We start from the raw sequence: 55371 nt of genomic DNA on the forward strand, positions 1-55371 counted from the left end.
GTCGGAGTGCTCCTCGCGGGAGGCGTGGGGCAGCGGGTCGGACATGAGATACCCAAACAGCTCATCGAAGTAGCCGGGCGGACGATTCTGGAGCACTCGATCGCGGTGTTCGAGCGGGCGCCGGAGATCGACGAGATCGTCGTGCTGATGACACCGGGTTTCACCGACCGGGTGAAGGACATCGTGGCGGGCGGCGGCTACCGGAAGGTCAGCCAGATCGTCGAGGGCGGCCGGAGCCGTACGGAGAGCACGTGGCGGGCGTTGCGCGCGCTCGGCACGCAGGAGTGCGACGTGCTGCTGCACGACGCCGTACGGCCCCTTCTGGAGCCGCGGATCATCACCGAGTGCGTGGCGGCGTTGCGTACCCACAGGGCCGTCAACGTGGCGATCCCGAGCTCGGACACGGTCCTGGTGGCCGTGCCCGGCCCGGACGGCGGCGAGGTGATCGGCGAGGTCCTCGACCGGTCGCGGCTGCGCCGCAGCCAGACGCCGCAGTGCTTCAGGCTCTCGGTGATCCGCGAGGCGTACGAGCGGGCCCTCGCCGATCCCGGCTTCGCCGACCGCCCGGCCACCGACGACTGCGGCGTGGTGCTGCGGTACCTGCCCGAGGTGCCGATCCACCTGGTTCCCGGCAGCGAGCGCAACATCAAGGTCACCCATCCGGACGATCTGCGGATCGCCGAGCAGCTGTTCGCGATCAGGGGGTCCATCTCCTGACGTGTCCGGGCATGTCGTAGACGATCGCGTGGAAGGCCCTTGACCTGCGGGTTGTTACCGTGCGGTCGCATGAGAAGACTGCTGGCGATCGGCGCGCTGCTCGGCTGCTACCCCCTTCTGCTGGCGTCGGCGCTCTGGCCGGCGCCGCTGCTGTTCGGGCTGGTCGCCGTGGTCTCATACGGCGTGGAGTTCGCCGCCGGACGCACGGCGGACGGCGTGACCGACCTGCTCAGCCGGATGCACCTCGGGGTCACGCTGCGTTTCGCGGCCCGGGAGACGGCCGCGCTGCTGCTGGTGGCGCGGGTGTCGGGGGCCGACTCGCCGTGGTTCGTGGCGCTGGCCGCCGGGCTGTTCGCCCTGCACGGCGCGCGGGCGGCGCACTCGGGCCTGGCCATCCGCCTGCGGCAGACGCTCAGCAGCATGCCGGTGACCACGCGCAACATCGACGTGTCGGCGCTGCGCATCCCCAAGATGCCGCCGCCGTTCCTGGGCGGCCATCGCGGCGTGCGCTTCCTCGGCCTGGACGCCCTGCCGGTGCTCGGCGCGACATTCGGCGCGGCGGCGGGCGCGGCCGGCGCGGGCGTGGCGCTGCTGCTGGCCTCTGCGGGCGTGCTGGCGCTCCTGCCGTACGTGCGGCGCACCCGGCCGCTCGGTGACCGGGCGCGGGTGCTGGAGGTCGTGGGCGAGCAGGTCAGGGCCTACGACCCGGAGGTCATCCTGTACTTCTCCGGCGCGACGGCCGCCGCCTACCAGGCCAGGATGTGGCTGCCCACCCTCGAACGCATCGGCAGGCGTGCCATCGTCGTGCTGCGCGAGCGCGGCATGGCCCGGCATCTGGAGACGACCACGCTGCCGATGGTGTGCATCCCGTCCTCGGCCGACCTGATGAGCTTCCGCGCCCTGTCCGGCGCCAAGCTCTGCCTGTACGTCTCCAACGTCGGCCGCAACGTCCACATGCTGCGCATCCCCACGCTGCGCAGCGTGTTCCTCAACCACGGCGACAGCGACAAGGAGGCTTCGTTCAACCCGTTCTCGCGGGTCTACGACGAGGTGTGGGTGGCTGGTCCGGCCGGTCGCGACCGCTACCGCCGCGCCCGCGTCGGCGTACGGGACGAGAACATCCACGAGGTGGGCCGTCCGCAGCTCGAAGGCATCTCGACGGAGGGGCCGAAGCTGCCGTACCGGACGGTCCTGTACGCCCCCACCTGGGAGGGCTGGAACGACGACCTGTTCCACACGTCGCTGATCACCATGGGCCCCCGCATCGTACGCGCCCTGCTGGAGCACGACCCGCCGCTGCGGATCATCTACAAGCCGCACCCGCTGACCGGCCACCGCGACAAGAGCGCCACCCGGGCGCACCGCAGGATCGTGGCCATGATCGAGGCGGCCGAGCTGGCGAAGTCGAAGGCCAGGCATCCGTCGAGCTCCGGCGACGCGCCCGAGATCCGGCATCTGATCGTCACCGGCCAGCGCCCGCACCTGTACGACTGCTTCAACGAGTGCGACCTGCTGATCAGCGACATCTCCAGCGTCGTGGCCGACTTCCTGGCCAGCGAGAAGCCGTACGCGGTGACGAACGTCGCGGGGCTGCCCGAGCGCGGCTTCCACGAGCGCTACCCGAGCACCGAGGCGGGGGTGCTCATCGGCGAGGACCTCGCGGCCCTCGCCGGCTTCCTGGACGGTGAGGACACTCTGGCCCGAGCCAGGATCAAGCTCAGGAGCTACCTGCTCGGGCCGGAGTACCCGGACGCGCTGACCCGCTTCGACGCGGCCGTCGAGCGGGTCTTCTCGGGCTCGTGATCAGCCTGGCGGCCTGGCCAGCCTTCGCGGGCTGGTGAGGAAGCCCCAGCCCCACGAGATGTGCATGGCGGCGTAGACGACGGGCAGCCGCAGCTTGGCCGCGCCCGGCAGGCCGCTGCCGGTCAGCGCCGAGCCGGCCACGATGGCCAGCGCGTAGCCGCCGGGGACGACGAGCGTGAACGGGAAGAACGGCGACAGGACCAGCCCCAGCACCATGGCCAGCACCGCGGCGGGCGGGGCCAGGTAGCGCAGGTTGATGGTGCCCTCGTGGGTGCGCGCGACCACGCGCCGCCAGCGGCCGTAATGGAAGTACTGCTTGGCCAGCGCCTTGACGTTGGGCCGTGGACGGTAGGAGACCCGCATGCGCGGCTGGAACCAGACCAGCCCGCCGGTCTGGCGGATGCGGTGGTTCATCTCCCAGTCCTGGGCACGCTGGAAGTGCTCGTCGTAGCCGCCGACCCGGTCGAGCGCCGAGCGGCGGAACACGCCGAGGTAGACGGTGTCGGCCGGGCCCGCGGTGCCGCCCACGTGGAAGGCGGCGGCGCCGACGCCGATCTTGGAGGTCATGGCGCAGGCCACGGCCTGCTCGAACGGCGTGACGCCCTCGGCCGCCATGACGCCGCCCACGTTGTCGGCGCCGGTCTCGGCCAGCGTCTCGACGGCGACGCGCAGGTAGTCGGAGGGCAGCATGGCGTGCCCGTCGACCCTGGCGATGATGCCGTTGCGCGAGGCGCCGATGGCGGCGTTGAGCGCGTTGGGCGTGCGACCGGTCGGGTTGGGCACCACGGTCACCCGGCGGTCGGCCGCCGCGATGGCGTCGGCGACCTCCTGGGTGCGGTCTTGGGACGGACCCACGGCGAGGACGACCTCGATCTCACCGGGGTAGCTCTGGGCGAGGACCTGGTCGACGGCCTCGCGAAGGTGCCGCTCCTCGTTGAGGACCGGCATGACGACGGAGATGGGGGGCCAGGCGCGCGTCTCCGCGGGCGCGTGCGGCGAGTCGGGGAACTGCTTCATGGCGGGGCTCACGCTACTGTACGACCAGGGGAGGAGGGCAATCGAAGGCCCCGCGTCCCCGGCGGATACGAGGAGGAGGGCATGCGCGAACCGGGCGACCAGGGCGTCGGCGTGCTGGTGGGCGGCGACGCCTACGGCGGCGTCAGGCTTCCCCCCACCCCCCGTCCCCGCAGGCCCGTCAGGAGTGCCAAGGCCCGCCGCCGCAACGTGATCGTCGCCGGCCTGCTGTCCACGGGCATCCTGGTCACCACCGGCGTGGTGTGGGCGACCCCGCGCCAGATCGGCACGGTCGACGCGGGCGTGACCGCGCCCAAGTCCCAGGGCGCCGAGAACATCCTGCTCGTCGGCGTCGACAAGCGCGACGACCTCACCAGGCAGCAGCAGAACCAGCTCAAGCTGGGCCGCGAGTCCGGCCAGCGCACCGACACGATGATGGTCATCCATCTGTCGGAGGACCACCAGCGCGTCACCGTGGTGAGCCTGCCGCGCGACACCTGGACGACGATCCCCGGCAAGGGCGACCACAAGATCAACTCGGCGTACCAGTTCGGCGGGCCGAAGCTCACCATGCAGGCCGTGAAGGCCGCGACCGGGCTGGAGATCAACCGCTACATCGAGGTGAACATCCTCGGGTTCATCGACGTGGTCGACTCGCTCGGCGGGGTCACCGTCTGCACGCCCATCCCGATCAACGACCCGAAGACGGGCCTCAACCTGCCCGCGGGCACCCACCAGCTCCAGGGCGCCCAGGCGCGCGGCTACGCCCGCACCCGCGCCACCGCCCGTTCCGACCTCGACCGCATCGACCGGCAGCAGCAGGTCATCTCCGCGCTGCTCAACCGCGCGCTCAGCGCCGACACGCTGGCCAACCCGGCCAAGCTCGCCGCGTTCGTCAACTCCACGCTGAGCACGGTCAAGGTCGATCCCGACGACGGGCTGATCGGGCTGGCCACCCAGCTCCGCGACGTCTCGCTGGAGGACGTACGGTTCGCCGACGTGCCGCTCGCGAACGTCGACTTCAAGGCCCCGACCGGCGAGTCGGCGGTGTTGTGGGACCGGCCGGCGGCCCGTGACATGTTCCGCCGCATCGACGCCGACGAGGATCTCGCCAAGCCCGAGCCGACCCGGACGGCAACGCCCAAGCCGGTCAAGACCGTGGTCCCGCCGGAGAGCGTCACCGTCAAGGTGATGAACGGCACGCTCATCACGGGGTTGGGCGCGCGTACTAAGTCGGCTCTGGTGGCCTCGGGCTTCAAGGTGCCCGGCGAGCCGGGCAACACGGCCAAGAAGGACAACAAGAAGACCCTCGTGCGCTACGCCGCCGGGCAGGAGGCGGCCGCCCGGCTGGTGGCGTCCGTCATCCCGGGCGCGGAGCTGCGGGAGGCCGACGTCAAGGACGTCGAGGTGATCGCCGGAAGCGACCAGCCGAAAATCAAGAAACTCAAGCAGCCCGGCACTCCGTCAGACAAACCCACAGCTACGCCGACGACTAAGACTGCAATGGAGAACATCTGTAAGAAATAGGCATAAGCACGTAAAGTTCGGGCAGGTCATCCCTATGGTGGTCAGATATTGGCGGGAGGACCCCTGTACGGTGCTCCACGTCGCGGGTGACCTTGACGTCGCGGGCGCGCCCCGCCTGCGTGCGGAGATCGACCAGGCGATGGCGGCGGCGGATCCGCTCAATCTGGTGATCGACCTGACCGAGGTGCCTTTCTGCGATTCCGTGGGGCTCGGCGTTCTGGTGGCGACGCTCAATCACGTCCGGGACATGAAAGGGCGCATGATCCTCGTTCTCGGGCCCGGCATGATCCGCCACCTTCTGACGATCACCAATCTCGATCGGCATTTCGAGACCAGCGGCTCGCTCGGCGAGGCCAGGGCCGCCCTCGATCCGGCAGCCTGACGCCGGCCTCTTTTGCGGGAACATGGGCGTGTTGTCATCCGGGGCACACCTTCCCGCGTCCTCTGCCTCATAGAGTCTCGGGAGAGCCCCCTTCAGTTCCGGAGGCTTCCACGTTGTTCGATGAGTTCCCCGAGCCCGCCCGCGTCCACCAGGCCGCGGCCTTCGACGAGGGCAGGACGCGGCCGGAGTGGTGCTTCGTGGAAGGGCAGGCCCGCCTGGCGTTCTGGGCCCCCTTCGCCGGCGCGGACCCGGTGATCGTCTGGCAGTTCGACCCCGGCCCTGCCCCCGCTGCGGGCGCCGCGCTGCTGCGCCGCAGCCTGCGCGAGACGGGGCTGGACAAGATGATGCACGACATCTCACTCAAACCCGGCCTGACCCCTCTCGTCGACCGCGCGGTGGAGCACGAGGCGCTGACCGCCGCCGGGTTCGTCATGGAGGTCGAACGGCTGATGCTCGAATGGGCGGCCGGCACCGACGTCCCGCAGGAGCCGGGCAGGCTGACGTACCGGCCGGCGCGGCAGATGGACCCGGCCGAGGTGCTCGACCTCCTCATGCGCATCTCCGTGGGCTCCCTCGACCATGACACGCAGGTCGAGGTGGCCACCGCGGCCGCCGTGACGGAGGCCCGCTGGATGTACGACGACCTGGTCAACCGCAGGGCCAAGCCCGACTGGTTCGTCGTCGGCCACCTCGGCGAGTCCCCCGTCGGCCTGGTGGCGCCCGACGACCACTCCATCGCCTACATCGGCGTCGTGCCCGAGCAGCGCGGCCGGGGCTACGTCCACGACCTGCTCGCGCACGGCACACGTACGCTGGCCGAGGCCGGGCTCCAGCGCATCGCCGCCGGGACCGACGTGGGCAACACACCCACCGCGAACGCCTTCCTGCGTGCCGGGTACTCCGAGGTCGGCCGGCTGTTCCGCTATTACTGGAGGGCTTCGTGAGACTCGGCGTGATGTTCGACCGGGACCTGCCTCCCGAGGAGCTGATCCCGTTCGCCAGGGCGCTCGACGAGACCGCCGTCGACGACCTGTGGGTGGTGGAGGACCTGGGCTGGACCGGCGGCGTCTCCGCGGCGGCGACCGCGCTGGCCGTCACCTCCCGCCTCCGCGTCGGCATCGGCATCACCCCCGCGCCCCTGCGCAACCCGATGCTGCTGGCGATGGAGCTGGGCAACCTGGCCCGTGTGCATCCCGGCCGGCTGGCCGCGGGCATCGGCCACGGCGTGCAGGAGTGGATGCGACAGGCCGGCGCCGCCGTGCCGTCGCCGCTCGCCCTGCTGGAGGAGACGATCACTGCCGTACGCGCCCTGCTGCGCGGTGAGACGGTCACCCTGCGCGGCAGGGCCGTGCAGCTCGACGGCGTGTCGCTGGTGCATCCGCCGGCCGAGCCGCCGCCCGTCCTGGCGGGCGTGAAGGGGCCGCGTTCGCTGGCGTTGTCGGGCCGGGTCGCGCAGGGCACGATCCTGCCGGAGGGCGTCGGCCCGGAGCAGCTTCCCGGGATCGCCGCCCGGATCGCCGGGGACGAGGACCACGAGCTGGCCGTCTTCGCCTTCCTCCACATCGGCGACGAGGCCGACCGGCTCGCCCACCCCACGGTCCAGGGCCAGGCGGCCTTCCTGGGGGTGCCGCCCCGCGACGTCGTCATGGCGGCCGGCACTCCCGCCGAGGCGGCGGCCCAGGTCAGAGCCATGTGGGCGGCGGGGGCCCGTACGGTGGTCCTGCGCCCGCTGGACCGCGATCCTCTGCCGCACGTGACCGCTCTGCTGTCGGCGTTGTAGTCCTTTCAGCCGAATGGCGGAGGCCCATCGGTCGAACGGCCGATGGGCCTCCGCCGTCGCGCCGCCACGATCGTTTCCATGAGGCTATTCGTGATACTCGCGGCATTCTTGGCGATCGCCGGCTGCAGCGTGCGCTTCGACACGGAAGAGGTGCCCGCCGTCCAGACGTTCCCGTTCACCGGGAACCAACTGAAGATCACGTCCTCGCTGGGCGGGCTGCGGGTGCTCCCCGGCACCAGCCCGGCCGTCGAGGTGGAACGCTGGACGCGGGGCAAGGCCTCGGCCAGTCCCAGTTGGTCGTTGCGCGACGGCGTGCTGCGGCTCAGCGCCGAATGCACCCTCGTCTTCGGCGACTGCGGCGCCCGCTACCACATCAAGGTGCCGTCCGGGGTGCGACTGGTGATCGACTCGCCCGACGGCGTCATCCTGGACGGCCTCACCCAGGACGTGGACGTCTCCAGCGGCGACCGCATCCAGGTCAAGAACGCCTCGGGCAAGTTGCGCCTGCTGAGCGACTCCGGCGGGATCGAGGGCGACGGGCTGAAGTCGCCCAGCGTGCGGGGACGCACCCTGGACGGCTCCATCTCCCTGGCCTTCGCCGCGCCGCCCACGACCCTCGACCTCAAGTCCCGCGAGGGCGGCGTGACGGCCCGCGTCCCGAAGGAGTCCTACCAGGTCACGGTCAAGAGCGCGGACGGCAGCTCGCACTCCGACATCGAGAGCACGAAGAGCAGCAACAGGACGATCCTGGTCCGCAGCACGTACGGGAACGTGCGCGTCCTGGCCAAGTAGCCCTCTTCGGGTCAGCTCACCTGCTCGAAGGGGGTCGGGGTCTGGCCGGTCCAGCGGTAGAGCTGGGCGCGGCCGGTGTTCTTGGTGACGCCGTTCTCCGTGACCTTGCCCGCCTTGGCGGCGTAGTAGCGGCCGTCGCCGAGGGAGATCAGGCCGTACTCGCCGGTGAACTGCCAGCCACGCACGCCGGTGGCGGCATCCTGGAGGCCGCCGGGGGCGAGGGTGAGCAGTTCGCCCTGCTCGGGGGTGGGCTGGCCGGCCAGGTCGCCGGTCACCGGCCGGTCGGCGGCACGGACCATGAAGAAGGAGTAGTTGGGGAAGCCCGGCTTGACGCCCTTGTAGACGGCCATCATCCAGTTGCGGGTGTACTCGTCGTACTCCAGGTTCTGCACGCCGTACGTGGTGTTGCCGGTGTAGGCGAAGAACTTGCCGTCCACCCGCTCGGGGCCGCTCTTGTGCGGGGCGGTCTCGGTGAGCGGGCGCTCGTACTTGCGCCACTGCTGGACGTCGTACTGCAGGAGGACCTGGTGGTCGTTGTCCTTCCGGGCGGTGTTGGAGTAGACGCCGTACGCGACGGTGAGCTTCTGCTTGCCGTGCTCCTTGCCGAACTCGGGGCCGAACGCCACACCGTCGATGCCGCTGCAGCCGTAGCGGTGGTCGGGGGTGTTGCCCACGTTGCCGTCGAACTTCCCGTCGCCGTTCATGTCGGCGGTGTAGTCGGCGACGACCTCCTTGAGGTAGACCGTGCTCACGACGTCGCTGGTCTGGGCGTCCATGCCCATGCTGGTGATGCGGTCCACGTCGAAGATGGCGATGTAGAAGGACTCCTGCTCCTTGTACTCAAGGGAGCCGTACACGCGGCCGTCCTTGGTGTTGAAGTCGAGGTCGCCCAGGTGGCCCGTGAAGCCGGTCACCGAGCCGACCGGGTTGCCCTGAAGGTCGGTCTTGACCAGGACGTTGGTGAAGGAGAAATACATGTAACCCTGGCGGCGGTCGATGGCGATGCCCTGGACGTGCCCCTCCGACCAGGCGCCTCCGTCGACGTCGGCCGGGAGCTCCACGGGTCTGGCGGCGGCGGGGGCGGTGAACAGGGCGAGGGTGGCGGTGGCGGCCACTGCGAGGGCCATCGTCTTGCGCATGGTGCACTACCTGTCTTCGTCTAGCGATCAGCTCGAAAACCGACGTTATCTGGACGAATTGGCGCCGTCTGACAAACAGGTGAACTGGCAGTGAAGATCAGCCGAACCGGGTCGAGTCGCTCGATTCCCCGTGGAGGTCGCGCACGGTCGCGGCCACGACCCGCCGGGGCGTAGGAATGCCGGGCCACGGCCGCCGCCCATGAGCAGGCACCGGCTCGACCATATCGTTCGGCGCTCGCGTTCAGCGCTCGCGTTCAGCCGACCTCAGCCTCCTGTCGGGCCTCGGCCTCCCGTCGTGCCTCCACCTTCCGTACCGATGCCTCCGCCTGGCGCACCGCCTTCCAGAAGTACGTCGAGCTGGGCTTGCCGGCCCGCGCGTACTCCTCGGCCAGCGCCCTGGCCAGCACCACCAGCCGGCGCCCACGCAACTGGAACCCGGCCGCCTCCGGCACCGCACCGAGCGCCCGGTTGTTCCAGTACGTGGCCAGCCGCCCCCAGTGCCCGGCCTCCTTCTCCCCCGCACCGCACGCCTCACAGGCGAGCAGCACGGCCAGCTCGTGGGCGGCCCTGGCGTCCCCGTTCTCCGCCAGCCGCAGCCGGAACTTGCCCAGCCGCCCCCAGTGCAGGGGCACCCGCTGGTCCATGGCCGACGGCCGCCACGAGGACTGCTCACCCGGTACGGGCTCCAGGACGTCCCCGCCGGTCCGGGCCGCGGCCGACGACCTGTTCCGGCGCCTCGCCGCCTCCCCCTCCTCGGCCTTGGCCGCCTGCCACAGGATGGTGAACTCGGCGGTCAGCTCCTCCACGGATTCGATGGGCATGCCGGACTTCACGGCGATCACCTGGCACACCTCGACGATGGTCCGCATCAGCAGAAAGTCCGGCACCTTCTGCGACCTGCCGTTCAGCAGGTCGGCCACGGTCGACTTCGGCAACGGCCGGCACCATCTCTTCCGTTCCGGGTCATCCTCCGAAAGGGCGAGCGCGACTTTTTCGATCCGTTTGAGCGACGGGTTTCCGCATTCGATTTCACGCAGTCTGTTCAGACGTGTCACGAGCAGAGCAAGGTGATCTTCACCTTGATCGACAACCTTCATGAGCCGCCCCGGTTCGGACACCGTTGTCCGGTTTAAGAGTGGAAGTGGCGTACGAGAAGATAGACGCGCGCCACCATCTCATCGCGTTGAGATAAGTAGCCATAGTGCCATAAGTCGGGCTTGTAGCGGCGCCATGCACAACACACACATCTGCCCCTTCAGCCCCACACGGCCGAATCCATCCGAGACCGTCCGAATACGTCCGAGGAAAGCGCGATCATGGCCGGAAAGATCAGTTACGCGGACGCATGCCCGAACCCCGCTGGTACTCCTACGTCATGAACCAAGCCCGTACGTCAAGGGGACACGAATGAGCAAGGCAACCCTCATCTGGTCGGCGGTCAGCGCCGTCCTGCTCGCGCTGCTCGTCGGTGTCGTCGCCGGCCTGCTCGCCACCGGGAACGGCAGCACCGTCGCCGGCGCCATCATGGCGGGTGCGACGGCCTCCGGCGGCTTCGCGGCACTCTGGATCACCGGTACCTCCGCCCTGCACACCTGGCTGAACTCCCAGAAGCCCGACACCCCGCCGGAGGACACCAGCGGCTGACCCCGCTCCCGGCCAGGCACGCCCCCGCAACCGTACGGGACGGCGACACCCCAGGACCGGTCGGCGATCCCGCACCGGTCCGCACAGTCACACATTCCCCGCCACCGCTTACCGGGCACATATTCGGAAACGCATTACCCGCACCCCTCGGACATTCCTTACGCCTTTTACCGGCATCCTCCGAGAATTGCCCTCCGCCTTTTATGACGTCGGCAACCCGGAACAACGGTTATGATTGACGACCGTCCGCATGACTTTTCTCGCCGCCCTCCTCCGGAGGCGGAATTCGGAGGCGCCCATGGCGATACCCAGGAAAGGCTCCAGGCCCATCACCGTCGACGGCACCGCCTTCCGCTGGCGCGTCGGTCACCGGCCCAGCCGCCGCGGCGGCGACGGACCGAGCCCGCTCACCTTCGTCGTCGAGCGGGCCGAGGATCCGGGGTGCGTTCTCGTCGTGTCTCTCCCCTGCGCCCGGCCGGACAACCAGTGGGGCAGCCGGACCATCGCGGTCCGTCCCCTCCTCGTGGCCGCGTGCGTCCGCCGGGCGCTCGAAAGCGGCTGGAGGCCTTCCCGCCCCGGCCCCCTCTTCACCCTCGACCTCACCGAGGACGAACTGACCGGCCTCCTGGGCGGCCCGCCCGCTTACCTGATCCCCTTTCTCTGGGGCATGATCCCGGAAGGCGGCACGATCAGGGACCTCCCACGCGCCAGGCAGATCTGGAGCCGGGAAAACGACGAAAAGGCGTCCCGCGAGCGTCGGGAAACGTAATTCCATTGCCCTCAGCCGAAGCGGCGGGCAAGGTCGAGGGCATGGTCGAACTGCGCATCCTGGAGCCGGACGACTGGCCGCTCTGGCGCGAGCTACGACTCGCGGCGCTCGCCGAATCGGGCCCCGCCTTCGGCTCGACACTGGCCGACTGGCAGGGCGACGGCGACCGCGAGGAACGCTGGCGGGCGCGCCTGACGATGCGCGGCTCGCACAACGTCATCGCCTTCCTCGACGGGCACCCGTCCGGCATGGTCAGCGGCGTACCGGTCGAGGGGGCGAACAGCGTCGAACTGGCGTCCATGTGGGTCAGCCCCGCGGCCCGCGGCCGTGGCGTCGGCGACCACCTGATCAGGGAGGTCGAACGGTGGGCCGCGCAGCGGCACGCCGAGACCGTCCGGCTGTCCGTCAGGCCCGACAACACCATGGCCATCGCGCTCTACACCCGCCACGGCTTCCAGGACGCCGAGAAGCTCGCCGCCCTCGACCCCCGCGGATGCCGCGTGATGACCAAACCCCTCCCCCGTCACCCCGCTCGATGAGAGACATCTTGATGAGAAGCCCGCGCACCTCGTTGAGGAACCCGCGCACCGGGCTTCCGCGCGGTCGCGGCGCGAGCCCTCACCCCTGGCGGCGGACCATCTCGTTGATCCAGACAGGCGCGTACGGAGACGTGCAGCCCGGGGACGTCGGATAGTCCTTGAGCACCTCCAGGCGCTCACCGATGTCGATCGCCCGGGCCCGCTGCCCCGAGTGGTCGATCCCGATCTGGGCCAGGCAGTGGTTCATCGCCCACTGCAGGCGGTCGGGGGCGTCCTTCATCCGCGACTCGATGACGTCGAGCAGTCCGGCGAGGTCGAGCCCCTCGGGCCTCTTCGTCACGCGTTCGGTGGTCAGCGCCCAACCGGCGCTCGCGACCACCGGGTCCGGATCGGCGAACCAGGCCAGGCGCAGCTCTTCGGCGTACGGGCTCTTCTTCACCACGTAGTTCACGAGCCAGTCGTGCACCTTGGGCGTACGCGCCTCGCGCACCATCGCGTCCAGTTCGTCACGTCCGAACGCCTTCGGCCGGCAGATCAGGAGGGCCAGCAGCCGCGCCGCCGTGTCACCCGTCGCCCAGAGCCGGCCCGCGAGCTCCTGCTGCGTCTTCAGCCGTTTCGCCAGCGCACGCAGCTTGCCGAGGTTCACACCGTGATCGTCACCGTGTCTCTCGTTCACCTCACGCGCCCGGGGGTCCTCCAGCTCGGCCAGCTCAGCCAGAACCTCAGCCACACTCACCCCGGCCCCGCCCGTCCCGCTCACGCTCGTCCCGCCCACGCTCGTCCCGGCCACCTCAGTCTCCCGTCCCTCACGAACGGCTTCAGCCTACGGCGGCGCGACCCACCAGCGGACCTCACTGTCCTGAAGCCCACGCTTCCCCGCTACAACCACGCCTCGTCACGCGGATCGACCAGGGCGACATCGTCAGCGGCGACCCGCATCTGGTTCAGGCCCCCCACCGAGCTCTCGGCCTGCATGGCGGCGATGAAGAAGTCCTTCGACCCGGCCCTGCCCGCCTTCTTGTACGTGATGGCCAACGCGTAGGCCGCCTTGACCAGCTGAAGCCCCTGAAGCCGCAGCACGGCGGCGTCGGGAACCTTGCCCATGGCCCGCCCCTTCCAGACGGATGCCATGTCCCGCCAGTACGTCACCTCCTCGGGATCACCGCCCCCGCTCTCCAGGGCGACGGCCTCGCAGGCCAGCAACACGGCCATCTCGTACGCGGCTTGCGCGTCACCCTCTTCGGCGAGCTTGAGCCGCCGGCTCCCGAGCCGCCCCCAGTTGCCGGGCATGCGCCCCTCCGAGGGCGTGGTCCCGGGCGAAGCCCCTTCTCCAGGTGCAGGATCCAGCACATCACCGCCGACCCGACCACCCGCCACATCCCCATCGCGACCGTGCAGCGCGACGTACGCGTCCAGCCCCTGCTCCTCATCCGCCTTGGCGGCCCGCCAAAGCTGCCCGAACTCCCTCAGAAGGGCTTCCTGGGGCGCGATGTCGAGGTTCGACTTGGTGGCGATGCGGTGGCACACGACCACCAGCGTGCGTACGAGCAACCAGTCGGGTGTCCGCTTGGACTTCCCGCTGATCAGGTCACAGGCGGTGGCCCGCGGAAGATGTCTGAGCCAGTTGCTGTCCTCTTCGTCGGCTTCGGCTATGACACGTTCCGCCTCCCTGGAGAGGATTTGATACGACGGCTGGCCCGCTTCGACGTAGTAAAGCGTTCGCATCCGCGTCGCGAGCAACGCTAGACGGCTACCGGCGGCGCTGACTCCATTCATGATCCAACCTGTTCAGGATCGCATGCCCGTTCCGGGCGGGAGAGGGGGTTGAGGCGCAGGGCGGAGGAAGGCGCACTCCAGCCTTGAGCCCGAGAAGTACCCCATGGTCCCACAGGCCAGCCTCGTGGTGGTTCGCAACAGCATGCACGACATACACCGACTTGGTCTCATCGTTCAGGGGCTTCCGGATGCATCCGGCAACATCCGGGATCAAGCCTCACCGATCCGCAGAGAACTGGATCAGATCCGGGATTGATCAAGGTTGGGCGCCCACGTCTCACGCTCTGCTACTCGTACTCCCATGCACATCCACACAGCGCCCAAAAGCGGTACAGCCTGGGCCGTCCCCCAAGAGGAGAGCGAGGCGTGAGCAAGGCGAACCTCATCTGGTGGGCCGTCGTAGGCACCCTGTTCTCGCTCCTGATCGCCGTCGCCTGCTCCTTGCTCGCCGTAGGCAACGGGGACACGGTCACCGAAGCCGTCATCTTCGGCGTGAAGGCCGCGGGGGCATGCGCAGGGCTGTGGATAGCGGCCACCGCCGCCATACACGGGCTGCTCAAACGCTGAGCCACCTCCGGCGTACGCGGCGACCAGGAAACCGCTCCCCCTGCCCCGCGACACCGACCGGCACCACGATGCCCCCTCGCCTGCACCCTCAAAGCAGGCGAGGGCTCGGCCGATCACTTGAGGAGCTGGCGGGCCATCACCACGCGCTGGGTCTGATTGCTTCCCTCGTGGATTCAGGTGATCCCTGACTTCTCCACCCGCTCCCGCCACTACTCCACCACCCTCGGCGACATCCGCGCCGACCGCGAACACCACGCCCGCGACACCGACATCACCACCGGCCGCCTCCCCCTCTTCGACGAGGACACCGTCCTCGTGATCAGCGAATGGGAGTGGCGCGGGTAAGGGCCACTCCCTCGGCGATCAACTCTTGGCCGCCGCCATCACCGGAGGGTGCCTATGAGCACTCTCGCCAGGCTCTGGACCGTGGAGGACGTAGCCACCTTCCTCGGTGTTCCGGTGGCCACGCTCTACCAATGGCGATACCACCGCACGGGCCCCAGAGGCCACAGGATCGGCCGTCACCTGCGCTACGTGCCCGAGGACGTCATGTCCTGGGTCCAGGACCAGGAGTAGCCCATGGCCTTCGTCAAGGACCTGTGGACCAAGACAATCCGAGACCAGGACGGCAAGCCGCGGAAGGTCAAGACCACTCGGTACGGCAAAGGCAAGCGCTGGCTCGCCGTCTGGCTAGACCCCGACGGCAAAGAGTGCTCGACCGCCTACGACCGCAAGGCCGACGCCGAGCGCAAGATCGCCACCATGGGCGCCGACATCGCCCGCGGCGACTACATCGATCCGAACGCCGGCAAGGTGCTCTTCGGCGATCTCGCCGAACGCTGGCTCGCCTCCCGCATCGTGGACCCCTCGACCAAGATCCGATACGAGTACATCCACCGCCTCCACGTCGCACCGACCTACGCCAAACGCCAGGTGAAGAGCATCAAGCCATCCCAGATCCAGGCGTGGATCAGTGACCTGAGCAGTCGCTTCGAGACCTCGACCGTACAGACGGCCTTCCTGGTCCTCCAGGGCATCCTCGACCTGGCCGTCGCCGACGAGGCGATCAAGCGAAGTCCCGCGAAGTCGCCGATCGTCCAGGTACCGAAGCGCACCACCGAAGCGATCACGGCATGGTCGGACGAACGGGTCTACGCCCTGATCGACGCTCACCCCGCCCTCTTCCGCCTGCTCCCAATGCTGGGGGCCGCGTGCGGACTGCGGCAGGGTGAGCTGTTCGGCCTGGCCCTTGAAGACATCGACTTCGAGGAGTGTCTTGTTCGCGTACGTCGGCAGATCAAGAAGCTGGGATCGCACCACGTCTTCGCTCTGCCGAAGAACGACCGTGAGCGGGTCGTACCGATGCCCGGCCGGGCTGCGGAGGCCATCAAGCGGCACGTCTCCGCCTATCCCCCGCTGGCCTGCTCTCTGCCCTGGGAAAAGCCGGATGGCAGACTCCGCACGCACAACCTGCTGTTTCGCTGGACGGACGACCGCTTCATCAGGGCCAGAAGCTACAGCGAAACCGTCTGGAAGCCCGCTCTGGTGACCGCGGGCGTGATCCCGGCACCGGACAAGGACCCGCGCAAACGAAGCCGCTACGTCACCTCCCGCAAGGAAGGGCTGCACCAACTCCGGCACTACTACGCGAGCGTCATGCTGGCCGGCGGCGTTTCGGTCAAGGAACTCGCCGAGTACCTGGGCCACGCCGACCCAGGCTTCACCCTCCGCGTCTACGCCCACATGATGCCCGGCTCTCACGACCGCGCCCGGAGAGCGATTGACGAGCGTTTCTTCCGCCCGTAAGCGGCCGCCACATCAGCGGAGAGGGATCGTCACTGATCCCGGTAGCGGGCTATCCGCGGAAGCCTGCGAGCCATTTCCTGCTCATCGTCGAAGTCCCACTGCTCTCCGTGGGGAACATTGCCGAGCGCCGGAACCAGGGGGAATCCGCCCGAAACGCCGCGAGCATCCGCGGCTTCGCCGAGCCCGTCCGGATCCTGCCCGGTCACCTGCTCGTAGGCGTGGTAGGCCACGTAGCCCAGTGGATCGAACTCAGGTTGCTCCTCCCTCATCTGCTCCGGATCCTGTAGCCGGTGCTTGGCAGAGTCGGCAGACGGCTTCTCCAGCTCCAGCAGGTGGAGGACCTGAGGCAACTCGATCAGCCGATCAGGGCAGTCAGTGACAGCCTCGAACGTCTCACGTCCCAGGCTGACAAGCCAGTTCACGAAGTACTCGAAGCCGTCCAGCGAACCCATGCGGAACACGAACCAGTACGCCGCATACAGATCGATAGTGCAGCCGCGATTCTGAGTGGTCGTCCACCAGATGTGGTAGTCAATGATCTCTTCGACAGGGCGGCGAGAGAGTTCGTCCACCAACCACGAGACACGTGCTCTCCTTGTGTCGGTCTCGCGTCCAGAACGCTCGATCAGGTCCCAGAAGTCATCGACGTCCATGCCGCGTGATCCTGGCAGCCCTGGACCGCCCTGTAAAGATCACGGAACAGACCGAAATCGAAGATCATCCAGCGCTCCGACGGACCCGGCCCACCTCACAGGTAGCGCCGGGTTTCCGCACGTCAATACCTACTTCAACAGCTGGCGGGCCATCACCATGCGCTGGATCTGGTTGGTGCCCTCGTAGATCTGGGTGATCTTGGCGTCGCGCATCATGCGTTCCACCGGGAAGTCCTTCGTGTAGCCGTAGCCGCCCAGGAGTTGCACCGCGTCCGTGGTGATCTCCATCGCCGCGTCGGAGGCGGCGCACTTGGCGGCGCTCGACAGGAACGTCAGGTCCTTCTGCGGACGGCCGTGCATCGCCAGTTCGGACTTGGCGGCGGCGTGGTACGTCAGCTGCCTGGCCGCCTCCAGCTTCATGGCCATGTCGGCGATCATGAACTGCAGGCCCTGGAAGTCGGCGATCGCGCGGCCGAACTGCTTGCGTTCCTTGACGTAGCCGATCGCGTAGTCGAGGGCGCCTTGGGCGATGCCCAGCGCCTGGGCGGCGATGGTGATGCGGGTGTGGTCGAGGGTGGCGAGGGCCGTCTTGAAGCCGGTGCCGGGCTCGCCGATCATGCGGGACGCGGGGATGCGTACGTTCTCCAGGATGACCTGGCGGGTCGGCGAGGCCTTGATGCCGAGCTTCTTCTCCTTCGGGCCGAAGGACACCCCTTCGTCGGACTTCTCCACGACGAAGGCGGAGATGCCCCGGGCGCCCGCGGACGGGTCCGTCACGGCCATCAGGGTGTAGTACTCGGACACGCCGGCGTTCGTGATCCACATCTTGGTGCCGTTGAGCACGTAGTGGTCGCCGTCGAGGACCGCGCGGGTCTTCATCGCGGCGGCGTCGGAGCCCGCCTCCGGCTCCGACAGCGCGTACGAGAACATGGCCTCGCCCCTCGCCACCGGCGCGAGGTAACGCTGCTTGAGCTCCTCGGAGGCCGAGAGCAGGAGGGGGACGGTGCCCAGCTTGTTGACCGCGGGGATGAGCGAGGACGACGCCCAGGCCCGCGCGACCTCCTCGATGACGATCACCGTGGCCAGCGCGTCCGCGCCGGCGCCCTCGTACTCCTCGGGGACGTGTACGGCGTGCAGGTCGGCCGCGACGAGGGACTTGTAGACGTCCCAGGGGAACTCTTCGGACTCGTCGGCCGCCGCGGCCTGCGGGGCGATCTTCTCGTCGGCCAGGGCGCGAACCGTCTCCCTGAGCATGTCGTGCTCTTCGGCGGGCGCATAGAGAGGGAAGCTCATGCATCAGATACTAGGACGTCCGAGCACTTTGTTACCAGCTAGTACGGTTTGCGAACAGGAGCGGGTGGCACGAAGGAGGTAGCGAGGGCCGGTAGCATGCCTGGCGATCGAAAGGAGCTCGCTCGTGCCATATCGCCTCACGGTGATCGGGACCGGATACCTGGGCATCACGCATGCGTCCTGCATGGCGGATCTCGGATTCGAAGTCCTGGGCCTCGACATTGACGCGGACAAGATCCGCCGGCTGAACAACGGTGAGCTCCCCATCCACGAGCCCGGGCTGGAACCCGTGCTCCGCCGTGGGCTCGACTCCGGACGCCTTCGCTTCACCAGCTCGTACGAAGAGGTCGCCGCCTTCGGCGACGTGCACTTCGTCTGCGTCGGCACGCCCCAGAAGAAGGGCGAGTACGCCGCCGACGTGACGTACATGGACAACGCCGTCGAGTCGCTCGCACCGCTTCTCGACCGCGAGTGCCTGGTCGTGGGCAAGTCGACCGTACCTGTCGGCACCGCCGAGCGGCTGGCCGACAAGCTCGCCCGCCTGGCTCCGGCGGGTGTCGGCGTCGAGCTGGCGTGGAACCCGGAGTTCCTGCGCGAGGGCTTCGCGGTCGAGGACACCCTCCACCCCGACCGCATCGTGCTCGGCGTGCGCTCCGATCGGGCCGAGAAGGTGCTGCGCGAGGTGTACGAGCCGCTCGGCGACGTCCCGTTCGTGGTGACCGACTTCGCGACTTCGGAGCTGGTCAAGACGGCGGCGAACGCCTTCCTCGCCACCAAGATCTCCTTCATCAACGCCATGGCCGAGGTCTGCGAGGCCTCGCACGCCGACGTCAAGCAGCTCTCCGAGGCGCTTTCGTACGACGACCGCATCGGCGGGCGCTTCCTCAACGCCGGGCTCGGCTTCGGCGGCGGCTGCCTGCCCAAGGACATCAGGGCCTTCATGGCGCGGGCCGGCGAGCTGGGGGCCGACCAGGCGCTGACGTTCCTGCGCGAGGTCGACGCGATCAACATGCGCCGCCGTGCCCGTATGGTCGACCTGGCCAGGGAGCTGGCGGGCGGGTCCTTCCACGGGTGCACGGTCGGCGTGCTGGGCGCGGCCTTCAAGCCGAACTCGGACGACATCCGCGACTCACCCGCTCTGGACGTCGCCGTGACGATCGGCCACCAGGGCGGACAGGTCACCGTCTACGACCCGATCGCGCTCGACAACGCTCGTAAGGCTCACCCGGAGCTGAACTACGGCGAGTCGGCCGTCGAGGCGGTCCGCGGGGCGCATGTGGTGTTGCTGCTGACCGAGTGGCAGGAGTTCCTGGAACTCGATCCGGAGGAACTGGGCGCGGTGGTCGCGACCCGGCGCATCGTCGACGGCCGCAACGCGCTCAACTCCGAGGTGTGGCGTTCGGCCGGCTGGCACTACCGCGCCCTCGGCCGCCCATAAGCCCATCGCCGACCCGCCCCCTGGGCACCCGCAAGCCAGAACGCCCAAGAGCCCAGCGACATCCCGTCGCTGGGACACCGGGACACCCACGTTCCCACCGGCGACCCGTCATCGGGCGCCCGGCCGGCCGTAGGCACCGCCACGGCTCGTCACCGGGCGCTCCGCCAGTGGTCCTCAGCAGCGCCCAAGCCCGGCGCGGGGCGTCCCGCCATGGATCCTCGCGGGCGCTCAGCCGCCCGTGAGGCATGCCACGGCTCGCCGCCGGGCGCCCGGAGACCTCCTGGGTGCCCGGCCCTGCTTGAAGCGCTCAGGGGCCTGCTCAGGGCTCCGAGGACGTGCCCGCCCCCAAAGCCCTGACGACCTTCCCGCAGCTCAGAGCTCCTGCGGCGGCCCCCGCGGCTCACCTCAGAGCTCTGCGGCCTCTGCGCGTAGCTTCTCGCCCTTGGCGTGGGCCTGCTCCTTGAGCCGCACCTGGAACTCCTCCATACGCTCCCGCAGCCCGGCGTCGGACACCCCCAGGATGCGTACGGCCAGGAGCCCCGCGTTGCGCGCCCCGCCGACGGCGACCGTGGCCACCGGCACCCCGGCGGGCATCTGGACGATCGACAACAGGGAGTCCATCCCGTCGAGGTACTTCAGCGGCACCGGCACCCCGATCACGGGCAGCGGCGTCACCGAGGCCAGCATGCCCGGCAGGTGGGCCGCCCCGCCGGCCCCGGCGATGATCACGGAAATGCCGCGGGAGGCCGCCTGCCGCCCGTACTCGATCATCTCGACCGGCATGCGGTGGGCCGAGACGACGTCCGCCTCGAAGGGCACCCCGAACTCCGCCACCGCCTCGGCCGCGGCCTTCATCACGGGCCAGTCGGAGTCGGACCCCATGACGATCCCGATCTTCACTTCGCCTCCTTCACCGGCTGAGCAATGGTCGAGATGGCGTGTCCGCCTCGCCGGCTCACGTGTACTCCCCGGTCATGAGGTAGACGGCGGCGTGACGGGCGCGGGCGCGGACCTTGTCCAGGTCCGTGCCCAAGGCCGTGACGTGCCCGATCTTGCGGCCCGGACGCACTTCCTTGCCGTAGAAGTGCAGCTTGATGCCGGGGTCGTGGGCCAGCACGTGCTCGTAACGCTTGAACAGGTCGGGGTCGTCGCCGCCCAGCAGGTTGGCCATGACGACGACGGGGGCGGTCATCGACGGCGAGCCGAGCGGCAGGTCGAGCACGGCCCGCAGGTGCTGCTCGAACTGGGACGTGGTCGCGCCCTCGATCGTCCAGTGGCCGCTGTTGTGGGGGCGCATGGCCAGCTCGTTCACGACGAGACCGTCGGCGGTCTGGAACAGCTCCACCGCCAGCAGCCCGGTCACGCCCAGCTCGTGGGCGATCTTCAGGCCGATGCGCTGGGCGACGGCGGCGTCCTCGGGGTCCATGCCGGGGGCGGGGGCGAGCACCTCGACGCAGATGCCGTCCTGCTGGACGGTCTCGACGACCGGGTAGCTGACGCCCTGCCCGTGGGGCGAGCGGGCCACCAGCACCGCGAGCTCCCGTTCGAACGGCACGAACGCCTCGGCCATCAGCTCGACGCCGGTCGCGAACGCCTCGGCCACCTCTTCGGGCGTACGGCAGACCCACACGCCGCGCCCGTCGTAGCCGCCGCGCACCGACTTCAGCACGACGGGCCAGCCGTGCTCGGCCGCGAACGCCGAGACGTCCTCGGCGGACGAGACCCGCGCCCAGGCGGGGCAGGGCGCGCCGATCGCGGTCAGGCGCTCGCGCATGACCGCCTTGTCCTGGGCGTGCACGAGCGCGTCGGCGCCCGGGTGCACCGAGTGGCCGTCGGCGATCAGCGCCCTGATGTGCTCGGTCGGGACATGCTCGTGGTCGAACGTGATCGCGTCGCAGCCCTGGGCGAGCGCGCGCAGGTCGGCGAGGTCGCGGTAATCACCGACCTGGGTGTCGACGATCACTCGTGCGGCGCTCTCGCCGGGGGCGGCGGCCAGCACCCTCAGCTCGACCCCGAGCGCGATGGCCGGCGGCTGCGTCATCCGGGCGAGCTGGCCGGCGCCGACCACGCCGACGACCGGCCCGATGGGACTGTAGGAACTCACGTGAGGTGAGCTTACCGGGACGGAACGACTGCCCCGCCGTTGTCAACTCACGCCCCGGGACAAGCACGCACCCCGCCGTCAGCTCGCGCGCGCCCGGCGCAGGCCTAGCGTCCTGAGCTTGTTGCCGGCGCCGACGAGGGTGGCCATCTCCACCAGGTCCGTACGCCCACCCTTGTACGTAAGGCGCAGGGCGTCGAAGACCAGGACGGACCCGGCCTCCACCGGGACGGCGAGGGTGCGGGTGCCGTACAGCTCCACGTCCGCGCGGCGTCCGGTCACGTCCTTGAGCAGCGCGCGCAGCGGATCGCCGGGCGGGAAGCGGACGCCCGCCACCCCGGCGGGGTCCGTGAGGTACGTGAGGTGCCGCTGTGGCACCAGCCGGGCCTGCCTGACCAGCGACGACGGCGCGTCACCCGCCTTCCGCACGGGCTCGCCAGGCACGGGGACCGGGCCCGCGCCGAGCCGCCAGCGGCCGTCCTCCAGGAAGAACAGGTAGTACGCGGGCGAGGGCTCGCGGGCCAGCGCGGCGAACCAGTCGCCTTCGTCCGGCAGCAGGTAGACGGGGTCGGCGGGGCGGGCCGGACGGCCGTTCCCGGTCGCCTCGCAGGCACGGCCGCCCAGCGTCCGTTCCGCCCATGTGGTCAGGTCCCGTACGGCGGCGCAGTCCCGCCGCTTCCAGGCCCCGTCGAGCTGCCGGAGCAGCGAGAACGCCTGCTCGGCCGTCGCCGGATCGACCCGTGGCGCGACCGCCGGAGCAGACGTGCGATCCTCCCTGGGCACCGGGACCCCGCCGGCCGTCCCGCAACCCGCCACGAGCAGGACCGGCACCGACGCGAGCAGTCTCGTCAACCAGCGAAGCGGCACAGGCGGCTCCCGGGAGGGCGGCCGTCCGAAGCGGCTGTGGTCCGACATCACGGGCCGGCGCCGTCCACAGCGGCGGGTCCGGGATCGCGGACGGTCGGCCGTCTGGAGCGGCGGGTCCGGAATCGCGGGCGGGCCCGCGATCTGAACGGCAGCGTAATGCCCCTCTTTCATAAATGCCGCTCATGAGGCGATATTTCTAGAAGTGGTCTTTGCGCGGCATGTTAGGCCCCCTGACACCGTCCGTACGACTTCGCCGGTACGCTGAGACGGTCAGGCTCGACGAGGGAAAGGACCGAACGGGGACGTGGAGTTTGCCAAGCGCCTCTACCAGCGGTTCGAGTCCCTGGTTCACGAGCTGGCCAAGTTCGGGAGCATCGGGGCCCTCGCCTTCTTCCTTGACACGGGTATCTACAACCTCTTCCTGCTCGGTTTCGAGTGGGGCCCACTCACCTCCAAGGTCGTCGCCACCACGCTCTCGGCGACCTTCGCCTACGCGGGCAACCGCTTCTGGACCTTCCGCCACCGCGAGCAGACCGGCCTCGGCCGCGAATACTTCCTGTTCTTCCTGCTCAACGGCATCGCCCTGCTGTTCGGCCTGCTGGTGATCGGCTTCACCAAGTACACCCTCCACCTGCACGACGGCCTGAGCCTCAACATCGCCAACTTCGCCGGCGTCGGGCTCGGCACCCTGTTCCGCTACTGGTCGTACAAGAAGTGGGTGTTCCTGGAGGCCACCGAGCCGATCCCGGTCGAGTTGCCCGAGGTCACGCAGGACCGCTGACCACGCGGTTCCTGCTGTCCTCCTCGGCCGGGCGCAGGAAGACGGCGAATGTGGCCGGCCGGCGCCGTACCAGCTCCAGGCGCCCGCCGGCGGCCTGGGCCAGCGCGCGGGCGAGGGTGAGCCCGAGGCCGGTGCCGCCGCCGCCGCTGACGTTCCGTTCGAAGATCTTGGGTGCGATCTCGTCGGCGATGCCCGGCCCCTCGTCGGCGACCTCGATCACGATGTAGTTGTCGCCGCTGGTGCTGGTGACGGTGACCGTGCCGCCGCCGTGGCGCAGGGAGTTCTCCAGCAGCGAGGCGATGACCTGGCCGAAGCCGCCGGTGGTGGCCATCGCCTTCAGACCGCGGGTGCCGTCGAGGTGCAGTGTGCGGCCCGCCTCGCGGAAGACCGGCTCCCACTCGGTGACCTGCTGGACCAGCACCTCGTCGATGGCGACGGGCTCGGCCTGCGCGTGACGCTGGCGACGGGCGGCGGCCAGCAGCTCGTCGATCACCGCGGTCAGGCGCTCGGCCTGGACGATGGCCGCCTCGCCCTCCTCGCGGACGACCTCGGGCTCGTCGGAGGCCGCGACGATCTCCTCCAGGCGCATGGTCAGGCCGGTCAGGGGTGTACGGAGTTGATGGGAGGCGTCGGTCGCGAACTCGCGTTCGCGGGTGAGCAGGTCGGAGATGCGCGTGGCGCTGCGGTCGAGCACCTGTGCCACCCGGTCCAGCTCGGGGATGCCGTAGCGGTGCTTGCTCGGCCGCGCGTCACCCGACCCCAGCCTTTCGGCGATCTTGGCCAGGTCCTGCAGGGGCAGCGTCAACCTGCGCGACTGCACGACGGCCAGGCTCACGGCCACCGCGAGCGCCGCGACGGCCAGGGCCACGATCAGCAGCAGCCGGGCCCGTACGTCCCGCTCAACCTGGTCTCTGTCGCGACTTATGCGGACATAGACGCCGGTGTTGGTCTGTGCGTCCTCGGTCATGAGGTGACCCGACGCCGGTGCTGTGCCGACGACGGTCACCCTGAGAGGGGTTCCGCGTTCCCAGATCTGTATGTACCTGCCCGGGTACTTCTGCTCCAGTTGCTGGGGGTCGAGCGGGGTCTCCTGGACGCGGGCGTACTCGACCTCGCCCACGAGACGCTTGGCTTCCGCCCCGAGCTCCTGAGCCGCCTCGTCGACGATCAGGCGGCTCACCACGACGCCCAGGGGGACCCCCAGCAACAGGACCGCGATGACCGCGACGACCAGAGTGGAGGAGAGCAGTCGGCGGCGCATGCGCCTACTCGCGTTCGAACCGGAAGCCGACTCCCCGGACGGTGGTGATGTAACGGGGCTTGGCGGCGTCGTCGCCGAGTTTGCGGCGCAACCAGGAGATGTGCATGTCGAGGGTCTTGGTCGAACCCCACCAGTTGGTGTCCCACACCTCCCGCATGATCTGTTCGCGGGTGACGACCTTGCCGGCGTCGCGGACCAGCACCCGCAGCAGGTCGAACTCCTTGGTAGTCAGATGCAGCTCCTTCTCCCCCATCCAGGCGCGGCGGGAGTCGGCGTCGATGCGGACCCCCTGCACGACCGGGGTCTCCGAGGTGCCGCGCCGCAACAGCGCGCGCACGCGGGCCAGCAGCTCGGCCAGCCGGAACGGCTTGGTCACGTAGTCGTCGGCGCCGGCGTCGAGCCCGACGACCGTGTCGACCTCGTCCACGCGGGCCGTGAGTATGAGCACCGGAGTGCCGTGCCCCTCGGCACGGATCCGGCGCGCGACCTCGAGACCGTCCATCTCTGGCAGCCCGAGATCGAGAACGATGAGGTCGATGCCGCCCGACAGGGCCCTCTCCAGGGCCTGCGGGCCGTCGGGGCTCACCTCTACCTGATAGCCCTCGCGGCGTAGCGCACGCGCGAGTGGCTCGGAGATCGAGGTGTCATCCTCGGCGAGAAGTACGCAGGTCATGAAGCGATCGTAGGTCCTTAGGCGATCGTTTCCCGGGCACAGCGCGCGGTTTGACTCGTCGTTGACCTATCCATTGACCTGGGCAAACGAAGCTAAATAAGGGTTAGTCGTGATTAAATTACCGCGATTATCGAGGGGAAATCACAAGGCGCTCCAGGCTTTCCGAAGACGTCGCGCATGCCCGGCACCGCGGACACGGACACGTTCCACGCCCGGCGCCCGGAGCGTGATACCCCGCTCCGCGCGCCGGGATGCCGCGAATTCGACATTCTCCCCAGAATTACGGCTGGCGGGTCAGAGCCAGCTCGCCCGGACGGAGGTGGCCGGGCCGGTGGCGGGGGCGGTGCCCAGCTCGCCGGCGTGTACGCGGCCGAGCAGGCGGCCGACCGTGTCGACGATCTCGGGGGCGGCCTCGCGCAGGCCCGCCGCGTCGCCGGGGCCCGCCTCCGCCGGATCGACCCCCGACTGCCGCAACACGCCGTCGAGATCGGCCAGCCGCTCCCCCAGCCACTTCAGCGGCTCGGCCGACAGCTCTTCGTCGAACACCCGCCGGTCGGGCTCCCAGCCGCTGGAGCCCGGGTGATGGTGCGTACGGTCGAAGCTCCCCGGCCGTCCCTCGACCGACTCCAGCAGGTCGACCCGCCAGATGAGCTGGTCGACGACGATGGGACGGGCCGAGTAGATGGAGCCCTTGAGTTCGCCCGGCGCGAGCCTGCGGATCTCCAGGCGCACGCCGTGCTCGGCGCCCTCCTGGTTCTCTCCGGGGTCGGGGTCGACGAAGTACAGGTCGCTGACGGCCACGCCGATGCGCTCGAAGCCGAAGAGATAGAGCATGGAGACCACTCCCTCACAGGTGTACGGGGCTCGCCTCCCCCAGTATCCGTCAGGCGCTCCCGCTGAGCCCGCGTACGACCAGCTCGACGAGCTGGCGCAGGCGTGTGCGCAGGACGGCCGGCTCCGCCTTCGCCCCCGCGATGCCCTCCGTCGCCGCGACCAGCAGGTCGGCGGCGTCGCGCGGCGGGAGCGCGACGCCGAGCAGGGCCAGCTCGCGGGCGCAGTCGTTGAGCGTCCGCTCGACGACGTCCCGGAAGCCCTCCTCGAACGCCGCCCGCACGTCCTCGGCCACCACCGCGGCATCGGCCAGCAGCTCCGACCGGAACCCGCCCTCGACCGTGCCGCCGAACAGGTCGATCTTGACCGCGAGCACGCCGTAGAGCCGGTCGGCCGGCGACGCGCCGGAGCGCCTGGCGCTCTCGGCGGCGGCCAGGGCGTCGTGGACCAGCCTGCGGCCGACCGCCCTGAAGACGTCCTCCTTGCCCTTGAAGACCAGGTAGAGGGCCGGCCTGGACATGCGGGCGGCCTGGGCGATGAGGTCCATCGAGGTGCGGCGGTAGCCGTAGCGGCCGAACACGCCGAGCGCGGCGGCGACGATCTGCTCGCGCTTCGCCTGAGCCGCCTCCGTCATGCGTGGCAGCCTATACAGCGGACGGCCCCGCCGCCCGGAGGGGCGGCGGGGCCGGAAGGCTCGATCTCAGTCGTCGATCGATCGCGGCTCGGCGTAGCGGGCGAGGTAGAGCTGCTCGCCCAGGCTGCGGATGAGGCCGAGCTCGGTTTCGAGGTAGTCGATGTGCTCCTCCTCGTCCTCGAGGATGTCCTCGAAGATGCGGGCGGAGGTGATGTCGCCCTTCTCCCTCATGAGCTGGATCGCCGGCCGGAGGCGCTCGACCACCGACAGCTCCACCTCAAGGTCGGCCTTGAGCTGCTCCTCGACGGTCTGGCCGATGTGCAGCGTGCCGAGACGCTGGTAGTTGGGCAGCCCTTCGAGGAAGAGGATGCGGTCGGTCAGCCGTTCGGCGTGGCGCATCTCGTCGATGGACTCGTCGCGCGTGTGCTTGGCGAGCTTGGTGTATCCCCAGTTCTCCTGCATCTTCGCGTGCAGGAAGTACTGGTTGATCGCCGTGAGCTCGGCGGTCAGCTGTTCGTTGAGCAGTTCGATGATCTGCTTGTCGCCCTGCATGAACGGGCCCCTCGTTGCGGTGCGGCTATGCGGTCGTCAGTTCTTCAGACTGCTTCAGGATCGCACAGATCTTCCGTACACAACGGGCACAGTCACCACCGGCACCAGTGGTGTCGCGAATCTGCTTCGCACTCTTCGCCCCGGAGGCGATGCAGTCGTGGACCTCGTTCTCGGTCACAGCACGACAAATGCATACATACATCCGGGGACAAGCCTCTCAAGCGAGCAGGAAGGGACGCCTTTAGGTTAGGCACACCTAAAATAGCTCACTTCGGTAAGGCTTGCCTATGTTAGAGACGTCACATTCGCCTGACCCCGCAGGTCAGTGGCCTCGTGCCAGCCAGTCCCCCAGGTGCGGCGCCTCGGCCCCGATGGACGTGGAGTCGCCGTGGCCGGTGTGGACGACCGTCTCGGGCGGCAGGGACAGCAGCCGCTCCGCGATCGACTCGATGATCGTCTCGAACGACGAGTACGACCGGCCCGTCGCGCCCGGCCCGCCCTTGAACAGCGTGTCGCCGCTGAACAACACGCCCTGGTCGGCGGCGTGCAGGCAGACCGCGCCCGGCGAATGACCCGGCGTGTGCAGCACCTCCAGCGCCACCCCGCCCACGGAGATCTTCTCGCCGTCGGCCAGCGGCGTGTACGCCACCTCGGGGCCGTACACCTGCTCCCAGAGCACCTGGTCGGCCGGGTGGAGCCGGATCGGCGCGCCGGTCAGCTCGGCCAGCCGGGCCGCGGCGTTGATGTGGTCGTTGTGGGCGTGGGTGCACACGATGGCCTTGACCCGGCGCCCGCCCGCCCGTTCGGCGATGGCCTCGGCGTCGTGGGCGGCGTCGACGACCACGACCACCCGCGCGTCGCCGATCAGCCAGACGTTGTTGTCGACCTCCCAGGTGCCGCCGTCGAGCGAGAACGTCCCGGAGGTGATGACGCGGTCGATCATCTAGAGGATCACCACCGAGCGCAGCACCTCGCCGCGGTGCATCTTGGCGAACGCCTCCTCGACCTGGTCGAGCCCGATCGTCTCGGAGACGAACTTGTCCAGCGGCAACCGGTTCTGCAGGAACAGGTCGATCAGCATCGGGAAGTCGCGGGAGGGCAGGCAGTCGCCGTACCAGGAGGACTTCAGCGCGCCGCCGCGGCCGAACACGTCGATCAGCGGCAGCTCCAGGCGCATCTCCGGCGTCGGCACGCCGACCAGGACCACCGTGCCGGCCAGGTCGCGGGCGTAGAACGCCTGCTCGTACGTCTCCGGCCGGCCGACCGCCTCGATCACCACGTCCGCGCCGAACCCGCCGGTCAGGTCGCGGATCGCCTCGACCGGGTCGTTCTCGCGCGAGTTGACCGTGTGCGTCGCGCCGAAGCCGCGGGCCCACTCCAGCTTCCGGTCGTCCACGTCGACGGCGATGATCCGGGCCGCCCCGGCCAGCGACGCCCCCAGGACCGCCGCGTCGCCGACGCCGCCGCAGCCGATCACGGCCACGCTGTCGCCGCGCGTCACGCCGCCGGTGTTGATCGCCGCGCCGATGCCGGCCATCACGCCGCAGCCCAGCAGGCCCGCGACCTGGGCGGGCGCCTCGGCCGACACCTTGGTGCACTGTCCGGCGGCCACCAGCGTCTTCTCCAGGAAGGCGCCGATGCCGAGCGCGGGCGACAGCTCGGTGCCGTCCTTGAGCGTCATCTTCTGGCGGGCGTTGTGGGTGGCGAAGCAGTACCAGGGCCGGCCGCGCAGGCAGGCGCGGCACTGGCCGCACACCGCGCGCCAGTTGAGGATCACGAAGTCGCCGGGCTCCAGCCCGGTCACGCCCTCGCCGACCGCCTCGACCGTGCCCGCCGCCTCGTGGCCCAGCAGGAACGGGAAGTCGTCGTTGATCCCGCCCTCGCGATAGTGCAGGTCGGTGTGGCAGACCCCGCAGGCCTGCACATTGACCACCGCCTCGCCCGGCCCGGGGTCCGGCACGACCACCGTCTCCAGTGAAACTTCCTGACCCTTACCGCGGGCGACGACGCCCTGCACTTCGTACGGCATGGCAGCCATCTTGTGTCAGGAGGTTGATCTCCGCAAGACATAGGGCTGGACCACGCCGAGCCCTCTTGCCGGCCGCCTCCTGATCTTGTGCACCGAGACCCCCTCGGCGCCTTCGCCCAGGCCCTCGGCCAGTTCCGAATCGACCACGATCGTCCCGGGACGGGCGATGGCCGTGAGCCGGGCGGCCAGGTTGACGGTGGTGCCGAACACGTCGCCCATCATGGGCACGACGGGCCCGTACGCCATGCCGATGCGCAGCTCCAGGCTCTCGGCGAGGTCGAGCGCGATCGCCGCGGCCTGGGCCGGGGCGGGCGCGGTGAACAGCACCTCGTCGCCGAGCGTCTTGACCAGCCGCGCGCCGTGCGCGGCCACCACGTCGGCGGCCCGCGACTCGAAGCCCTCGACCAGCGCGGCCAGCCCCCGTTCGTCCAGCTCGCGCGAGCGCCGGGTGAAGGAGACCAGGTCGGCGAAGCCGACGGCGATCGACACGCGGCCCGGCACCCGGTCGGCCCGGTCGTCGGCGACCGCCAGCAGGCGGGTGCCCGCCGCGGCGAGCTGGGCCCGCCAGACGTGGATCAGCAGGTGCTCGAAGTCGGGCAGGAGGGCCTTGGCCGTGTCGAGGACGCCGGTCAGGTCGGCGTCGGCGGGCGGGTCGGGCAACATCGTGCCGATCACGATCTCGGCCTGCCACTGGGCCAGCCTGGCGGTGGTCTGGCCGAGCGCGCGGGCCATGCGGATGACGGTCTGCTCGTCGAGCAGGCCGCCGTCGAGCATCCCGCGCACCCGGCGCAGCGCGGCCACGTCGGCGTCGCTGAACGCCACCGCGTCGTCGGCGAGCTGGGCGAAGCCGAGGGCCCGCCAGATGCGCTCGGCCAGCTCCCGCGACACGCCGGCCTCGGCCGAGACCTGCTCGCGCGTGTAGCGGGCCGGCATGCCCACGAGCGTGCGCTCGATCTGCTCGGCCGTCGGTCTGCCGCGCGGTTCGGAGGCGTTCACGATCAGCAGGCTACGCCACCCTCAGTGGCCGTCGATCTCCCCGTCGGACGCGTCCTCGACCAGCTTGAACAGGTCCATGCGGACGTCCTGGATCCTCGGGATGTCGCGCAACACGATCTGACCCCGCTCGCCCGCGGACTCGACGGTCAGCGTGCCGCAGCCGAGCAGGCGCTCCAGGAACGTCTGGTCGGAGCTGACGGTGTTGACCTTGGCCATCGGGATCTCGTCCGTGGACTTGTTGAGCACGCCCATGCTGATCGTGAACCGGTGGGTCGTCAGGACGTAACCGGTGTTCTTCCACTGCAGGTACGGCACGAGCGTGAAGATCGTCAGCAGGATCAGAGCGAGGACGACGACGACGATCCTGCCGTAGAAGGAGACGCTCTCCCCCCACGTGGCGGGGAAGAAGTACAGGGCCGCACCCGCTGCCGCGGCGATGAGGATCAGCGCGAAGAACGGGCCGACAAGGCGCTTCCAATGGGGATGGAAGGATCGGACGCGCCGCTCACCCTGCGTCAGATGGTGGTCGGGAAGGGTCATGCCGCACATGCTCCCACCAACGCCGCCAAGCGGCTACGCCGGTGACTTATCCGGCGGCCCGTACGTGCACGACGTCTCCCGCGCCCAGCGTGTAGCGCTCGCCGCCGGACTCCACCTGGAGGTGGCCGGAGGCGTCGACGCCGGTCGCCCGCCCGGTCAGCACGTGGTCACCCGGCAGCTCGACGCGGACGTCGCGGCCGACCGTGGCGCTGGCGGCGAGGTAGGCGGCGCGCAGCCCGGCGGCCTCGGCGTCGCCGCCCGTCGCCTCCCACTCGCGGTAGTGGCTCTCGACCTCGCGCAGCACGGCCCGCAGCAGCGGGTCGCGGTCGAGGCAGGCGGCCTCCTCGATGGCCAGGGACGTGGCCGTCTCGACCGGCGCCTCGTCCGCGCGGAGCGAGACGTTGAGCCCCATGCCGATGACGACGGAGTCATCGACCCGCTCGGCCAGCACGCCGGCCAGCTTGCGCTCGCCGATCAGCAGGTCGTTGGGCCACTTGAGACGTACGTCCACCTCGGCCAGGCGGCGTACGGCCGAGGCGGCGGCCACGCCGTAGAGCAGCGGCAGCCACCCCTGGGTGGCGACCGGCGCCGTGGGCCTGAGCAGGACGGAGAACGTCAGCCCCGACCGCGGCGGCGCCGTCCAGGCGCGGTCGAGCCGGCCCCGGCCGGCGACCTGCGACTCGGCCACCAGCACCCGCCCCTGCTCGGCCCCGGCGAGGGCGGCGGCGGCCAGGTCGGCGTTCGTCGAGCCGGTGGAGTCTACGACGGTGACGCCGGTCCAGAGGGCTCCCGGGCGGACGAGCGCGCGGTTGAGCGCGGCCTCCGAGAGCGGAGGACGGTCGAGGTCGGAGTAGCGCGAGTGGGCCATCCCCCCATCTTGGCCGAACTTCCGCCGTGGTCATCGCGCCGCACCGGCTGTCTCGAAGTCCGCGTAAGGGGTAAAGATGGGGGGATGAGCAGACGTCCTGACCCTCGCAACTGGGCATCGTGGCGGCCTTTCGGCCTCGGGTTGCGCAAGCCGAACAACTACCTGGAGCTGTGGAAGGCGTTCAGGTCGGTCAAGGGGAACAGGCGTTACGCCTGGCGGATTCTCAACCAGGGCACCTGCGACGGCTGCGCGCTCGGCACGCACGGCATGCGCGACTGGACGATGGACGAGATCCACCTGTGCAACATCAGGTTGCGACTGCTGCCGCTCAACACCATGCCCGCGCTCGACGTGTCGCTGCTGGGTGACGTCTCGGCGCTGGCCGGGCGGAAGAGCGCGGAGCTGCGGGAGCTGGGACGGCTGCCGTACCCGATGTTGCGGCGCGCGGGCGAGCCCGGCTTCACCCGCGTCACCTGGGACGAGGCGCTGCGGCTGGCGGCCGACCGGCTGCGCGGCGCGCGGTCCGGCACGTACCTGACCAGCCGCGGGGTGCCCAACGAGAACTACTACGCGGCCCAGAAGGCGGTGCGCGCGCTCGGCACGAACAACGTCGACAACGCCGCGCGCATCTGCCACTCGCCCTCGACGGTCGCGCTGAAGCAGACCATCGGCGCGGCGGCCACGACCTGCTCCTACACCGACTGGATCGGCTCCGACCTGATCGTCTTCATCGGCTCGAACCCGTCGAACAACCAGCCGGTCGCGATGAAGTACCTCTACCACGCCAAGAAGGCCGGCACCCGGATCGCCATGGTCAACGCCTACCGCGAGCCGGGCATGGACAAGTACTGGGTGCCCTCCAACGCCGAGTCCGCGCTGTTCGGCACGAAGATCACCGACGAGTTCTTCGGCGTGAACGTCGGCGGCGACATCGGCTTCCTCAACGGCGTGCTCAAGCACCTGATCGAGAACGACTGGGTGGACGAGACGTTCGTGGCCGAGCGGACGTCCGGCTTCGAGGAGGCGCGCAAGGCGGTCGCGAGCCAGACGTGGGCCGAGCTCGAAGCACTGTCGGGAGCCACGAAGGACCAGATGTTCCGCCTGGCCAAGCTGCTCGGCGAGGCGCGCTCGGCGGTGCTGGTCTGGTCGATGGGCATCACCCAGCACTCCTACGGCGAGGACAACGTCCGGGCGATCGTCAACCTGGCGCTCGCCCGCGGCTTCCTCGGGCGGGACAAGTGCGGACTGATGCCGATCAGGGGGCACAGCGGGGTCCAGGGCGGGGCCGAGATGGGCGCGTACGCGACCGGTTACCCCGGCGGCCTGCCGATCACGTCCGCGAACGCCGCGAAGTTCACTGACCTGTGGGGATTCCCGGTGCCCGACTCGCCCGGTCTGACCGCCACGGACATGATCGACGCGGCCCACCGCGGCGAGCTCGACGCGCTCGTCTCCTCCGGCGGCAACTTCCTGGAGGTGCTGCCCGACCCGGCCTACTGCCGCGAGGCCCTGTCCAGGCTGGGGCTGCGGGTGCACATCGACATCGTGTTGTCCTCGCAGATGCTGGTGCCGGGCGAGGGCGACGTGCTGCTGCTGCCCGCGCAGACGCGCTACGAGATGGTCGGCGGCGTGACCGAGACCTCCACCGAGCGGCGGATCATCTTCTCGCCCGAGGTCGAGGGCCCGCGCATCGGCGAGGCGTGGCCGGAGTGGAAGATCTTCTCCGAGCTGGCCGCCCGCACTCGTCCCGAGATCGCAGACCACGTCCGGTTCACCGGCACTCCGCAGATCCGTGCGGAGATCGAGCAGGTCGTGCCGTTCTACCAGGGCATCTCCGGGTTGCGGAAGTTCGGGGACAACGTCCAGTACGGCGGCCGCCACCTCTTCTCCGACGGCCGCTTCCAGACCCCCGACGGGCTGGCCGTCTTCTCCGTGGTCGAACCGCCCGCCCTGGAGCGCCCCGACGGCACGTTCATGGTCGCGACCAGGCGCGGCAAGCAGTTCAACAGCATGGTCCACGAGCGGCTCGACGGCTTCAACGGCGCGGCGCGCGAGGCCGTGCTGATGAGCCCGTACGACGCCGACCGGGCCGGCCTGGCCGACGGCGCCCCGGTCGAGCTGCGCGCCGGCGAGCGCTCCTACCAGGGCAAGGTGCTGCGTGCCCCGCTGATGCCGGGCAACCTGCAGATCCACTGGCCGGAGGGCAACGTGCTGCTCGACGAGGCCCGCCGCTCGCCGCAGGCGCGCATCCCCGACTACAACGCCCTCGTCACCGTGCGGCCGCTGTGAAGGCGCGTCCCGGGCCCACCACCCGCGTCCGCATCAGGGAGCTGGCCGGCTCCGGCGTCCGCGACCGGCGCGACGACCTGGCCACGGAGGAGCCGCTGGAGATCCGGCTCATCGGGGCCGGCGGCACCCGCAAGACGGTCGCCATCACCATGCGCACGCCGGGGCACGACTTCGAGCTGGCCGCCGGGTTCCTGTGCGGCGAGGGCCGGGCCGGGCCGGAGGACATCGCGGCCATCGCCTACTGCGCGGACGAGGACCTGCCGCCCGAGGCCCGCTACAACACCGTCACCGTCCGCCTGCACGGCCCGGTGCCCGACCTGCCCGCGCTCGACCGGCACTTCCTCACCTCCAGCGCGTGCGGCGTCTGCGGCGCGGCCGGGCTCGACGCGCTGCACGACCGCTGCAAGCCGATCCCCGGCGGCCTGCTCCGGCTGACCCCCGAGGTGCTGTACGGCCTGCCCGGCACGTTGCGCGAGGCCCAGGGCGTGTTCGGCAAGACCGGCGGGCTGCACGCGGCGGGCCTGTTCTCGGCGACGGGCACGCTGCTGGCCCTGCGCGAGGACGTCGGCCGGCACAACGCGGTCGACAAGCTGGTCGGCTGGGCCGCGCTGGCGGAACGGCTGCCGCTGGCCGAGCACGTGCTCATGGTCAGCGGCCGGGCCAGCTACGAGATCATGCAGAAGGCGCTGGCCGCGGGCATCCCGGCGGTCTGCGCGGTGTCGGCGCCCTCGTCCCTGGCCGTCGATCTGGCCAGGGAGTTCGGGATGACTCTGGTGGGGTTCCTGCGCGGCGAGCGCTGCAACGTCTACGCCGGGCAGGAGCGTGTCACGGTCTAGCCGTCACTGGCAGTTCACAGGCTGGGTGACCGTCAGCGTGGGCCTGTCGTTGTTCAGCACCTCAAGCGTGAGGTTCCCCGACTGCTTGCTCTGCTGGCGCCACCAGGCGGGCTGCACCTGGAGCATGCCGCTCTGGGGCACGGTCAGCATGTTGCTCTCCAGCGGCACGCCGTTCATCAGCCAGCGGTAGCTGACCTGCGTGCCCGCCGGGGCGCGGAAGGTGCCGTACGCCGTCAGGTAGGGGGCCTCGTCGCAGCTCCCGTAGTAGGCCATCGGGGTGAGCGCGCTGATCCGTACGTAGGGGACCGGGGACGGCACCGCCCGGCACACCCGGTTGTACGCCTCCTCCTTGACCGGCTTGTTGTGGTTCAGCACCTCGATGCGGATGCTTCCGCTGCCGCCGGCCTGTGCGGAGCTGTACCAGAAGTCGCCGATGTGGGTCTTGACGCCCGCGTTGACCTGCTGGGACCTCGGCCAGCCCGGCACGCCGTCCACGACCACGCGGTACTGGATCTCGGTGTCGCGGTCGGCGACGACCGTGGCCTCCGCCCTGAGGCCGACGGCCACGTTGCACTCGCCGCGGAACAGCGGCGTCAGCATGTCGTGGAAGGTCACGTACGCCGGGGGCGCGGCGGGGCCGCAGGTGAAGTTGAAGCCCTGCTCGGCCGTGGCGCCCTGGGCGACGAGCCGGACGCGGTGGGCGCCGGCGTTGGAGGTGCCGTAGTTCCAGGTGGCGGAGACGGCCTGCGACCTGGGCTGGGTGCTCTCGGGGAAGGAGAGCGTCGCGCCGCGTACCTCCTTGTCGTCGAGCTGCCAGGAGTAGGCCACGTCGGCGGCCGGGCCGGGCGGGAGCACGACGCGGCCGGCGGCGTTGTAGGTGACGGGCGCGGCGCACGTGCCCGAGTAGCTGCCGGGGGTGAGTCCGTCGATCACCACCTGCGGCGCGTCCGCCGCCGCGACCGCGGCGGACGCCGCCCCGGCGACGGCGGGCAGGCCGCCGAGCAGTACCGCGCCGAGCAGCAAGGTTGTCCATCTCATCCTGGGGTTCCTCCTCGCGATGATGGAACCCCAGGATGATCAAGGCGGCTTGTGTCCCGGTTGGATCTGCCTTGTGAGCGCTATTCGCAGGTCACCGGGTACTCGCCTTCGGCGGATGGCTTGTTGTGGTTCAGCACCTCAAGCCGGACCACGCCGGAGGTCTTCGTGTCCCGGTGCCAGTAGAAGGCCTGCACCTGGAGGAGGCCGCCACTGTTGGTCTTGTACGTGACCGGCTCGGTCGGCTTGCCGTCGATGACCCAGCGCCAGGTGATCTCGGTGTCCGGCGCGGCGCGGAAGGCGCCGAAGGCGGTCACGTACGGCGCCTCGGCGCAGTCGCCGAAGTAGTGGACCGGCCGGAACTCGCTGATCCGCACCGTGCCCGGCGCCGGGTCCACCGGCACGCAGGTCACGGTGTACGGCTTCTCCTTGACCGGCTTGTTGTGGTTCAGCACCTCAAGGCGGATCACTCCGCTTCCGGTGGCCTTCGGGGAGATGTAGAACAGGTCGCCGATCGACTGGGCCCTGCCGGGCTTGGCGTCCTGCGTCCTGACCGGGCCGGGCTTGCCGTCCACGACGACGCGGTACCGGACGTCGGCGTCGCGGTCGGTGGTGATCCGGGCGTCCACCCTCAGGCCGATGGACTGCGTGCAGTCGCCCCGGTAGACGGGCGTCAGGACGTAGGGGATGGCCAGCTTGGCCGGGTCGGGGTCGGTCGTGCAGGAGAGGGCGAACGTGCGCTCGGCGGCCTGGGCCGCGCCGGGCTGGGTGGTCAGGGCCAGCTTGTGCGAGCCGTTCTTCGCCTGGTCGAAGCTCCAGGCGGCGGTGACGTCCTGCGACCTGGGCTGGGTGCCGGCCGGGAAGCTGACGGTCTGGTGTAGCCACTCGGCGCCGTCGAGGGTCCACCAGTAGCCGACACTGGCCGCCGGGCCCGCCGGAAGGGTGATGCGGCCGGTGGCCTGGTAGGCGATGGGCTCGTCGCAGTAGCCCTCGTAGTCGCCGGGCGTCACGCAGGTGGTCGCCGCCTGCGGCTGCTGCGCCGGAGGCTCGGACGTCGTGGTGGGCTTGGGGGTGGAGGACGTCGTGGGCGTCGGCGACGGCGAGTTGGTGGGCGTCCTGGTGGGCGTCGCGGTGGGCTGCGGCGACGGCGTCGTCCCGCAGGTCACCTCGTACGAGGCCCGCCCGGAGTCGTGCCCGCCCGGGTTGAGAATCCGTACGGACTTCCACCCGGCGGTGGAGGTGCCCACGGACAGCGGCAGCGTGACCTGCCTGCTCCTCGGCCCGTCGGCGGCGAAGTACGCCCACTCCACCGGGCCCTCGCCCGTGGCGCTGTCGATCCACCGGTAGCCGACCTTGGCCGGGGTGCGCGACACCTGGATGGTCGCGGTGAACGTCACGCCGGTCGGGCAGCGGCCGTCGTAGCGCGGCGGGCTCGCCTGCACGCTCGCGGCGGCCACCAGCGGCCGGTCCGGCTGGGCGGGCAGCGGGTTGACCACGTCGTACCGGCGCGGGGAGCCCTCGCAGGAGACGCGGAAGCGGGCCTTGGCGGACAGGCCCCGCTTGCCGAGGATCTCCACGGCCTGCCAGCCGGTCGTGTCGCGGTCGAACGTCTGGCGGTCCCTCACGACGACCTTGCGCGCGCCGGCGACGCGGAAGCTCCTGATGGCGCTCTTGCTGCCGTCACCGCGTACCCAGCGGTAGCGCACGGTGCCCTTGCCCTTGGCGGCCAGGGTGGCGGAGAAGGCCACGGTCGTGGGGCACTCGCCCGACCAGGTGGCCGGTCCGGCCTTGACGCGGGTCACCGAGGTGGCCGGTGCGGCGGCCGATACAGCGGCCGGAGCTGCGGCCGGAGCTGCGGCCGGGGCGGCGGCCAGGGCTGGAGGAGCGGCCAGCAGGCTGCCGAGCATCACCGTGCCCAGCAACAAGGCTGTCCTTTTCATGAGGGGGGTCCCTTTCTGCGCTCGTCAAAGCCTCCATCTTGATCACGAGTGCTTGTAAGTCACTTGGACCTCTCTTGTGGCCCACTGTCGCTCTTGTGGAATGAAGCGTTCCGTTCTGCTATAGTTGGAACAGAACAAGCCGTTCCGCATCTGTCGAGAGGACCCCTCATGAGCATCCGCCCGTTCCGCATCGAGATCTCCCAGGCCGACCTCCTCGACCTTCAGGCCCGGCTCGCGCTGACCCGGTTCGCCGACGAGATCGCCGGCGCCGACCAGGGCGTCAGCGTCGAGCGGGTCAAGCGCCTGGTCGCCCACTGGCGCTCCGGCTTCGACTGGCGGGCCCAGGAGGCCAGGCTCAACGCGTACCCGCAGTTCACGACGGAGATCGACGGCCAGAACATCCATTTCTTCCACGTACGCTCCGACAACCCCGACGCCCTGCCGCTGATCCTCACCCACGGCTGGCCCGGCACGATCGCCGAGTACCTCGACGCCATCGAGCCGCTGTCGCGCCACTTCCACCTGGTCATCCCGTCGCTGCCCGGCTACGGCTTCTCCGGCCCGACCAAGGAGCTCGGCTGGAACAACCGGCGCATCGCGCAGGCGTGGGCCGAGCTGATGGCCCGCCTCGGCTACGAGCGCTACGGCGCGGCCGGCAACGACGCCGGCTCGATGATCTCCCCCGAGCTGGGCAGGATCGACGCCGAGCACGTCGTGGGCGTGCACGTCACCCAGCTCTACTCCTTCCCCTCCGGCGACCCGGCCGAGTTCGCCGGCCTGAGCGAGGAGGACCAGGCCGGGCTGGCCGTGCTCGACTGGTTCTGGAAGGAGAAGGGCGCGTTCAACGTCCTGCAGTCGCAGCAGCCGCAGACGCTCGCGCACGCCCTCGCCGACTCCCCCGCCGGGCTCGTGGGCTGGCTGGCCCAGCTCTTCGACGAGGACCTGGACGACGACTTCGTGCTGACCAACGCCTCGATCCACTGGTTCACCGGCACGGCGGGCTCGGCCCTGCGGCTGTACTGGGAGAACGCCCGTATGGAGCAGCCGGCGGAGCCGACGACCACCCCGACCGCGCTGGCCATGTCCGAGGGCGACTTCAAGTCGATCCGCCGCTTCGCCGAGCGCGACCACCACGGCATCGTCTCGTGGCGGACCCTGCCCGCCCCGGCCCGCGGCCACTACACGGCGCACACCGCCACGGAGGCGCTCACCTCCGACATCGCGGCCTTCTTCGACAGCCTGCGCTGATCAACACCCACGCGGACGGCCCGGCCCATCGCCGGGCCGTCCGCGTGTGCTCAGCCGGTGTTCTGCAGGCCGGCGGCCACGCCGTTGACCGACAGCAGCAGCAGCGTGGACAGCCGCTCCCGCTCCTGCTCCGACAGGTCCTCCGTACGCATCGCGCGCAGGGCCCTCAACTGCAGGTGGGACAGCGCGTCCACGTACGGGTCGCGCAGCTGCACGGCCCGCGAGAGCACCTTGCGGTTCTCCAGCAGCCGCGTGTGCCCGGTCACGCGCAACACCAGGTCGCGCGTGCGGTCGTACTCCTCCAGCACCTGCCGGGCGAAGTCGTCGCGGCCGCCGAGCGCGAGGTACCGCTTCGCGATCGAACGGTCGGTCTTGGCCAGCGACATCTCGGCGTTGTCCAGCATCGCGTTGAACAGCGGCCACTCGGCGTACGCCGCGCGCAGCTCGTCGAGGGAGCCGACGGCGGCCAGGCCGGTGCCGAGGCCGTACCAGCCGGGCAGGTTGACGCGGGTCTGTGCCCAGGCGAACACCCACGGGATGGCCCGCAGGTCGTCCAGCGAACGCGGCGCGCCCAGGCCGCGGGCGGGCGGGCGGGAGCCGAGCCGCAGGGAGCCGATCTCCTCAAGCGGGCTGACCAGCGCGAACCACTCCGGGAAGCCGGGCGCCTCGGTCAGCGCGCGGTACGCCTCCTCCGAAGCCGTGGCGACCTGCTCGGCCAGGCCCCGGAACCGCTCGGCGGCGGCCGCCGTACGCGCGCCGACCGTCGGCGAGGAGGCCAGCAGCACGGCGTTCGTGACCTGTTCCAGGTGGCGGCGGGCGATGGCGATGTGCCCGTATCGAGCGAAGATGACCTCGCCCTGCTCGGTGACCTTGAAGCGGCCCGCGACCGAGCCCGGCGCCTGCGCCAGCACCGCCCGGTTGGCCGGGCCGCCGCCGCGGCCGAGCTCGCCCGCGCGGCCGTGGAACATGCGCAGCTTCACGTCGTGCTCGTGCGCCCACACGGTCAGCTCCTCCTGCGCCTCGTAGAGGCGGAGGGTGGCGGCCGCCGGGCCCAGCTCCTTGGCCGAGTCGGAGTAGCCGAGCATGATCTCCATGCGGCGGCCCGTCGTGGCCAGGCGCTCCTGGATCTGCGGGATGTCCAGCATGCCGGTCAGCACGCCGGGCGAGTTCGCCAGGTCCTGGCCCGACTCGAACAGCGGCACCACGTCGAGCACCGGCGCCCGGTCGCCCAGGGCGTGGCCGCCGAGCTCGTAGACGGCCGCGATGTCGTCGGCCGAACGGGTGAAGGAGACCACGTAACGGGAGCAGGCCGTGACGCCGAACCGCTCCTGGATCCAGGCGATCACCCGGATCGTGGCCAGCACCTCCTCGGTACGCTCCGACAGCTCGCCGCCGGCCCTGATCTCCTCCAGCGCCGCCGCGTGCACCTGCGAGTGCTGGCGCACCTCCAGCTCGGCCAGGTGGAAGCCGAACGTCTCGACCTGCCAGACGAGGTGCTGCAGCTCCCCGTACGCCTGCCGCGGCGTGCTGGCCGCCAGCGAATCCTGCACCAGCCGCAGCTCGGACAGCAGCTCGGCCGGAGCGCGATAGGCCAGGTCGAGGTCACGGCGGCGGGTGGCGGCGATGCGCGCGGCCACGTACAGCAGCCACTGGCGGTGAGGCTCGCGCGGCGACCGGGTGGCCAGCTCGGAGACCAGCTCGGGATGCGCGTCCACGGCCGCGGCCAGCGCGCCCTTCAGCTCCGCCGAGCAGGGCGAGAACTGGGCGGAGGCGGTGAGCGTACGGGCGATGCGGGTGCAGGCCGTCTCCAGGGCGGTCAGCACGTGCCCGGACTGGATCTGGATGGTCTCGCGGGTGACCTTGGCGGTGACGTTGGGGTTGCCGTCGCGGTCGCCGCCGATCCAGCTCCCGTAACGGATGAAGGGCCTGGCCAGCGGAGGACGGGTGCCGGTGCCCGCGTCGAGCGCCGCGTCGAGCGAACGGTAGACCTGGGGCACCATGCGGAACAGCGTCTCGTCGAAGGCGGCCATCGCCGTACGCACCTCGTCGAGCGGGTCGAGCTTGGTGGAGCGGAGCTGGGCCGTGCGCCACAGCAGGTCGATCTCCTCCAGCAGGCGGCGCCTGCTCTCGGCGCGCTCGGACGCGCCGCGCCCGGGAGCGTTGTACTCGGTGAGCTGGCCGCTGACCCGCTGGATCGCGGTGACGACCGCGCGCCTGCGTGCCTCGGTGGGGTGCGCGGTCAGCACCGGGTGCAGCTCAAGGCCCTGCAACAACTCGCTCACACGCTCGTTCCCGAGCTCGTGGACGGCCTGCGCCAGCGACTCCCGCTGCACCCTCCCCTCGGCGTCGCGTTCGCGCAGCGTACGGATGCGGTAGTGCTCCTCGGCCAGGTTCGCCAGGTGGAAGTAGCAGGTGAACGCGCGGGCGACGGCGACCGCCCGCTCGATCTCCCATCCGGCGACCATCTCGGTGATCTCGTCAGCGGAAATCTCGTTTCTGCGCGCCGCGATGACGGCTTTGCGCAACCGTTCGACGTCGGCCAGCAGGTCTTCGCCACCCTGTTCGGCGATCACCTCACCGAGCAGCTTGCCGAGCATGCGCACGTCGTGGCGCAGCTCGTCAGGCATCTCGGTCACGGCGGCACTACGACGCTCGAGCCCCTGGTCAATCATGCTTCGAAGGGTATCGACTCGGTTTCGGCGACTGCAGGGCGGTCTCGCCCATTGGACTAGACCACTGCTCAGCTGGCCTTCGACACGGCGGCCAGCACCTCGGGGAGGCGGGGGAAACCGATCTTGCCGGCCAGGCGTCTGCCGAGCACCTCGATCAGCAGGCCGTAGAAGGGCGCGAGCACCGACACCCACAACAACCCGAACACCATCGGCACCACGATCGGGAGCGACATCAGCACGATCCCGAGCATCGCGCCCATCGACGAGGCGAACGCCTGGCCGCCCTGGCCGGGCGCGGCGCCGCTGAAGGCGTTCATCCGCTCGGGCATCGTGTACGGGATCGTCACGCTGGTCACCGACCCGACCCCGAGCCCGACGCCGAGCGCGCCCAGCCCGGTCAGGAACGCCGGCGCGATCGCCTGCGGACTGCCGGTGAGCAGCGCCGCGACGACCGCCACGAGCAGCAGCAGCGGCGCGGCGACCAGGCAGTTGGCCAGGTGGCGGCCCGCCAGGTCACGGCGCAGGTCCTCCTCCGAGCCGAAGGCCATGGCGTTCATCCACAGGGAACGCCCGTCGATGCCGAACGCGTTGCCCGACTGCAGGGAGATCATCAGCGCGCCGAGGCCGGTGATCATCACCGGCAGCGCCGGCCCTCCTTGCCCCTCGGTGCTGTTGTTCAGCGAGAACGCCAGGATCACGGTCACCACGACCGAGGAGAACCAGCCCACGCGGAACCTGGGCTCCCGCCTGATGTACTTCAGCTCCTTGGTCACCACGGCGGCCAGCGGACCGTCGGGCAGGAGCCGGTCGACCAGACCGCGCTCCCGGCGTACGGAGGCCGCCTGCGTGGAGGCGTCCGGCGAGACCAGGGCCCTGCCGAGCGCCTTGATCCACAACCAGCCGAGCACGACGACGAGCACGGCGACCGCGGCCAGCTCCGCCACGGCCACCAGGCCGCCGTCGGCCATGGCGTGCGCGGCCATGCCGGGCGGCGTCCACCGCAGGACGCCGGCCAGCCGGTGGAGCATGGCGGCGGGGTCGCCGATGCCGCGGTTCATCAGCAGGTTGGGAAGCTGCGCCAGCAGCACCACGAACAGGGCGGCCACGGCCAGCACGTCACGTCCGCGCCGGCTGCGCAGGGCGCCGGACAGCGAGGTGGTGATCAGCCGCGAGGTCACCACGCACAACGCGAACTGCAGCAGCACCGCGGGCACGCCGAGCAGCACGCCCCCGAGGTTCGTGGGCAGCCCGACCAGCGCGCCGGCCGTGATGACGAGCATGGCCAGCGGCCACGCGCCGGTCGCGGAGGCGGTGAACAGCCCGACGGCCAGCTCGCGCGTACGCAGCGGGAACAACGACAACCGCGCCGGGTCGAGCGTGTCGTCGAGGCCGAACGCCAGCAACGGCACGATCATCCAGCTCACCAGGAAGAGCGCGAACGCGACGATCACCAGCTCGGCGGCGACGTCAGAAGGAGCCAGCCGCAGCAGGCTCATCAGCAGGAACCCCACCACGGCCAGCCCGGCCGCGGCGAGCAGGGTGAACACGAAGCCGAGCTTGCGCTGCACGTCGCCGCGCAGGTTGCCGGCGAGCAGGCGCAACTTGAGCCGCGCGAAGAGCGCCGCCGTGGCCACCGGCGACCCCGTCACCGCCGCGGGACCGGCAGTGCCCTCGGCACTCACGGCGTGTCCTGGGGGGTGGCGGTGGCCTGGGGCTGGTCGCCGTGCTTGGCGCCGAGCCAGGTCAGGCCCGCCTCGCCGTCGGCGCGGGAGCCGCCGACCAGCCGCATGAACGCCTCGTTCAGGCTGGACCCGCCGCGCACCTGCTCCAGCGGCCCCTGGGCGACGATGTGGCCGCCGCTCATCACCGACACCCAGTCGCACAACCGCTCGACGAGGTCCATGACGTGGCTGGAGAAGATGACGGTCGAGCCGGAGGCGGTGAACCGCCGGAGCACGTCGGTGAGGATGTTGGAGCTGACCGGGTCGACCCCCTCGAACGGCTCGTCGAGGAAGAGCACGGACGGGTTGTGCAGCAGCGCCGCGGCCAGCCCGATCTTCTTGCGCATGCCGGTGGAGTAGTCGACGACGAGCTTGTCGGCGGCCTCGGTCAGGTCCATCACGGCGAGCAGTTCGCCCGCGCGCTGCTCGACGTCGGCCTTGGGGATGCCGCGCAGCCGGCCGTTGTAGAGCAGCAGCTCGCGGCCCGACAGCCGTTCGAACAGGCGCAGCCCCTCGGGCAGCACGCCGATGCGCGCCTTGACGGCGACGGGGTCGCGCCAGACGTCGAACCCGTCGATCGCGGCCTGGCCGCCGTCGGGCCGCAGCAGGCCCGTGATCATGCTCAGCGTGGTCGTCTTGCCGGCCCCGTTGGGACCGACCAGACCCGCGAAGCTGCCCGCGGGGACCACGAGGTCGACCCCGGCCACCGCGACCTGGGCGCCGTAGCGTTTGTAGAGGCCGTGGGAGCGAACCGCATCCGTCATGGATCCACTCTAGGAGGACGGGCTAGCCTAACGCGCATGAGCGCACCCGCCGACCACATGCCGGAATTGCCGGACATCCACACCACCGCGGGCAAGATCGCCGACCTGGAGCGAAGGCTCGACGAGGCCGTACACGCCGGATCGGCGTCGGCGGTGGACAAACAGCACGCCAAGGGCAAGATGACCGCGCGCGAGCGGGTGCTCGCGCTGCTCGACGAGGGCTCGTTCACGGAGTTCGACGAGTTCGCCCGCCATCGGTCCACGATGTTCGGGCTGGAGAATCGGCGGCCGTACGGCGACGGCGTGATCACCGGCCACGGCACGATCGACGGCCGGCAGGTGTGCGTGTTCTCCCAGGACGTGACGGTCTTCGGCGGCTCGCTCGGCGAGGTGTACGGCGAGAAGATCGTCAAGGTCCTCGACCTGGCGCTCAAGACCGGCTGCCCGATCATCGGCATCAACGAGGGCGGCGGCGCGCGCATCCAGGAGGGCGTGGTCGCGCTCGGCCTCTACGCGGAGATCTTCAAGCGGAACGTGCACGCCTCGGGCGTGATCCCGCAGATCTCGCTGATCATGGGCGCCGCCGCCGGCGGTCACGTCTACTCGCCCGCCCTGACCGACTTCGTCATCATGGTGGATCAGACGTCCCACATGTTCATCACCGGCCCCGACGTGATCAAGACGGTGACCGGCGAGGAGGTGACGTTCGAGGAGCTGGGCGGCGCCCACGCGCACAACACCAAGTCGGGCGTGGCCCACTACCAGGCCGCCGACGAGGAGGACGCCCTCGACTACGTCAAGGCGCTGCTGTCCTACCTGCCCTCGAACAACCTGGACGAGGCCCCGGCCTTCGCCGCCGCCGACGACCTGGAGTCCGACCCCGCCCTGGACGAGGTCATCCCCGACTCCCCCAACCAGCCGTACGACATGCGCCAGGTGATCGAGCACGTGCTCGACGACGGGGAGTTCCTGGAGGTCCACGCGCTGTTCGCGCCCAACATCGTGGTCGGCTACGGCCGCGTGGACGGCCAGCCGGTCGGGGTCGTCGCCAACCAGCCGATGCATTTCGCCGGATGCCTGGATATCGACGCCTCCGAGAAGGCCGCAAGATTTATTCGAACATGTGATGCTTTTAATATTCCGATCCTGACTTTTGTTGATGTACCGGGTTTCCTTCCCGGGACCGATCAGGAATGGAACGGAATCATCCGCCGCGGCGCCAAGCTCCTGTACGCCTACGCCGAGGCCACGGTCCCGCTGGTCACGGTCATCACCCGCAAGGCGTACGGCGGTGCGTACGACGTCATGGGGTCCAAGCACCTCGGCGCGGACGTCAACCTGGCCTGGCCCACCGCCCAGATCGCGGTCATGGGCGCGCAGGGCGCGGTCAACATCCTCTACCGGCGCGAACTGGCCGGCTCCGGCGACCCCGACGCCGAGCGCGCCCGGCTCGTCACCGAGTACGAGGACACATTGGCCAATCCGTACATCGCGGCCGAACGCGGGTATGTGGACTCGGTGATTCGGCCGTCCGAAACCCGGCCTCAAGTCATCAGAGCTCTTCGTGCCCTTCGTAACAAGAGGGCCTCGCTGCCGCCGAAGAAGCATGGGAACATTCCTCTATGAGCGACCACCTGCGTATAGTCCGCGGCGAGGCCACGCCCGAGGAGATCGCGGCCGTGGTGGCCGTGCTCGCCGCACGGCGCAGCTCGTACGCCGAACCCGACAGGCCTCGTAGACAAACATGGCGAAACCCCGCCAGAGGTATGCGTAACCCTGGCCTGCCGGGGAAGTCGGCTTGGCGGATGAGCGCACTACCCTAGATAGATCCCGGGAATCGGGTGTCAAGTTCCCCGGGAGTTGGGACTATCTAGAGAAAGTAGGCGTATATAGTCAGCCGATCAACTAACACCGCGGCCTGGAGGACGACATGGCCATCCCAGACCTCATGCCGCATCCTGTGGCAGCCAAGTACGCCGTCCTAGTGGATGTCGGTTATCTCTACGCTGCGGCAGGTGAGGTGCTGCTCGGCGCGAAGGAACGCAAGGAATATCGGGTGGCCGCCGATGAGCTCATCCAGAGTCTACAGAAACATGCAGAGGAACGTATTTCCGGCGAACTTCTGCGGATCTATTGGTATGACGCAGCCCGCGACCGTGTGCCCACCGTCGATCAGCGTGTCATCGCCCAGCTCCCCTGGGTCAAGGTGCGGCTCGGCAACCTCAACGCCCGCGGCCAGCAGAAGGGCGTCGACGCGCAGATCAGGAGCGACCTGGAGGCACTGGCCAGGCATCACGCGGTGACCGACACGATCCTGCTGGCGGGCGATGAGGACATGGTCCCGGCGGTCGAGGCGGCGCAGGCGTACGGCGTGCGCATCCACCTGTGGGGCGTCGAGCCCCCTTACGGCACCAACCAGGCCGAGCGCCTGGTGTGGGAGTCGGACACCGTGGAAGTGATCTCCGCTGATTTCCTGAGGCCCTTTTTCAGTCGCGCTCCGCAACCCGTTCCGGTCACCCCACCCGCCGCCGCTCCCTCACCCGCCCAGGTGTTCGCCGGGCGCGCGCCGGTCAAGCCGCACGCCAAGCCCGGCCAGGTCGCCAAGCTCGGCCCGAGCCGTCCGCGCGTGGAGGACGTCGGCGAGCACGTCGCCCAGAAGTGGATACTCACCCGTGGCCGCGACAACATCCGCGACCTGCTGCCGGGTCCGATCCTGCCGACGGTGATCGACACCGAGCTGCTGATCGAGGCGGAGAAGGAGCTCGGGCACTCGCTGCGGCCCTACCCGGAGGCCCGGGTCTGGCTGCGTGACGGGTTCTGGGCGCGTGTCTACCGGGAGTTCGACCTGGGGGTGGGCGTCTCCTCCAAGTAGAGCAGCGTCTCGGCGACCGCCGTACGGGCGTAGAGCACGTACCGGCCGGTGCGGTGCGCGGTGCACAGGCCGGCCTTGCGCAGCGCGGTCAGGTGCTGGTTGACGCCGGGCTCGGAGAGCCCGGCGCGCTGGGCGAGGTCGCGCGTCGAGGCCGGCTGGTCGAGCTCGGCCAGCAGCCGGGCGCGCGTCCGGCCGAGTACCGCGGCGAGCGCCTCGGGCGGGTCCACCTCGCGGCGCTCCCACAGCGTCGCGATGCCGCGCGGCGCGTAACGCACGGTCGGCTGGTACGGCGGCGTCGTCACCGAGAAGACCCGCGGCGAGGCGAACACACACGGCACCAGCAGCAGCCCGAGCCCCCTCAGCGACCGGCGGCCGGAGAGGTAGAGGTGTCTCAGCCGCAGTGTGCCGTCATCCCAGGTGACGGCCTCGTCGAGGTCGGCCAGCATGCGCTGGGCGCCGCCCTCGGCCAGCAGCCGCGCCCGGTACAGGATCTCGCCCTCCAGCAGCGACCTGATCCGCGGCCAGTACGGCGCCATCGCCGCCTCCCAGTAGGCCGCCACCTCGGCGGCCAGGCGTTGGAGGCCCTGTTCCGGATCGTCGTAGAGGGCCTGCACCCGTTTCGTCCGGGGACCGCCGGTGTGCTCCAGGTCCGAGCGGACCCGTGCGGCCGCGCCCCGCATCGTGGCGAGTTCCAACTCCAGGTCCGGCATGGACGTCGAGGGCGGCGTACAGGTGAAGCCCGCGATCGAGATGGTGGGCACCGGGACCAGGTCGGACAGCAGGCACCAGTCCACGTCCTGGAGGCGGCGGCGTACCTGGTCGGCCCAGGGGCGCAGGAGCGGGTGCGCCGCCGGGTTCTTCACCACGCGCACGCTGGCCACGACCTCGCCGAGCGGGGAGACGGCGAAGCGGGTGTTGGCGATGTCGTGGGCGGTGAACGTCAGGTCGAGGGTCATTGGATTTGCGTGTCACTTAATCGATAGCGGCATTGAACGACATTTCAGCATCCTGGCCGACATGTCAGCAACCTTGGTGGAAACACCGCTTCTGCGGCTTCGTGCGTTCCGCAACCTGTTCGTCGCCGGCCTGGTCAGCCAGCTCGGCAGCCAGATCAGCTACGTCGCGATCCCCCTGCTCGCCGTGACCGCCCTCGGGGCGGGCGCGGGCGAGGTCGGGCTGCTCGCGGCGCTCGCCACGCTCACGGCCCTCGTCCTCGGGCTGCCGGCCGGGGCGTGGGTGGACCGCGTCCGGCGGCGGCGCCTGATGATCGTGATGGACGCCGGGCGGGCGGTGGCGTTGTTGTCGGTGCCCGTGGCGTGGTGGGCCGGGGTGTTGTCCATGGCGCAGCTCTACGTGGTGACGGTGCTCGTGGGAGCCGGGTCGCTGCTGTTCGACGTCGCCTCGATGAGCATCGTGCCGGGGCTGGTCGGGCGCGAGCGGCTGACGTCGGCCAACTCGCTGCTCGTCGGCACGGGCGCGGGCATGGACGTCGCCGGGCGCAGCCTGGCCGGGGTGCTGGCCCAGGTCGCCGGCGCGCCGGTGGCGGTCCTGCTGGACGCGCTGAGCTACCTGTGGTCGGCCCTCTGGCTGCGCGGCGTCCCCGAGCCGGCCCTGCCCGAGGACGGCTCGGCGGACGGCGCCGAGTCCCTGCGGGAGCGGATCGCGGCCGGCGTGCGCTTCATCCTCGGCAACCGGGTGCTGGTCGCGGCGCTGGTACAGGGCGCGATGGCGAACCTGGCGTTCCCGCTCTGCTCGGTCCTGCTGCCCGTGCTCATCGTGGGGCAGCTGGGGTATCCGGAGTGGGTGCTCGGGGCGTACCTGGCGATGGGCGGGCTCGGCGTGCTCGCCGGGTCGTCGTTCGCCCACCTGCTCGGACGGCGGTTCGGCACGGGCCGCGCGGTGTGGGTGGTCAGCGTGGTCACCGCCCCGGCCGCGCTGGTGATCCCGTTCCTCGACGGCGGGCCTTGGTTGTGGGCCGCGGCGGCGGCGTGGTTCGTGTTGACGTTCCGGACCGGGGTGAACAACGTGTTGCTGGTGAGCCTGCGGCAGCGCGTCACGCCGGACCACCTGCTCGGCCGGATAACGGCCACGATGCGGCTGCTGCTGACGGGCGCGCTCGGCCTCGGCGGACTGCTGGCCGGGATCGCCGGCGAGTTGTGGGGGCTGCGCGCGCCGCTCTGGCTGGGTGCGGTGATCATGGCGGCGAGCTGGCTCCCTGTCCACTTCTCAGCCCTCCGCCGATCAGGTCCGAATACCGCTGGTCACCCGTACTGACCTGCTGACCTGCGTTTTCACGGTGAGGTCCGATTTCCGCCGGTCACCATTCGCCGCCCGCGCATAGTCTCGGAGGCATGTCACCCCTAGAGCTCGACTTCGACTCCTGTTACCGGGCGGTCTCCGCCAGGGACTCCCGGTTCGACGGGCGCTTCTACACCGCGGTGACGACGACACGTATCTACTGCCGCCCGATCTGCCCGGCGCGTACGCCCTCCTCCAGAAACGTGCGCTTCTATCGGCACGCGGCCTCGGCGGAGGCGGCGGGGTTCCGGCCGTGCAAGCGCTGCCGTCCCGAGTTGTCGCCCGGCGACCCCGGCTGGGACCTGCGCGGCGACCTCGTCGGCCGGGCCCTGCGGCTGATCGACGACGGCGCCGCCGACGAGCAGGGCGTGGCCGGGCTGGCCCGGCGGCTGCACATCACCGAACGCCACCTGCACCGGCTGTTCGTGGCCGAGCTGGGCGTCGGGCCGCTGGCCGTGGCCCGGACCAAGCGGTTGCTGCTGGCCAAACAGCTCCTGACGGAGACCGGGCTGCCGGTCACCGAGGTGGCGTTCGCCGCCGGATTCGGGAGCGTGCGGCAGTTCAACGCCACGATGCGGGAGACGTACGGCTTCACGCCCAGCGAGCTGCGCGCCACGTCCGGACGGCGGGCCGCGCCGCCCGAGCCGGACGTGGCCGGGCCGGTCACGCTCCGGCTGCGGCTGCACCGCCGCGAACCGTACGACGTGGCGGGCGTCTTCGGATTCCTCGCCTCGCGTGCCATTCCCGGGCTCGAAGTCGCGGGGCCGGCCTCGTACTCCAGGGTCGTGCCGGGCGGGACGATCACGCTCACGCCGCAGCGGGACCACGTCGCGCTCGACGTGGCGGTGGCCGACACCCGGCAGCTCGCCCGCGTGGTGGCCCGCTGCCGCCGCCTGCTCGACCTGGACGCCGACCCCGAGGCGATCGCGGCGGCGCTCGGGCAGACCTCGCTGGCCCCGCTCGTCGAGGCACGTCCCGGGCTGCGGGTGCCGGGCACGTTCGACGGCTTCGAGCTGGCCGTACGCGCGGTGGTCGGCCAGCAGATCTCGGTGGCCGGGGCCCGTACGCTGCTCGGCCGGATCGTCGCCAGGACCGGCGGCCCGCTCTTCCCCACGGCCGCCGAGCTGCGCGACGCCGACCTGACCGGCCTCGGCTTGACCAACCGCAGGATCGCCGCCCTCGCGGACCTGGCCGGCCGGGTCGCGGACGGCGACATCGACCTCGACGGCGGCCAGGACCCGGCCGAGTCCGTGACCGAGCTGCTGAAGGTCCCCGGCATCGGCCCGTGGACCGCCAGCTACATCGCGCTGCGCGCCCTGCGCGACCCCGACGCCTGGCCCACGGGCGACCTCGTGCTCAACAAGCGCATGGCCGCCCTGGGCATCCCGCACGACCACATCGAACGGTGGCGGCCCTGGCGGGCCTACGCCGCCCTGCATCTTTGGAGCTCTTCATGATCACCGCTCAGGTCCTGCCGACGCCGATCGGCTCGCTGTCGCTGCTCACCCGCGAGGGCGTCCTCGTCGCAGCCGGCTTCACCGCCGACCCCACGGAGATGTTCGCCCGCCTCACGCCCGCTCTCCAGTCGGAGGGCCTGGAGGCGGTGGACGACCTCGGGGCCCCCGCCGAGGCCGTACGGGCCTACTTCGAGGGTGACCTCGACGCCCTGGACGCCGTACCGGTCTCGCAGCCCGGCTCCGCCACCCGCAAGCGCCTGCACGAGGCGCTGCGCGAGGTCCGCGCGGGCACGACGGTGTCGTACGCCCAGCTCGCCGAGGCCGCCGGCCTTCCGCGTACCGCGGCCCGCGCCGCCGGCTCCGCCTGCGCCCAGAACCTCATCGCGCCGTTCGTCCCCTGCCACCGCGTCCTGCCCAGTACGGGCGGATACGGCGGCTACTACTACGGCGTCCCGGTCAAGGAATGGCTCCTCGCCCACGAAAACCCCCAGAAGCTCAGCTGACCCTCGCAGAGGCGTTCAGGCGCGGCCGACCACCAGGGCCGGCGGGGCGAACGGCATAGAATACTCCTCGTACGGCGTTAGTAAGCGTAGGCATTATTTGCGCACGCTTACTAGCCGTCGATGCAAGCAGGAGAAGGAGGTTGTCACATGCCCCTAGCCGACGACGCCGTGGAGGCGCGCGCCCAGGGATGGCGCACCCTCGCCGCGCTGCACGCCAAGATCGAGGACAGGCTGGAGAAGGCGCTGGAGAAGGGGCACGGCCTGAGCGTGAGCGAGTACACCGTGCTCGACGTCCTGGCCCGCCAGGACGGATGGCACATGCGCATGCAGCAGCTCGCCCGCGCCGTCGTGCTCAGCCAGAGCGCCACGACCCGGCTGGTCACGCGCCTGGAGAAGCGCGGCCTGCTCAAGCGCTACCTGTGCGAGGACGACCGGCGCGGCATCTACTCCGAGGTCACCCCCGACGGCCGCGACCTGCTGGCCCAGGCCGGGCCGACGCACGACACCGTGCTGAAGGCGGTGCTGGCCGAGGCGGCCGGGCAGCCGGAGCTCGCCCCGCTGGCCGCGGTGATCGCCTAGGGCTTCACGTTGCTCTGGATCTCGCCGACCGGTACGTCCCGGGTCGCCCCCACCTCGACCGGCGCGAACTGGAACGGCACCGCGTCCCCGGTCGTCTCCACCGGCCACGACGTGGTCACGGTGAGCCGGTACGCCTCGCGCGGCTGGTCGATCGAGGCACGCAGGTAACGCACGCCGCAGGTGAAGGAGGCCCCCTTGGCGTACGGCCGCCCGGCGGTCCCGCAGCCCTCCTCGTGCACCTCGGCCCGGTCCTTCGCGGTGCCCGGGTCGATCTTGATGCTCTTCAGCGTGGCCACCACGGTCACGCTCATGACACCCGGGATCTGCGCGGTCACCGACCTGCGCGGCTCGCCGACGCCCTCCAGCCAGACCCAGGTGGGCAGGTTGACGTAGCTCTTGGCGTCGGGGCTCAGCCTGATCTTGGGCTCGGGCACGGTCAGCGCGGCCCTGGCGATCTCGGCGAGCTCCCGGACCGTGATCCCGGCGGGCGGCGTCGTGCCCGGCGGCACGAACACGAACGGGTCGAGCGCCGCGAAACAGACCTGGCCCTTCGGGTCGGAGCCGTCGTACGCCGGCCCCCACCAGCGCCCGTCCTTGCCGACCTTGTCCTTGAACTGCTTGAGGAACTCCTGGAACTTCTCCTCGCTCGCGTCCTTGGTGAACTTGAACCAGAGGTCGCGCAGGCCCTCCTGCGACTTCAGCATCTCCTCGCCGGTCAGGCCGGGCTCGTACCAGCAGGGGCGTTTGAGCACGTAACCGTCGGCGGTGCCGCCCTTGGCGCCGTCGCCCGAGATGACGATGCGCGAGTTGCGCAGCTCGATTCCCCTGGTCCGGCCGTGCTCGATGGGGCTGCCCGAGGACTCGCCCGGGTCGTCGAGGTTCCCCAGCAACATCAGGGCCGCGGTGGCCAGCGAGATCACGCGGTTCATCGCGCGCATCCTTCCTTGTCGTAGAGCAGCTCCCGGATCCGCCACACGCCGTCGTCGCCGCGGTGCGCGAGAGCCCTCTGGAGGTAGGGGGCGCGCATGATCGAGGGCTGGGGCGAGACGGCCTCGCCGGTGCGGGCGGTGACCACGCGCACCTTCGACTCGTCCACGCAGGTGTCGATCTGCGCGCCCTTTTCCAGGACCTTCGTGACACGCAGGTCGTACAGCCTGGCGACGCCCTTCACCCTTCTGTCCTCCTCGGTGTACCGGCGTACTCCGTCGTACGCCTGGCGGGCCGCGTCGAGTTCGAGATCCAGACCATTTAGGTATCGATCGCTTCCCGAGACCATCACCTTGCGGGAGGCGAGGTACCAGTCGGTGATGACGCGCATGAGCGGGTCGCGCTCGGCCGGCCAGTCGATGTCCACACGCAGCTTGCCGCCGCCCACCTCGACCGTCTCGACGCCGGGCGCGGACGGCCGCGCCGACTCCGCCGACTCCGTCGCCGTCGCCGAGGGCGCCGACCGCGGCGTGTACGGCCGCGCGGCCTGCCCGCATCCCGCCACGAGCAGGACGAGCAGAACCGCTGTCGTACGTCTTCTCATGCGGACGACTCCCTCACGACATGGATGCGCCACGAGGGCAGCAGTTCCTCGATCAACGCCTCGGTCTCCGGAGCCATCCCGCCGCCGTACGGATGGGAGGCCGCCCGGCGGGTCAGGCCCTCGACCACCGCCCGCATGCGGACGGCGTCACCCGTGGCGTGCGTGGCCCGCAGCAGGTCGCGCCAGAGCCCTTCGTCGTCGGTCGCCAGCAGCAGCGCCGCGCGTACGGCCGCCACCAGCCCGTCCGGCTCGTCCTGGGCCAGCCGCAGCTCGCACAGCCGGTGGGCCGCGTCGGCCACGCCGGCCGCCACGTCGTACTCCAGGTCGTCGGCCGCCAGCCAGGCGTACCGGCCGGGTGGGCGGGCGGCCAGGAGCGGGCCGCGTACCAGTCCGAGCGCCTTCTCCAGCAGGACTGTGCGGGCCGTCGGGTCGTGGTGGGAACGGCGTACCAGCTCGCGGAACAGGGCCCAGTCGGTACGCACCTCGGGGCCGAGCCTGAGCCGTCCGGCCTCGTCCACGTGCAGGTGCTCGGGACCCAGCCAGTCGGCGACGCGGGCGATCGTGGCGTCCCTGACCATGGTCTGCACGCCGCGCGGCCACAACACGCCGCCGAGCACGACGGGATGCACGCCGCCGGGATGGGTGGCCAGGTAGACCAGCAGCTCGGTGGCCAGCGCCATGCGGCCCTCTTCGAGAGGCGCGAGCCCGGCGATCTGGACGGGGCCGAGCATCCTGATCTCGACGGCGGGCGGGTGCAGGCCCTCCAGCGGTTCGGCCTCCGGGTAGGTCTCGCCGTCGAGGCGGCCGGCCGTGCGGAAGAGGTCGACCAGCGCCTTGTAGTGGCGGCGGGGCAGGAGCTGGGCCTCGACCTCGAAGCCCAGCTCGGCGATGCGGGCCTTGCCGTCGTCGCCGATCTCCAGCGTCCAGGTGGCGTGCGGGACCTCGCCGGCCACGACGTACCCGGCGGTGTCCCGGCGGGCCAGCAGGGCCAGGCGGCGGGCCTCCTCGTGCGTGGGCGCCACGGCCGACAGCAGGTAGTGGGCGTCGCGCGGGCTGCCGGAGACGCGCCCGGTGAGCACCTCCCTGCGCGGCGCGGCGGTCGCCTCCAACTCGGGCAGCACCTCGGCCAGGCCGCCGACGGACCTGATCCGGTCGGGGGCGATCGCGGTCAGCTCCTCGCCGAACCCGACGAGCGTGATGCGCATGCGGTCGGACCAGCGGTTGGTGGCCAGTTCGACGGCGAGCGCGGCCAGCGCGGCGGTGGTCTGCGGGCCGCGTACGTTGATCAGGCCCTGCGCGGCCTCCAGGTCGATCAGCACCCGCCCGCTCGCGTCCGTGCCGATCGAGACCAGCCCCGGGTACGGCGCCCCACCCGCCTGCTCCTCCAGCAGGCGGCCCTCGTGGGCGGGCAGGCGCCACACCTGGCCGCCGTCCTCGGCCGTCCACGGCTCGGGCGGGTCGTCGTCCGGAGGGTGGATCCACAGGTCGAGCGTGCGTGGGGACAGGTGGGCGCCGTAGACGGTCGGCGGCGTACGGTGCTGGGCGGCCAGCTCGGCGCCGAGCAGCCGCAGCCCGATGTCGAGGATGCGCGCGCCGGGCGCGTCGCCGCCCAGCCTGAGCGCGACCTCGGCCTGGGCGGCGTCGTCGCGCGGGCGGACGATCCGGCGGCCGAACACCCTGCGCCACAACTGCTCGCGCCGCCGCCGCGCCAGCAGCGCCAGCAGCCCGGCGGCGGCCAGCGACGCCCCGGCCAGGTAGTCGATCAGGTCGAGGCTTTGGGCCTCCCTGATGGTGATCTCGGGCTGGTCCTGCCGGACGTCGGGCTTGCGGTGCCTGGCCTGGTCCTTCTCGGTC

The 55371-nt window shown here is 70.4% G+C and carries 56 protein-coding genes (2 of these 56 running past the window's edge); 26 read left to right on the plus strand and 30 right to left on the minus strand.

The features are described from left to right. On the plus strand, positions 1 to 717 hold the 3' portion of the coding sequence (locus DMB42_RS08965) for a 2-C-methyl-D-erythritol 4-phosphate cytidylyltransferase (protein ID WP_185844533.1). 21 nt of this gene lie to the left of the window's left edge; 717 of the gene's 738 nt are visible here — the last part of the coding sequence; its start codon lies beyond the left edge, outside the window; its stop codon occupies positions 715 to 717. A gap of 69 nt (positions 718 to 786) precedes the next feature. Further along, the gene (locus DMB42_RS08970; RefSeq protein ID WP_125632439.1) at positions 787 to 2520 is read left to right on the plus strand and encodes a CDP-glycerol glycerophosphotransferase family protein; all 1734 of its coding nucleotides are present in this window, start codon (positions 787 to 789) and stop codon (positions 2518 to 2520) included. Here the strand turns inward: DMB42_RS08970 and DMB42_RS08975 are convergent, their stop codons facing one another. Then, a complete protein-coding gene (locus DMB42_RS08975; RefSeq protein WP_125632758.1) occupies positions 2521 to 3537 on the minus strand; it encodes a glycosyltransferase family 2 protein in 1017 nt (338 codons plus the stop codon). Positions 3538 to 3618: 81 nt separating this feature from the next. Here DMB42_RS08975 and DMB42_RS08980 point away from each other — a divergent pair, with 81 nt between their 5' ends. From DMB42_RS08980 to DMB42_RS09000, 5 genes are all read left to right on the plus strand, one after another. Further along, positions 3619 to 5061, plus strand: coding sequence for an LCP family protein (locus DMB42_RS08980; protein WP_125632441.1), 1443 nt, complete (start codon positions 3619 to 3621; stop codon positions 5059 to 5061). A 34-nt stretch (positions 5062 to 5095) separates the two neighbouring features. Further along, on the plus strand, positions 5096 to 5443 hold the full coding sequence (locus tag DMB42_RS08985) for an STAS domain-containing protein (protein ID WP_125632443.1): 348 nt from the start codon (positions 5096 to 5098) through the stop codon (positions 5441 to 5443). 113 nt (positions 5444 to 5556) lie between these two features. After that, positions 5557 to 6387, plus strand: coding sequence for a GNAT family N-acetyltransferase (locus DMB42_RS08990; RefSeq protein ID WP_125632445.1), 831 nt, complete (start codon positions 5557 to 5559; stop codon positions 6385 to 6387). Then, entirely contained in the window at positions 6384 to 7223 is an 840-nt protein-coding gene (locus DMB42_RS08995; RefSeq protein ID WP_260477573.1) for an LLM class flavin-dependent oxidoreductase, read from the plus strand. Before DMB42_RS08990 ends, DMB42_RS08995 begins: the two co-directional genes overlap by 4 nt. A gap of 78 nt (positions 7224 to 7301) precedes the next feature. Continuing rightward, a complete protein-coding gene (locus DMB42_RS09000; RefSeq protein WP_125632447.1) occupies positions 7302 to 8015 on the plus strand; it encodes a DUF4097 family beta strand repeat-containing protein in 714 nt (237 codons plus the stop codon). 11 nt (positions 8016 to 8026) lie between these two features. Here the strand turns inward: DMB42_RS09000 and DMB42_RS09005 are convergent, their stop codons facing one another. Together DMB42_RS09005 and DMB42_RS09010 are read right to left on the minus strand one after the other, a co-directional pair. Beyond that, positions 8027 to 9154: a hypothetical protein gene (locus DMB42_RS09005; protein WP_125632448.1), complete on the minus strand. Its 1128-nt coding sequence runs from the start codon at positions 9152 to 9154 to the stop codon at positions 8027 to 8029. Between the two features lie 254 nt (positions 9155 to 9408). Continuing rightward, positions 9409 to 10089 carry a hypothetical protein gene (locus tag DMB42_RS09010; protein WP_125632450.1) on the minus strand — a complete coding sequence of 227 codons (681 nt, stop codon included), beginning with the start codon at positions 10087 to 10089 and terminating at the stop codon, positions 9409 to 9411. A 472-nt stretch (positions 10090 to 10561) separates the two neighbouring features. Between DMB42_RS09010 and DMB42_RS09015 the strand changes: the two genes are divergently transcribed. The 3 genes from DMB42_RS09015 to DMB42_RS09025 all read left to right on the plus strand — a co-directional run bounded on the left by DMB42_RS09015 (position 10562) and on the right by DMB42_RS09025 (position 12106). Then, positions 10562 to 10798, plus strand: coding sequence for a hypothetical protein (locus tag DMB42_RS09015; protein WP_125632451.1), 237 nt, complete (start codon positions 10562 to 10564; stop codon positions 10796 to 10798). Between the two features lie 250 nt (positions 10799 to 11048). Continuing rightward, entirely contained in the window at positions 11049 to 11567 is a 519-nt protein-coding gene (locus tag DMB42_RS54145) for a hypothetical protein (RefSeq protein ID WP_221762054.1), read from the plus strand. A gap of 5 nt (positions 11568 to 11572) precedes the next feature. Further along, positions 11573 to 12106, plus strand: coding sequence for an N-acetyltransferase (locus tag DMB42_RS09025; RefSeq protein ID WP_260477574.1), 534 nt, complete (start codon positions 11573 to 11575; stop codon positions 12104 to 12106). Positions 12107 to 12185: 79 nt separating this feature from the next. Here DMB42_RS09025 and DMB42_RS09030 read toward each other — a convergent pair whose 3' ends face one another. Together DMB42_RS09030 and DMB42_RS09035 are read right to left on the minus strand one after the other, a co-directional pair. Next, positions 12186 to 12836: a DNA alkylation repair protein gene (locus DMB42_RS09030; RefSeq protein WP_396981563.1), complete on the minus strand. Its 651-nt coding sequence runs from the start codon at positions 12834 to 12836 to the stop codon at positions 12186 to 12188. 149 nt (positions 12837 to 12985) lie between these two features. Continuing rightward, positions 12986 to 13882 carry a hypothetical protein gene (locus DMB42_RS09035; protein ID WP_125632453.1) on the minus strand — a complete coding sequence of 299 codons (897 nt, stop codon included), beginning with the start codon at positions 13880 to 13882 and terminating at the stop codon, positions 12986 to 12988. 366 nt (positions 13883 to 14248) lie between these two features. Between DMB42_RS09035 and DMB42_RS09040 the strand changes: the two genes are divergently transcribed. From DMB42_RS09040 to DMB42_RS09050, 4 genes are all read left to right on the plus strand, one after another. Continuing rightward, positions 14249 to 14449 (plus strand): hypothetical protein, encoded by a 201-nt coding sequence (locus DMB42_RS09040; protein ID WP_125632455.1) that lies wholly within the window; start codon positions 14249 to 14251, stop codon positions 14447 to 14449. A gap of 177 nt (positions 14450 to 14626) precedes the next feature. Continuing rightward, complete coding sequence (locus tag DMB42_RS53055; RefSeq protein ID WP_185844534.1) at positions 14627 to 14794, plus strand: replication initiator; 168 nt, start codon at positions 14627 to 14629, stop codon at positions 14792 to 14794. A gap of 54 nt (positions 14795 to 14848) precedes the next feature. After that, positions 14849 to 15025 carry an AlpA family transcriptional regulator gene (locus DMB42_RS09045; protein WP_125632457.1) on the plus strand — a complete coding sequence of 59 codons (177 nt, stop codon included), beginning with the start codon at positions 14849 to 14851 and terminating at the stop codon, positions 15023 to 15025. A gap of 3 nt (positions 15026 to 15028) precedes the next feature. Then, positions 15029 to 16255, plus strand: coding sequence for a site-specific integrase (locus DMB42_RS09050; RefSeq protein WP_125632459.1), 1227 nt, complete (start codon positions 15029 to 15031; stop codon positions 16253 to 16255). A 29-nt stretch (positions 16256 to 16284) separates the two neighbouring features. Here DMB42_RS09050 and DMB42_RS09055 read toward each other — a convergent pair whose 3' ends face one another. Both DMB42_RS09055 and DMB42_RS09060 read right to left on the minus strand, forming a co-directional pair. Beyond that, positions 16285 to 16908, minus strand: a complete 624-nt coding sequence (locus tag DMB42_RS09055; protein ID WP_125632461.1) for a DUF4240 domain-containing protein — start codon at positions 16906 to 16908, stop codon at positions 16285 to 16287. Between the two features lie 129 nt (positions 16909 to 17037). After that, positions 17038 to 18201, minus strand: a complete 1164-nt coding sequence (locus DMB42_RS09060; RefSeq protein ID WP_125632463.1) for an acyl-CoA dehydrogenase family protein — start codon at positions 18199 to 18201, stop codon at positions 17038 to 17040. Between the two features lie 124 nt (positions 18202 to 18325). Between DMB42_RS09060 and DMB42_RS09065 the strand changes: the two genes are divergently transcribed. Then, positions 18326 to 19639 carry a UDP-glucose/GDP-mannose dehydrogenase family protein gene (locus DMB42_RS09065; protein ID WP_125632465.1) on the plus strand — a complete coding sequence of 438 codons (1314 nt, stop codon included), beginning with the start codon at positions 18326 to 18328 and terminating at the stop codon, positions 19637 to 19639. A gap of 405 nt (positions 19640 to 20044) precedes the next feature. Here the strand turns inward: DMB42_RS09065 and purE are convergent, their stop codons facing one another. The 3 genes from purE to DMB42_RS09080 all read right to left on the minus strand — a co-directional run bounded on the left by purE (position 20045) and on the right by DMB42_RS09080 (position 22592). Continuing rightward, on the minus strand, positions 20045 to 20539 hold the full coding sequence (purE, locus tag DMB42_RS09070) for a 5-(carboxyamino)imidazole ribonucleotide mutase (RefSeq protein WP_260477575.1): 495 nt from the start codon (positions 20537 to 20539) through the stop codon (positions 20045 to 20047). Between the two features lie 55 nt (positions 20540 to 20594). After that, complete coding sequence (locus DMB42_RS09075; RefSeq protein ID WP_125632467.1) at positions 20595 to 21743, minus strand: 5-(carboxyamino)imidazole ribonucleotide synthase; 1149 nt, start codon at positions 21741 to 21743, stop codon at positions 20595 to 20597. A gap of 78 nt (positions 21744 to 21821) precedes the next feature. Then, positions 21822 to 22592, minus strand: coding sequence for a hypothetical protein (locus DMB42_RS09080; RefSeq protein ID WP_125632469.1), 771 nt, complete (start codon positions 22590 to 22592; stop codon positions 21822 to 21824). A gap of 319 nt (positions 22593 to 22911) precedes the next feature. On the opposite strand from DMB42_RS09080, the gene DMB42_RS09085 reads away from it, so the two are divergent. Further along, entirely contained in the window at positions 22912 to 23388 is a 477-nt protein-coding gene (locus tag DMB42_RS09085) for a GtrA family protein (RefSeq protein ID WP_125632471.1), read from the plus strand. Here the strand turns inward: DMB42_RS09085 and DMB42_RS09090 are convergent. From DMB42_RS09090 to DMB42_RS09135, 11 genes are all read right to left on the minus strand, one after another. Next, a complete protein-coding gene (locus DMB42_RS09090; RefSeq protein WP_125632473.1) occupies positions 23372 to 24649 on the minus strand; it encodes an ATP-binding protein in 1278 nt (425 codons plus the stop codon). The two genes, DMB42_RS09085 and DMB42_RS09090, sit on opposite strands and share 17 nt — an antisense overlap. A gap of 4 nt (positions 24650 to 24653) precedes the next feature. Continuing rightward, on the minus strand, positions 24654 to 25322 hold the full coding sequence (locus tag DMB42_RS09095; protein WP_043620820.1) for a response regulator transcription factor: 669 nt from the start codon (positions 25320 to 25322) through the stop codon (positions 24654 to 24656). Between the two features lie 294 nt (positions 25323 to 25616). Beyond that, positions 25617 to 26156, minus strand: coding sequence for a hypothetical protein (locus DMB42_RS09100; protein ID WP_125632475.1), 540 nt, complete (start codon positions 26154 to 26156; stop codon positions 25617 to 25619). Between the two features lie 49 nt (positions 26157 to 26205). Next, positions 26206 to 26787, minus strand: a complete 582-nt coding sequence (locus DMB42_RS09105) for a TetR/AcrR family transcriptional regulator (RefSeq protein WP_125632477.1) — start codon at positions 26785 to 26787, stop codon at positions 26206 to 26208. A 66-nt stretch (positions 26788 to 26853) separates the two neighbouring features. Next, a complete protein-coding gene (gene bfr / locus DMB42_RS09110) occupies positions 26854 to 27339 on the minus strand; it encodes a bacterioferritin (protein ID WP_125632479.1) in 486 nt (161 codons plus the stop codon). 25 nt (positions 27340 to 27364) lie between these two features. Further along, a complete protein-coding gene (locus DMB42_RS09115) occupies positions 27365 to 27541 on the minus strand; it encodes a bacterioferritin-associated ferredoxin (RefSeq protein ID WP_125632481.1) in 177 nt (58 codons plus the stop codon). Between the two features lie 120 nt (positions 27542 to 27661). Next, complete coding sequence (locus DMB42_RS53060) at positions 27662 to 28282, minus strand: MBL fold metallo-hydrolase (protein WP_185844535.1); 621 nt, start codon at positions 28280 to 28282, stop codon at positions 27662 to 27664. Then, complete coding sequence (locus tag DMB42_RS53065) at positions 28283 to 29368, minus strand: S-(hydroxymethyl)mycothiol dehydrogenase (protein ID WP_185844536.1); 1086 nt, start codon at positions 29366 to 29368, stop codon at positions 28283 to 28285. A gap of 15 nt (positions 29369 to 29383) precedes the next feature. Further along, positions 29384 to 30364, minus strand: coding sequence for an adenylate/guanylate cyclase domain-containing protein (locus tag DMB42_RS09125; RefSeq protein WP_379478650.1), 981 nt, complete (start codon positions 30362 to 30364; stop codon positions 29384 to 29386). Between the two features lie 21 nt (positions 30365 to 30385). Continuing rightward, entirely contained in the window at positions 30386 to 30904 is a 519-nt protein-coding gene (locus DMB42_RS09130) for a PH domain-containing protein (protein ID WP_125632483.1), read from the minus strand. A gap of 46 nt (positions 30905 to 30950) precedes the next feature. Beyond that, on the minus strand, positions 30951 to 31772 hold the full coding sequence (locus DMB42_RS09135; protein ID WP_125632485.1) for a biotin--[acetyl-CoA-carboxylase] ligase: 822 nt from the start codon (positions 31770 to 31772) through the stop codon (positions 30951 to 30953). 84 nt (positions 31773 to 31856) lie between these two features. On the opposite strand from DMB42_RS09135, the gene DMB42_RS09140 reads away from it, so the two are divergent. Together DMB42_RS09140 and fdhD are read left to right on the plus strand one after the other, a co-directional pair. Beyond that, positions 31857 to 34061: an FdhF/YdeP family oxidoreductase gene (locus DMB42_RS09140; RefSeq protein ID WP_125632487.1), complete on the plus strand. Its 2205-nt coding sequence runs from the start codon at positions 31857 to 31859 to the stop codon at positions 34059 to 34061. Then, the gene (fdhD, locus tag DMB42_RS09145) at positions 34058 to 34897 is read left to right on the plus strand and encodes a formate dehydrogenase accessory sulfurtransferase FdhD (protein ID WP_125632489.1); all 840 of its coding nucleotides are present in this window, start codon (positions 34058 to 34060) and stop codon (positions 34895 to 34897) included. Before DMB42_RS09140 ends, fdhD begins: the two co-directional genes overlap by 4 nt. A gap of 3 nt (positions 34898 to 34900) precedes the next feature. Here the strand turns inward: fdhD and DMB42_RS09150 are convergent, their stop codons facing one another. Then, on the minus strand, positions 34901 to 35935 hold the full coding sequence (locus DMB42_RS09150; protein ID WP_125632491.1) for a hypothetical protein: 1035 nt from the start codon (positions 35933 to 35935) through the stop codon (positions 34901 to 34903). Positions 35936 to 36015: 80 nt separating this feature from the next. Further along, positions 36016 to 37872 carry a hypothetical protein gene (locus DMB42_RS09155; RefSeq protein ID WP_185844537.1) on the minus strand — a complete coding sequence of 619 codons (1857 nt, stop codon included), beginning with the start codon at positions 37870 to 37872 and terminating at the stop codon, positions 36016 to 36018. Positions 37873 to 38040: 168 nt separating this feature from the next. On the opposite strand from DMB42_RS09155, the gene DMB42_RS09165 reads away from it, so the two are divergent. Further along, the gene (locus DMB42_RS09165; protein ID WP_125632497.1) at positions 38041 to 39120 is read left to right on the plus strand and encodes an epoxide hydrolase family protein; all 1080 of its coding nucleotides are present in this window, start codon (positions 38041 to 38043) and stop codon (positions 39118 to 39120) included. 50 nt (positions 39121 to 39170) lie between these two features. Here DMB42_RS09165 and DMB42_RS09170 read toward each other — a convergent pair whose 3' ends face one another. From DMB42_RS09170 to DMB42_RS09180, 3 genes are all read right to left on the minus strand, one after another. Then, a complete protein-coding gene (locus DMB42_RS09170; RefSeq protein ID WP_125632499.1) occupies positions 39171 to 41792 on the minus strand; it encodes a phosphoenolpyruvate carboxylase in 2622 nt (873 codons plus the stop codon). Positions 41793 to 41860: 68 nt separating this feature from the next. After that, positions 41861 to 43474, minus strand: coding sequence for a hypothetical protein (locus tag DMB42_RS09175; RefSeq protein WP_260477576.1), 1614 nt, complete (start codon positions 43472 to 43474; stop codon positions 41861 to 41863). Continuing rightward, on the minus strand, positions 43471 to 44277 hold the full coding sequence (locus DMB42_RS09180) for an ABC transporter ATP-binding protein (protein ID WP_125632501.1): 807 nt from the start codon (positions 44275 to 44277) through the stop codon (positions 43471 to 43473). Before DMB42_RS09180 ends, DMB42_RS09175 begins: the two co-directional genes overlap by 4 nt. Positions 44278 to 44313: 36 nt before the next feature. Here DMB42_RS09180 and DMB42_RS09185 point away from each other — a divergent pair, with 36 nt between their 5' ends. The 3 genes from DMB42_RS09185 to DMB42_RS09195 all read left to right on the plus strand — a co-directional run bounded on the left by DMB42_RS09185 (position 44314) and on the right by DMB42_RS09195 (position 47149). Beyond that, positions 44314 to 45903: an acyl-CoA carboxylase subunit beta gene (locus DMB42_RS09185; RefSeq protein ID WP_221762055.1), complete on the plus strand. Its 1590-nt coding sequence runs from the start codon at positions 44314 to 44316 to the stop codon at positions 45901 to 45903. After that, positions 45900 to 46100, plus strand: a complete 201-nt coding sequence (locus tag DMB42_RS09190; RefSeq protein WP_125632503.1) for an acyl-CoA carboxylase subunit epsilon — start codon at positions 45900 to 45902, stop codon at positions 46098 to 46100. The genes DMB42_RS09185 and DMB42_RS09190 overlap by 4 nt, the downstream gene beginning before the upstream one ends. Before the next feature lie 107 nt (positions 46101 to 46207). Further along, a complete protein-coding gene (locus DMB42_RS09195) occupies positions 46208 to 47149 on the plus strand; it encodes an NYN domain-containing protein (RefSeq protein ID WP_125632505.1) in 942 nt (313 codons plus the stop codon). Here DMB42_RS09195 and DMB42_RS09200 read toward each other — a convergent pair. Beyond that, complete coding sequence (locus DMB42_RS09200) at positions 47107 to 48105, minus strand: DUF5937 family protein (RefSeq protein WP_125632507.1); 999 nt, start codon at positions 48103 to 48105, stop codon at positions 47107 to 47109. The two genes, DMB42_RS09195 and DMB42_RS09200, sit on opposite strands and share 43 nt — an antisense overlap. A gap of 61 nt (positions 48106 to 48166) precedes the next feature. On the opposite strand from DMB42_RS09200, the gene DMB42_RS09205 reads away from it, so the two are divergent. From DMB42_RS09205 to DMB42_RS09220, 4 genes are all read left to right on the plus strand, one after another. Then, positions 48167 to 49423, plus strand: a complete 1257-nt coding sequence (locus DMB42_RS09205) for an MFS transporter (RefSeq protein ID WP_125632509.1) — start codon at positions 48167 to 48169, stop codon at positions 49421 to 49423. Between the two features lie 77 nt (positions 49424 to 49500). Beyond that, complete coding sequence (locus tag DMB42_RS09210) at positions 49501 to 50904, plus strand: AlkA N-terminal domain-containing protein (RefSeq protein WP_125632511.1); 1404 nt, start codon at positions 49501 to 49503, stop codon at positions 50902 to 50904. After that, positions 50901 to 51407 (plus strand): methylated-DNA--[protein]-cysteine S-methyltransferase, encoded by a 507-nt coding sequence (locus DMB42_RS09215; RefSeq protein ID WP_125632513.1) that lies wholly within the window; start codon positions 50901 to 50903, stop codon positions 51405 to 51407. The genes DMB42_RS09210 and DMB42_RS09215 overlap by 4 nt, the downstream gene beginning before the upstream one ends. A 147-nt stretch (positions 51408 to 51554) precedes the next feature. Further along, positions 51555 to 51986: a MarR family winged helix-turn-helix transcriptional regulator gene (locus DMB42_RS09220; protein WP_125632515.1), complete on the plus strand. Its 432-nt coding sequence runs from the start codon at positions 51555 to 51557 to the stop codon at positions 51984 to 51986. On the opposite strand, the gene DMB42_RS09225 is transcribed toward DMB42_RS09220, so the two are convergent. The 3 genes in view from DMB42_RS09225 to DMB42_RS09235 are tightly spaced (each overlapping or abutting the next) and all read right to left on the minus strand, a layout consistent with a single transcriptional unit that may run on beyond the window. Next, on the minus strand, positions 51983 to 52915 hold the full coding sequence (locus DMB42_RS09225) for a hypothetical protein (RefSeq protein WP_229824615.1): 933 nt from the start codon (positions 52913 to 52915) through the stop codon (positions 51983 to 51985). The genes DMB42_RS09220 and DMB42_RS09225 overlap by 4 nt on opposite strands. Next, positions 52912 to 53517, minus strand: coding sequence for a hypothetical protein (locus DMB42_RS09230; RefSeq protein WP_125632518.1), 606 nt, complete (start codon positions 53515 to 53517; stop codon positions 52912 to 52914). The genes DMB42_RS09225 and DMB42_RS09230 overlap by 4 nt, the downstream gene beginning before the upstream one ends. Beyond that, positions 53514 to 55371, minus strand: the 3' portion of a protein-coding gene (locus tag DMB42_RS09235) for a hypothetical protein (protein ID WP_260477577.1). It continues 854 nt past the right edge of the window; 1858 of the gene's 2712 nt are visible here — the last part of the coding sequence; the start codon falls outside the window, past its right edge; it ends in the stop codon at positions 53514 to 53516. The genes DMB42_RS09230 and DMB42_RS09235 overlap by 4 nt, the downstream gene beginning before the upstream one ends.

This window comes from Nonomuraea sp. WAC 01424, assembly GCF_003947315.1.
Lineage (GTDB): Bacteria > Actinomycetota > Actinomycetes > Streptosporangiales > Streptosporangiaceae > Nonomuraea > Nonomuraea spiralis.

Bases quoted from the DNA above. Each gene is read 5' to 3' on its own strand.
- DMB42_RS08970 (WP_125632439.1), top strand. From the start codon at position 787: ATGAGAAGACTGCTGGCGATCGGCGCGCTGCTCGGCTGCTACCCCCTT.
- DMB42_RS09055 (WP_125632461.1), bottom strand. From the start codon at position 16,908: ATGGACGTCGATGACTTCTGGGACCTGATCGAGCGTTCTGGACGCGAG.
- DMB42_RS53065 (WP_185844536.1), bottom strand. From the start codon at position 29,368: ATGCCGTACGAAGTGCAGGGCGTCGTCGCCCGCGGTAAGGGTCAGGAA.
- DMB42_RS08975 (WP_125632758.1), bottom strand. From the start codon at position 3,537: ATGAAGCAGTTCCCCGACTCGCCGCACGCGCCCGCGGAGACGCGCGCC.
- DMB42_RS09035 (WP_125632453.1), bottom strand. From the start codon at position 13,882: ATGAATGGAGTCAGCGCCGCCGGTAGCCGTCTAGCGTTGCTCGCGACG.
- DMB42_RS09215 (WP_125632513.1), top strand. From the start codon at position 50,901: ATGATCACCGCTCAGGTCCTGCCGACGCCGATCGGCTCGCTGTCGCTG.
- DMB42_RS09155 (WP_185844537.1), bottom strand. From the start codon at position 37,872: ATGAAAAGGACAGCCTTGTTGCTGGGCACGGTGATGCTCGGCAGCCTG.
- DMB42_RS09115 (WP_125632481.1), bottom strand. From the start codon at position 27,541: ATGTATGTATGCATTTGTCGTGCTGTGACCGAGAACGAGGTCCACGAC.
- DMB42_RS09090 (WP_125632473.1), bottom strand. From the start codon at position 24,649: ATGCGCCGCCGACTGCTCTCCTCCACTCTGGTCGTCGCGGTCATCGCG.
- DMB42_RS09210 (WP_125632511.1), top strand. From the start codon at position 49,501: ATGTCACCCCTAGAGCTCGACTTCGACTCCTGTTACCGGGCGGTCTCC.
- DMB42_RS54145 (WP_221762054.1), top strand. From the start codon at position 11,049: ATGACTTTTCTCGCCGCCCTCCTCCGGAGGCGGAATTCGGAGGCGCCC.
- DMB42_RS09095 (WP_043620820.1), bottom strand. From the start codon at position 25,322: ATGACCTGCGTACTTCTCGCCGAGGATGACACCTCGATCTCCGAGCCA.
- DMB42_RS09205 (WP_125632509.1), top strand. From the start codon at position 48,167: ATGTCAGCAACCTTGGTGGAAACACCGCTTCTGCGGCTTCGTGCGTTC.
- DMB42_RS09000 (WP_125632447.1), top strand. From the start codon at position 7,302: ATGAGGCTATTCGTGATACTCGCGGCATTCTTGGCGATCGCCGGCTGC.
- DMB42_RS09100 (WP_125632475.1), bottom strand. From the start codon at position 26,156: ATGCTCTATCTCTTCGGCTTCGAGCGCATCGGCGTGGCCGTCAGCGAC.
- bfr (WP_125632479.1), bottom strand. From the start codon at position 27,339: ATGCAGGGCGACAAGCAGATCATCGAACTGCTCAACGAACAGCTGACC.
- DMB42_RS09060 (WP_125632463.1), bottom strand. From the start codon at position 18,201: ATGAGCTTCCCTCTCTATGCGCCCGCCGAAGAGCACGACATGCTCAGG.
- DMB42_RS09230 (WP_125632518.1), bottom strand. From the start codon at position 53,517: ATGAGAAGACGTACGACAGCGGTTCTGCTCGTCCTGCTCGTGGCGGGA.
- DMB42_RS09185 (WP_221762055.1), top strand. From the start codon at position 44,314: ATGAGCGCACCCGCCGACCACATGCCGGAATTGCCGGACATCCACACC.
- DMB42_RS09220 (WP_125632515.1), top strand. From the start codon at position 51,555: ATGCCCCTAGCCGACGACGCCGTGGAGGCGCGCGCCCAGGGATGGCGC.
- DMB42_RS09150 (WP_125632491.1), bottom strand. From the start codon at position 35,935: ATGAGATGGACAACCTTGCTGCTCGGCGCGGTACTGCTCGGCGGCCTG.
- DMB42_RS08980 (WP_125632441.1), top strand. From the start codon at position 3,619: ATGCGCGAACCGGGCGACCAGGGCGTCGGCGTGCTGGTGGGCGGCGAC.
- DMB42_RS09045 (WP_125632457.1), top strand. From the start codon at position 14,849: ATGAGCACTCTCGCCAGGCTCTGGACCGTGGAGGACGTAGCCACCTTC.
- DMB42_RS08985 (WP_125632443.1), top strand. From the start codon at position 5,096: ATGGTGGTCAGATATTGGCGGGAGGACCCCTGTACGGTGCTCCACGTC.
- DMB42_RS09165 (WP_125632497.1), top strand. From the start codon at position 38,041: ATGAGCATCCGCCCGTTCCGCATCGAGATCTCCCAGGCCGACCTCCTC.
- DMB42_RS09180 (WP_125632501.1), bottom strand. From the start codon at position 44,277: ATGACGGATGCGGTTCGCTCCCACGGCCTCTACAAACGCTACGGCGCC.
- DMB42_RS09170 (WP_125632499.1), bottom strand. From the start codon at position 41,792: ATGATTGACCAGGGGCTCGAGCGTCGTAGTGCCGCCGTGACCGAGATG.
- DMB42_RS09005 (WP_125632448.1), bottom strand. From the start codon at position 9,154: ATGCGCAAGACGATGGCCCTCGCAGTGGCCGCCACCGCCACCCTCGCC.
- DMB42_RS09225 (WP_229824615.1), bottom strand. From the start codon at position 52,915: ATGAACCGCGTGATCTCGCTGGCCACCGCGGCCCTGATGTTGCTGGGG.
- DMB42_RS09140 (WP_125632487.1), top strand. From the start codon at position 31,857: ATGAGCAGACGTCCTGACCCTCGCAACTGGGCATCGTGGCGGCCTTTC.
- DMB42_RS09105 (WP_125632477.1), bottom strand. From the start codon at position 26,787: ATGACGGAGGCGGCTCAGGCGAAGCGCGAGCAGATCGTCGCCGCCGCG.
- DMB42_RS09015 (WP_125632451.1), top strand. From the start codon at position 10,562: ATGAGCAAGGCAACCCTCATCTGGTCGGCGGTCAGCGCCGTCCTGCTC.
- DMB42_RS09130 (WP_125632483.1), bottom strand. From the start codon at position 30,904: ATGACCCTTCCCGACCACCATCTGACGCAGGGTGAGCGGCGCGTCCGA.
- DMB42_RS09200 (WP_125632507.1), bottom strand. From the start codon at position 48,105: ATGACCCTCGACCTGACGTTCACCGCCCACGACATCGCCAACACCCGC.
- DMB42_RS09135 (WP_125632485.1), bottom strand. From the start codon at position 31,772: ATGGCCCACTCGCGCTACTCCGACCTCGACCGTCCTCCGCTCTCGGAG.
- DMB42_RS09190 (WP_125632503.1), top strand. From the start codon at position 45,900: ATGAGCGACCACCTGCGTATAGTCCGCGGCGAGGCCACGCCCGAGGAG.
- DMB42_RS09050 (WP_125632459.1), top strand. From the start codon at position 15,029: ATGGCCTTCGTCAAGGACCTGTGGACCAAGACAATCCGAGACCAGGAC.
- DMB42_RS53060 (WP_185844535.1), bottom strand. From the start codon at position 28,282: ATGATCGACCGCGTCATCACCTCCGGGACGTTCTCGCTCGACGGCGGC.
- DMB42_RS09195 (WP_125632505.1), top strand. From the start codon at position 46,208: ATGGCCATCCCAGACCTCATGCCGCATCCTGTGGCAGCCAAGTACGCC.